Origin of the sequence: Streptomyces sp. NPDC058683 (assembly GCF_042716195.1) — a bacterium.
Classification (GTDB): Bacteria; Actinomycetota; Actinomycetes; order Streptomycetales; family Streptomycetaceae; genus Streptomyces.
In genome coordinates, this window is sequence record NZ_JBHXSK010000038.1 from 68,781 (window position 1) to 123,693 (window position 54,913).

34 protein-coding genes (1 of these 34 running past the window's edge) are annotated in these 54,913 nt (G+C 71.5%); 18 read left to right on the forward strand and 16 right to left on the reverse strand.

Annotation, left to right across the window (positions count from 1 at the left end):
* The 7 genes from ACFWXC_RS35190 to ACFWXC_RS35220 form a co-directional block, all read right to left on the reverse strand.
* Positions 1–4,453, reverse strand: partial view of an amino acid adenylation domain-containing protein gene (locus ACFWXC_RS35190; RefSeq protein ID WP_384485103.1) — the 5' portion only. It extends 47 nt beyond the left edge of the window; 4,453 of the gene's 4,500 nt are visible here — the first part of the coding sequence; it begins with the start codon at positions 4,451–4,453; its stop codon lies off the left edge, out of view.
* Positions 4,454–4,544: 91 nt separating this feature from the next.
* Positions 4,545–9,260 carry an amino acid adenylation domain-containing protein gene (locus ACFWXC_RS35195; protein WP_384485105.1) on the reverse strand — a complete coding sequence of 1,572 codons (4,716 nt, stop codon included), beginning with the start codon at positions 9,258–9,260 and terminating at the stop codon, positions 4,545–4,547.
* Between the two features lie 117 nt (positions 9,261–9,377).
* On the reverse strand, positions 9,378–10,625 hold the full coding sequence (locus tag ACFWXC_RS35200) for a glutamate synthase-related protein (protein WP_384485107.1): 1,248 nt from the start codon (positions 10,623–10,625) through the stop codon (positions 9,378–9,380).
* Positions 10,622–11,614 carry an asparagine synthetase A gene (locus ACFWXC_RS35205; RefSeq protein ID WP_384485109.1) on the reverse strand — a complete coding sequence of 331 codons (993 nt, stop codon included), beginning with the start codon at positions 11,612–11,614 and terminating at the stop codon, positions 10,622–10,624. Before ACFWXC_RS35205 ends, ACFWXC_RS35200 begins: the two co-directional genes overlap by 4 nt.
* Positions 11,611–12,951 carry a methylaspartate mutase gene (locus ACFWXC_RS35210; RefSeq protein ID WP_384485111.1) on the reverse strand — a complete coding sequence of 447 codons (1,341 nt, stop codon included), beginning with the start codon at positions 12,949–12,951 and terminating at the stop codon, positions 11,611–11,613. The genes ACFWXC_RS35205 and ACFWXC_RS35210 overlap by 4 nt, the downstream gene beginning before the upstream one ends.
* Positions 12,948–13,391 carry a cobalamin B12-binding domain-containing protein gene (locus ACFWXC_RS35215; RefSeq protein ID WP_384485113.1) on the reverse strand — a complete coding sequence of 148 codons (444 nt, stop codon included), beginning with the start codon at positions 13,389–13,391 and terminating at the stop codon, positions 12,948–12,950. Before ACFWXC_RS35215 ends, ACFWXC_RS35210 begins: the two co-directional genes overlap by 4 nt.
* An 86-nt stretch (positions 13,392–13,477) precedes the next feature.
* A complete protein-coding gene (locus ACFWXC_RS35220) occupies positions 13,478–14,758 on the reverse strand; it encodes a helix-turn-helix domain-containing protein (RefSeq protein WP_384485115.1) in 1,281 nt (426 codons plus the stop codon).
* A 264-nt stretch (positions 14,759–15,022) separates the two neighbouring features.
* Here ACFWXC_RS35220 and ACFWXC_RS35225 point away from each other — a divergent pair, with 264 nt between their 5' ends.
* Entirely contained in the window at positions 15,023–15,208 is a 186-nt protein-coding gene (locus ACFWXC_RS35225; protein ID WP_384485117.1) for a hypothetical protein, read from the forward strand.
* Positions 15,209–15,304: 96 nt separating this feature from the next.
* Here ACFWXC_RS35225 and ACFWXC_RS35230 read toward each other — a convergent pair whose 3' ends face one another.
* Positions 15,305–18,349 carry a BTAD domain-containing putative transcriptional regulator gene (locus ACFWXC_RS35230; protein WP_384485119.1) on the reverse strand — a complete coding sequence of 1,015 codons (3,045 nt, stop codon included), beginning with the start codon at positions 18,347–18,349 and terminating at the stop codon, positions 15,305–15,307.
* A 415-nt stretch (positions 18,350–18,764) separates the two neighbouring features.
* On the opposite strand from ACFWXC_RS35230, the gene ACFWXC_RS35235 reads away from it, so the two are divergent.
* A complete protein-coding gene (locus ACFWXC_RS35235; RefSeq protein WP_384485121.1) occupies positions 18,765–22,541 on the forward strand; it encodes a family 78 glycoside hydrolase catalytic domain in 3,777 nt (1,258 codons plus the stop codon).
* Between the two features lie 212 nt (positions 22,542–22,753).
* Positions 22,754–23,797: an L-glyceraldehyde 3-phosphate reductase gene (gene mgrA / locus ACFWXC_RS35240; protein WP_384485123.1), complete on the forward strand. Its 1,044-nt coding sequence runs from the start codon at positions 22,754–22,756 to the stop codon at positions 23,795–23,797.
* A gap of 101 nt (positions 23,798–23,898) precedes the next feature.
* Here the strand turns inward: mgrA and ACFWXC_RS35245 are convergent, their stop codons facing one another.
* The gene (locus tag ACFWXC_RS35245; RefSeq protein ID WP_384485125.1) at positions 23,899–24,951 is read right to left on the reverse strand and encodes a serine hydrolase domain-containing protein; all 1,053 of its coding nucleotides are present in this window, start codon (positions 24,949–24,951) and stop codon (positions 23,899–23,901) included.
* Positions 24,952–25,211: 260 nt separating this feature from the next.
* Between ACFWXC_RS35245 and ACFWXC_RS35250 the strand changes: the two genes are divergently transcribed.
* The 3 genes from ACFWXC_RS35250 to ACFWXC_RS35260 all read left to right on the forward strand — a co-directional run bounded on the left by ACFWXC_RS35250 (position 25,212) and on the right by ACFWXC_RS35260 (position 27,822).
* A complete protein-coding gene (locus ACFWXC_RS35250; RefSeq protein ID WP_384485127.1) occupies positions 25,212–25,880 on the forward strand; it encodes a response regulator in 669 nt (222 codons plus the stop codon).
* On the forward strand, positions 25,877–26,989 hold the full coding sequence (locus ACFWXC_RS35255) for a sensor histidine kinase (RefSeq protein ID WP_384485129.1): 1,113 nt from the start codon (positions 25,877–25,879) through the stop codon (positions 26,987–26,989). Before ACFWXC_RS35250 ends, ACFWXC_RS35255 begins: the two co-directional genes overlap by 4 nt.
* Before the next feature lie 212 nt (positions 26,990–27,201).
* Positions 27,202–27,822, forward strand: coding sequence for a histidine phosphatase family protein (locus ACFWXC_RS35260; protein ID WP_384485131.1), 621 nt, complete (start codon positions 27,202–27,204; stop codon positions 27,820–27,822).
* 189 nt (positions 27,823–28,011) lie between these two features.
* Here ACFWXC_RS35260 and ACFWXC_RS35265 read toward each other — a convergent pair whose 3' ends face one another.
* The gene (locus ACFWXC_RS35265) at positions 28,012–30,768 is read right to left on the reverse strand and encodes a lectin (protein WP_384485133.1); all 2,757 of its coding nucleotides are present in this window, start codon (positions 30,766–30,768) and stop codon (positions 28,012–28,014) included.
* 370 nt (positions 30,769–31,138) lie between these two features.
* Here ACFWXC_RS35265 and ACFWXC_RS35270 point away from each other — a divergent pair, with 370 nt between their 5' ends.
* On the forward strand, positions 31,139–32,626 hold the full coding sequence (locus ACFWXC_RS35270; RefSeq protein WP_384485135.1) for an FGGY-family carbohydrate kinase: 1,488 nt from the start codon (positions 31,139–31,141) through the stop codon (positions 32,624–32,626).
* A 113-nt stretch (positions 32,627–32,739) separates the two neighbouring features.
* Here ACFWXC_RS35270 and ACFWXC_RS35275 read toward each other — a convergent pair whose 3' ends face one another.
* Positions 32,740–33,897 (reverse strand): DUF3103 family protein, encoded by a 1,158-nt coding sequence (locus ACFWXC_RS35275; RefSeq protein WP_384485137.1) that lies wholly within the window; start codon positions 33,895–33,897, stop codon positions 32,740–32,742.
* Positions 33,898–34,139: 242 nt separating this feature from the next.
* Positions 34,140–34,868 (reverse strand): FadR/GntR family transcriptional regulator, encoded by a 729-nt coding sequence (locus ACFWXC_RS35280; RefSeq protein ID WP_384485139.1) that lies wholly within the window; start codon positions 34,866–34,868, stop codon positions 34,140–34,142.
* 449 nt (positions 34,869–35,317) lie between these two features.
* Between ACFWXC_RS35280 and ACFWXC_RS35285 the strand changes: the two genes are divergently transcribed.
* The 3 genes from ACFWXC_RS35285 to ACFWXC_RS35295 are packed head-to-tail and all read left to right on the forward strand — an operon-like array spanning position 35,318 to position 39,066.
* Positions 35,318–37,111 carry an FAD-dependent oxidoreductase gene (locus ACFWXC_RS35285; protein ID WP_384485141.1) on the forward strand — a complete coding sequence of 598 codons (1,794 nt, stop codon included), beginning with the start codon at positions 35,318–35,320 and terminating at the stop codon, positions 37,109–37,111.
* Positions 37,112–37,114: 3 nt separating this feature from the next.
* On the forward strand, positions 37,115–38,161 hold the full coding sequence (locus ACFWXC_RS35290; RefSeq protein WP_384485143.1) for a maleylacetate reductase: 1,047 nt from the start codon (positions 37,115–37,117) through the stop codon (positions 38,159–38,161).
* Positions 38,158–39,066: an intradiol ring-cleavage dioxygenase gene (locus ACFWXC_RS35295; protein ID WP_384485145.1), complete on the forward strand. Its 909-nt coding sequence runs from the start codon at positions 38,158–38,160 to the stop codon at positions 39,064–39,066. Before ACFWXC_RS35290 ends, ACFWXC_RS35295 begins: the two co-directional genes overlap by 4 nt.
* Before the next feature lie 12 nt (positions 39,067–39,078).
* Here the strand turns inward: ACFWXC_RS35295 and ACFWXC_RS35300 are convergent, their stop codons facing one another.
* Positions 39,079–40,023, reverse strand: a complete 945-nt coding sequence (locus ACFWXC_RS35300; protein WP_384485147.1) for an AraC family transcriptional regulator — start codon at positions 40,021–40,023, stop codon at positions 39,079–39,081.
* Positions 40,020–40,937 (reverse strand): LysR substrate-binding domain-containing protein, encoded by a 918-nt coding sequence (locus ACFWXC_RS35305; protein WP_384485149.1) that lies wholly within the window; start codon positions 40,935–40,937, stop codon positions 40,020–40,022. Before ACFWXC_RS35305 ends, ACFWXC_RS35300 begins: the two co-directional genes overlap by 4 nt.
* Before the next feature lie 83 nt (positions 40,938–41,020).
* On the opposite strand from ACFWXC_RS35305, the gene ACFWXC_RS35310 reads away from it, so the two are divergent.
* The 4 genes from ACFWXC_RS35310 to ACFWXC_RS35325 all read left to right on the forward strand — a co-directional run bounded on the left by ACFWXC_RS35310 (position 41,021) and on the right by ACFWXC_RS35325 (position 45,919).
* Positions 41,021–42,223 carry a thiolase family protein gene (locus ACFWXC_RS35310; RefSeq protein WP_384485151.1) on the forward strand — a complete coding sequence of 401 codons (1,203 nt, stop codon included), beginning with the start codon at positions 41,021–41,023 and terminating at the stop codon, positions 42,221–42,223.
* The gene (locus ACFWXC_RS35315) at positions 42,220–42,888 is read left to right on the forward strand and encodes a 3-oxoacid CoA-transferase subunit A (protein WP_384485153.1); all 669 of its coding nucleotides are present in this window, start codon (positions 42,220–42,222) and stop codon (positions 42,886–42,888) included. Before ACFWXC_RS35310 ends, ACFWXC_RS35315 begins: the two co-directional genes overlap by 4 nt.
* On the forward strand, positions 42,888–43,571 hold the full coding sequence (locus tag ACFWXC_RS35320; RefSeq protein ID WP_384485155.1) for a 3-oxoacid CoA-transferase subunit B: 684 nt from the start codon (positions 42,888–42,890) through the stop codon (positions 43,569–43,571). Before ACFWXC_RS35315 ends, ACFWXC_RS35320 begins: the two co-directional genes overlap by 1 nt.
* A 200-nt stretch (positions 43,572–43,771) precedes the next feature.
* Positions 43,772–45,919: a SpoIIE family protein phosphatase gene (locus tag ACFWXC_RS35325; protein WP_384485157.1), complete on the forward strand. Its 2,148-nt coding sequence runs from the start codon at positions 43,772–43,774 to the stop codon at positions 45,917–45,919.
* 64 nt (positions 45,920–45,983) lie between these two features.
* On the opposite strand, the gene ACFWXC_RS35330 is transcribed toward ACFWXC_RS35325, so the two are convergent.
* A complete protein-coding gene (locus tag ACFWXC_RS35330; protein WP_384485159.1) occupies positions 45,984–47,168 on the reverse strand; it encodes a type III polyketide synthase in 1,185 nt (394 codons plus the stop codon).
* Between the two features lie 475 nt (positions 47,169–47,643).
* Here ACFWXC_RS35330 and nhaA point away from each other — a divergent pair, with 475 nt between their 5' ends.
* The 4 genes from nhaA to ACFWXC_RS35350 all read left to right on the forward strand — a co-directional run bounded on the left by nhaA (position 47,644) and on the right by ACFWXC_RS35350 (position 53,433).
* Positions 47,644–49,554, forward strand: coding sequence for a Na+/H+ antiporter NhaA (gene nhaA / locus ACFWXC_RS35335; RefSeq protein ID WP_384485161.1), 1,911 nt, complete (start codon positions 47,644–47,646; stop codon positions 49,552–49,554).
* Between the two features lie 163 nt (positions 49,555–49,717).
* Entirely contained in the window at positions 49,718–51,295 is a 1,578-nt protein-coding gene (locus ACFWXC_RS35340) for an adenosine deaminase (RefSeq protein ID WP_384485175.1), read from the forward strand.
* Positions 51,296–51,519: 224 nt separating this feature from the next.
* On the forward strand, positions 51,520–52,833 hold the full coding sequence (gene secY, locus ACFWXC_RS35345) for a preprotein translocase subunit SecY (RefSeq protein ID WP_384485163.1): 1,314 nt from the start codon (positions 51,520–51,522) through the stop codon (positions 52,831–52,833).
* Positions 52,834–52,971: 138 nt separating this feature from the next.
* Positions 52,972–53,433 carry a GreA/GreB family elongation factor gene (locus tag ACFWXC_RS35350; RefSeq protein ID WP_384485165.1) on the forward strand — a complete coding sequence of 154 codons (462 nt, stop codon included), beginning with the start codon at positions 52,972–52,974 and terminating at the stop codon, positions 53,431–53,433.
* An 85-nt stretch (positions 53,434–53,518) separates the two neighbouring features.
* Here ACFWXC_RS35350 and ACFWXC_RS35355 read toward each other — a convergent pair whose 3' ends face one another.
* Positions 53,519–53,974 carry a DUF3566 domain-containing protein gene (locus tag ACFWXC_RS35355; RefSeq protein ID WP_384485167.1) on the reverse strand — a complete coding sequence of 152 codons (456 nt, stop codon included), beginning with the start codon at positions 53,972–53,974 and terminating at the stop codon, positions 53,519–53,521.
* Positions 53,975–54,913: the final 939 nt, after the last annotated feature.

Genomic DNA, 54,913 nt, shown 5'->3' on the forward strand with positions numbered 1-54,913 from the left:
GGAAGGCCTCGGCGAGCGCGTCGGGCACCACGGACCGCTGGTGGTCCACGGCCAGCAGGACGCGGCCGGAGACGGGGTCCTGGATCAGCGAGGCGCCGAAGGCGAAGCTGTTGGGTTCGTGACGCATGGTGGGCTCGCAGCCGATCCGGTCGTCCTCGATCCGCGCGTCGCCGAGGTGTCCGAGGGCGTGGAAGCGCAGGAAGCCGAACTGGCTGTCCAGCCGGGTGCCGGTCATCAGCCGGGCCAGCCGCGCGATCGGGACCCGGCGGTGCGGCATCATGTCCAGCTCCTCGCGGTGCACCTCGCGCACCAGCGCCAGCGGATCGTCGGAGTCTGCGCCGCTGGTCCCGGCCACCAGGGGAACGGTGTTGAGGAACAGCCCGTACACCTCCGTGCCGCCGCGCCGTTCGAGGCGGCCGTTCATCGCCAGGCCGGTGGTGATCCGGCGGCGACCAGTGATGGCACGCAGCGCGTGCACGTGGGCGGCGAGCGCCACGGACTTGACGGGGACGCCAGTGGCGTCGGCGACGCGGCGCAACTGGCCGGGGGCCTCGGGCAGCACCCGTTCGACGGTGCGGGCCAGTTCATGGGTTTCGCCGGCGCCGTCCCACAGCTCGCCGCTGACGCCGTCGAGTTTGCCGCGCCAGTACGCGAGGGATGCGGGGTCGGCCGCGGCCTCCCGTTCGACGGCCACGAAGTCCCGGTACAGGGAGCCGGGCAGGGCGGCGGGGGCGCTGTCCGGTTCGGCGGACAACTCGGTGTGTCGTGCGAGGAGTTCGGCGAGGAGCGAGGTGAAGCTCCAGCCGTCGAGGATGGCGTGGTGCTCGGAGACGATGAGCTGGAAGGAGGTGTCGGTGAGCTGTTGCACGGTGATCCGGAACAACGGCGGTTCCAGCAGGTCGAAGGGGGTACGACGGTGGTGGTCGAAGACCGCCGTGACCGCCTCCTCCCGCTCGTGGGCGGCCAGTCGTCGAAGGTCGTCGAAGGTGATGGGCGGTGCCAGCTCGCCGTGCACGAGTTGGAGGGGTTCGGCGTAGCCGGAGATGTCCAGGCCGGTCCGCAGGACGGGGTGGCGGGTCATCGCCTCGGTCACCGCCCGGCGGAACGCCGTCTCGTCGAGCGGTGCGCTGATCCGGTAGCTGTTGACGTTGTGGTAGCTGTCGGTCGATCCGGCGATCTCCATGTGGAAGACCATGCTGAGCTGCATCGACACCATCGGGTAGGCGTCCACGATGTCCGTCGGGAGCTCGGCGCGGGTCTCGGCGTCGATCAGCGAGAAGGGCCCGTCGGCGGTGTCCGTACCGGCCACCGGGCGGGCCAGCGGCACCAGGGCGGCGATGGTCGGCGCGTTGAAGATGTCCCGCAGGGTGACCGTCCAGCCGGCCTCGTGCAGCTCGCCGGAGAGCTGCACGGCGCGGATCGAGTCGCCGCCGAGGTGGAAGAAGTCGTCGTGGGCCCCGATGCCGGTGACGCCCAGGACCCTTGACCAGACGGCGGCGAAGTCCCGCTCGGTGTCGTTGCGGGGGGCCACGTGCCCGGCCGCGCCGCCGGTGGGCGCGGTGCCGTGCGGGCTCGGGTCGGGCAGGGCGCGGCGGTCGACCTTGCCGTTGACGGTCAGCGGCAGCGCGGACAGGACGGTGACGGTCGCCGGGATCATGTAGTCGGGCAGTGAGCGGGCCAGGAACTCGCGCATCCCGGCCGGCTCGCGGCCGGTGACGTAGGCCGCCAGCCGCTGCTGGTGGACGGTGACCACACAGGTGTCCACGTCGGGGTGGGCGGCCAACGCGTTCTCGATCTCGCCGAGTTCGATGCGGAAGCCGCGCAGTTTCACCTGGAAGTCCGCTCGCCCCAGGTATTCCAGGCCACCCTCGGGCAGCCGCCTGGCCACGTCCCCGGTGCGGTACATCCGGGCCCCGGGAGCGGTGGCGTAGGGGTCGGCGACGAAGCGCCCGGAGGTGAGGCCGGGCCGGTCCCAGTAGCCGTGCGCGAGGCTGCCGCCGCCGATGTACAGCTCGCCGGGCACGCCGACCGGGCAGGGCCGCAGCCAGTCGTCGAGGACCATCGCGCTGAGGTGCGGCATCGGTGTGCCGATCAGGCTGCGGTCGAAGTCGTCGGCGTCGAGGCCGAGGTCGTGGGTGGTGACGTGGACGGTGGTCTCGGTGATCCCGTACAGGTTGCACAGCCGGGCCGGGGGCAGCGGGTCGAGGGCGTTCCAGCGCCGCACCACGGCGGGGTCGAGCGCCTCCCCGCCGAGCATGATCTGTTTCAGGGCGGGCAGGGCGCGCGGCCGCTGCCGCAGGGCGAGTTCGAGCTGGCGCAGCGCGGACGGGGTCAGGCACAGGAACGAGACGTCCTCGGCGGCGAGCAGTTCCGTGAACTCCTCAGGCGAGCGGCTGGTCAGGTACGGCACCACGACCAGCCGTCCGCCGTGCAGGAGGGCGCCCCACAGCTCCCAGACGGTCCAGTCGAAGGCGTAGCTGTGGAAGAGGGTCCACACCTCGTCGGGGCCGAAGGCGAAGTGCCGGGCGCCGGCGTCCATCAGCCGGCTGACGTGTTCGTGGGCGACCGCGACGCCCTTGGGCCGGCCGGTGGAGCCCGAGGTGAAGATGATGTACGCGGTGTCCGAGGGCCGGACCTCGGCGGCGGGCCGGGTGGCCGGGAAGGCCGCCAACTCGGCTTCCCCGAGGGCTGGTTCGAATACCCGCCAGGGGCCGTCCGGGACGCGGTCGGGCCGGTCGGTGACGACGACCCGGACCCCGGTGTCCCCGAAGACCATCGCGGCCCGGTCGGCGGGGGCGGTCAGGTCCACCGGTACGTAGGCCGCGCCGGCCTTCAGCACGCCGAGCACCGAGACGGGGATCTCGTGCGTGCGGTCGAGCAGCAGGCCGACCCGGTCGCCGGGGCGGACGCCGCGGGCGATCAGCGCGTGGGCCAGCCGGTTGGCCCGCTCGTCCAGTTCCGTGTAGCTCAGGGACCGGTTGCCGTAGCTGAGGGCGGTGCGGGTGGGGTGCATGTCGGCCGCGTCCTCGAACAGCCGGTGCAGGCTGCGGCCTTCGGGTATGCGGACCGGGGCGGCGGGCGGCTGCCGGTCGGCCACGCCGGTCAGTTCACGCACGGTACGGCCGGTGTCGTCGAGGGCGGCCGTCAGCAGGGCCCGCCAGTCGTCGGTCATCCGGCGTACCGTCGCCGTGTCGAAGAGGCCGGAGCTGAACTCGACCTCGCCGCGCAGCTCGCCGTCGTCGTAGACGGACCAGGTCAGGTCGAACTTGCTGGTGCCGTTGGAGTGCACCCGCCGGTCGGCCGAGGCGGGCCCGAACGCCAACGGCTCCCGGCTCTCGGTGTGCGAGCCGAAGACGACCTGGACGAGCGGCGGGTGGGCGGCGGAGCGGTCCGGGGCGAGCTGGTCGACGATCGTGTCGAACGGCAGGTCCAGGTAGCCGTAGGCCTCGAAGGCCACGTCGGAGACGTGGGCGAGCAGCTCGCGGAAGGTGGTCCGGGCGCCGAGCCGGATCCGCAGCGGCAGCAGGTTGACGAAGTAGCCGACCAGGTTTTCCAGTTCCGGCCGGTCGCGGGTGGTGACCGGGGTGCCGATCACCATGTCCTCGGCACCGGTGTGACGGTTCACCAGAAGCGCGAAGGCGGCCAGCTGCACGATGAACGGCGTCACCCCCTCGCTCTCGGCCAGCGCGCGCACCCGGGCCGCGGTGCCGGCCGGCAGGTCGAAGGGCTCGGTGCGGCCGAGGTGATTGCGCTCCGCCGGGCGCGGCCGGTCGGCGGGCAGCTCCAGCAGGCCGGGGGCGCCGTCCAGCCGGTCCTTCCAGTAGGACAGGTGGTCCTCGAAGGAGCGGTTCTGTTCCCCGGTCGCGTAGTCGGCGTACTGGATGGTCAGTTCGGGCAGCCGGGGTTCGCGGTGTTCGGCGAGTGCGGTGTAGGTCTCCGCCAGCTCCGTCTCGAAGACGTCGGCCGACCAGCCGTCCCAGACGATGTGGTGGACGACGAGGACGACCGTGGTCTCGGTGTCCGTCCGCAGCAGGGCCGACGTCCTCAGCAGCGGTCCGGCGGTGAGGTCGAAGGGGGCCGACGCCTCGGCGGCGAGCCGCTGCCCGGCCTGCCGTTCCCGCTCGTCCGCCGGCAGGTCCCGCAGGTCGACGACGGTCAGCGGGATCTCCAGGCCCGGGTGGACGAGTTGGCGAGGACCTTCGGGCCCCAGGGTGAAGGTGGTGCGCAGCGCCTCGTGGCGGGCGACGACGGCGTTGAGGGAGCGCTCCAGGAGCGCGGTGTCGAGGGGGCCGGTGAACTCGAAGACCCAGGGGGTGTTGTAGGTGGCGGTCCCGGGGTGCCAACGGTCCAGGAACCACAGTCCTCGTTGGAGGCCCGAGAGCGGTGCGGTCCTGGCGGGTGGCGGGGCGGGAGCCGGCGACCGAGTGGGAGCCGTGTCCGTGGGCGAACTCACTGTCGTCTGCCTTCCTTGTCGGGGAGCGGAGGTGCCGGTCCGTCGTAGGGCCGGCGCGGGGCGCGTGTCGGACACGCGGTGTGCCGTGTGCTCAGACCGGCAGCAGTTCGGCGATCGCGCTCACGGTCCTGGCCCGGAACACCAGGTGCGGCGGGACGCGGGTGCCGGTCTCCCTGGACAGGCGCATCGCGACGCGTACGGCCGACAGGGAGTTGCCGCCGATCCGGAAGAAGCTGTCGTGGCGGCCCACCTCGTCCAGGCCGAGGATCTCCCGCATCACGTCGGCCACCAGGCGCTCCCGGCCGACCAGCGCGGCGTCCCCGCCGCCGTCCCCGTCCCCTCCGGAAGCTGCCGCCGGGGCCGGCAGGGCACGCCGGTCGGCCTTGCCGTTGGCGTTCAGGGGCAGCGCGTCCAGGACGTCGAGGGTGGCCGGGACCATGTACTCCGGGAGCCGCCCGGACAGGTACCGGAGGAGAGCGTCGGGGTCGGCCGTCGCGGACCCGTCGGTGACGGTCGTGACGTAAGCGGCGAGCCGCCGGTCCCCGGGGGCGGGCTCGTACACGGCGACGACGGCCTCCCGTACGCCCGGGTGACGGGTGAGGAGGTCCTCGATCTCGCCCGGTTCGACCCGGAAGCCCCTGATCTTGACCTGGTCGTCGGCCCGGCCGGTGATCTCCAGCGTGCCGTCCGCCGTGCGGCGCCCGAGGTCCCCGGTCCGGTACAGCCGCCCCCCGTAGCCGCCGGGATCGGCGACGAAACGGGTGGCGGTGAGGCCGGGCCGGCCCGTGTAGCCGAGGGCCAGACCGCAGCCGGCCGTGTAGAGCTCGCCGGTGACACCGGGTTCGAGGGGCCGCAGGGCTTCGTCGAGGACGAGGACGTCCTTGCCGTACAGCGGACGGCCGATGGGGATGGAGGCGGTCGTGACGTCCTCGGGCACGACGGTGTGGCAGGTGGTGAGGCCGAGGCTCTCGACGGGGCCGTAGCCGTTGGCGACCCGGAGACCGGGGAACATCTCCAGCGCCTTGGCGACATGGGTCACCGAGGCCCGCTCGCCGGCGGTGAAGGCGGTGCTCAGTCCGGCGAACGTGTCGGGAAGCTCCTCCAGGAGGAAGTTGAACAGGCTCGCGGACAGCTGGAGTTGGGTGACCCCGTGACGGCGGGTGAGCTCGGCGACGGTCTGCGGGTCGGGCCGCTGCCCGGTCTGCAGGACGCAGGTGCCGCCGAACATCAGGGCGCCGTACAGCTCAAGGGCGAAGGCGTCCCAGGACACCGGGGAGCACTGGAGCCAGACCTCGTCCGGGCCGAACCGGGCGTAGTCCTGGCCCGCGTAGGTCCCGGTCAGGGCGCGGTGCGGCACGGCGACACCCTTGGGGCGGCCGGTGGAGCCGGAGGTGAACATGACGCAGGCCAGGTCGTCGCCGGTGACGGGCAGGCCGGGGTCGTACTCCGGGTGGCGGGCCAACTCCCCCGCGACGGCGTCCAGGTCGATGTGCGCGCCCTGCCAGGCGAAGGGGACCTCCTGGCCGCGATGGGTGATCAGGTGTCCGGCGCCGCTGTCGGCAGCCGCCCCGGCGAGCCGCTCGGCCGGGAAGTCGGGGTCCAGCAGGGTGTATCCGGCGCCGGTCTTCAGCGCCGCGAGCAGGGCCACGACGAGGTCGAAGCCGCGCTCGACGAGCACCGCGACGACGGTCCCGCGCCCGGCCCCCTGTTCGGCGAGGTGGTGGGCGAGCCGGTTGGCCCGCGCGTTGAGCTGCCCGTAGGTGAGGTGCTCGTCGCCGGCGATCAGCGCGGTGGCGTCCGGGGTGCGGGCGGCGGCCGCCTCGAACAGGGTGTGCGCGGGGGCGGCGACGGCCGCGGCCAGTGCGCCCAGCCAGCTGTCGCAGAGCGCCTCCATGGTCCCCGCGTCGAACAGTTCGGTGTCGTACTCGAAGCGGCCGGTGAAACCGGTGCCCAGGTCGTCGACGGAGACCGACAGGTCGAACCGGGAGACCCCTTGCCTGTGGAGCTCACGGGTGACGGAGATGCCGTCGACCTCCAGCGGGCGAGTGTCCAGCGGATGCAGTTCGAGCAGGACCTGGCAGAGCGGGTTGCGGTCCCGGGGCGGGTCGGTGACGACCCGGTCGACGATCGCGTCGAAGGACGCGTCCTGGTTGCGGTAGGCGCCCACCGAGACGTCCCGGACGTGGCGTACGAGGTCGCGGAACGGCAGGTCGAGGTCGACCCGCAACCGCAGCGGCAGCAGGTTGACGAAGTAGCCGATCAGCCCGGCGGCTCCGGCCCGGCCGCGCACGTTCACCGGCGAGCCGATGACCATGTCCCGCTCCCCCGAGCGCCGGTGCAGTGTGGTCGCCAGCGCGGCCAGCAGCACCATGAACGGGGTGGCGTCCTCCTCGCGCGCCAGCTCGCGCACCGCCCGCGCGACCGGCTCCGGCATCGTGAAGCTGTGATGGGCGCCGCGGAACGCCTGAAGTTCGGGGCGGGGCCGGTCGGTGGGCAGCGCGGTGGTCCCCGGCACGTCCGCCAACTGCCCGTCCCAGTAGGCGAGCTGGGCGTCGGTGGCGGCGGCCACGGCGTCGTCGTACTGCCAGGCGCTGTAGTCGGCGTACTGCGCGTCGAGTTCGGGCAGCCGGTGCGGGCGGCCGACGCGCAACGCCTCGTAGGCCTCCTTCAGTTCGGTCTCCAGGACCGGCAGCGAGCCCTCGTCCCACACGATGTGGTGCAGGACCAGGACGAGCACGGTCCCCCCGTCCGGCACGCGCAGGACGTGGGCACGCAGCAGCGGTCCGGTCTCCAGGTCGAACGGCTCCACGGCGGCCGCCGCGATCAGCTCACCGGTCCGCTCGTGGGATGTCTCGGTGACGGTGAACGGCACGGTGACGCTCTCCCGGACGACCTGCCGGGGGCCGGTGTCGCCGAGGACGAAGCAGGTGCGCAGGCTCTCGTGCCGGGCCACCACGGTCTCCAGGGCCCGGCGCAGCAGGCCGAGGTCGGGGTCCGCGGCGAAGCGGAACACCCAGGGCACGTTGTAGGTGGCCGAGCCCGGGTTCCACTGGTCGAGGAACCACAGGCCACGCTGGTACGCCGACAGGGGTGCCTCGATGCGCCCCGACCGGGTCAGGGCCGGGAGCCGCTCGCCCTCGGGGGCGGTGGCGACGGCGGCGAACTCCGCGAGCGTCGGGGCCTCGAAGATCGCGTACGGGGAGACCACGCCGAAGACGTCCGCGACACGCCCGACGACGCGCACCGCGGTGAGCGAGTCGCCGCCGAGGTGGAAGAAGTTGTCGTGGACGCCGACGTCGGGCACGCCCAGGACATCGGACCACACCCCGGCGAGCAGCCGCTCGGCCTCGGTGCGCGGAGCGACGTACCCGTCCCGGGCCGACCCCTCCTCGGCGCCCGGGTGCGGCAGCGCGGTCCGGTCGATCTTGCCGCCGGCGGTCAGCGGGAAGGCGTCCAGGACGGTGAGGCTGCCGGGGACCATGTGCTCGGGCAGGCGGTCCGCGAGGAACGCGCGGACCTCGCGGTACTCCGGCGGCACCGGCGCGGTGGTGGTGGCGTAGGCGGCGAGGCGGCCCTCGTGGGCGGTCACCACGCAGGCGGCGACCGACGGGTGGGCGGCCAGCGCCTGTTCGACCTCGCCGGGCTCGACCCGGAAGCCGCGGATCTTCACCTGGTGATCGGTGCGCCCGACGAACTCCAGGGCACCGCGGGCCCGCCGCACCAGGTCGCCCGTGCGGTACATACGGGTACCCGGCACGGCCGAGAACGGGTCGGCCACGAAGCGTTCGGCGGTCGCCGCGGGACGGTGCCAGTAGCCGGAGGCCAACAGCGGGCCGCCGACGTGGAGTTCACCGGCGGTGCCGTCGGGCACCGGGCGCAGGGCGTCGTCCAGCACGTACAGGGCGCGGTCGCCGAGCGCGTCGCCGATCGGGACGCGAAGCTCGCCGTCGGTCGGTTCCGCCGGCTCGTGGACGTCCTGGACGGTGGCGGTGACCGTCGTCTCGGTGGGCCCGTACGCGTTCAGCAGCGGGACGCCGGTGAGTTCGGTCCAGGCGGCCGCCGTCTCCGGGTACAGCCGGTCGCTGCCGGAGATCATCAGTCGCAGCGACCCGGGGACGCGGGCACCGGCCCGCAGGGCGGCGACGACCTCCTGGAAGTAGCCGGCGGACAGGTTGGCGAGCGTGACCTCCTCGGCCGCCAGCAGGGCGAGCAGTTCACCGGCCGCCAGCAGTCCGCGCTCCGGTACGACCAGGCAGGCGCCGGTCGTCAGAGTCGTCAGGACCTGTTCGACGGCCACGTCCACGGAGGGCCGCGCCATGTGCAGGACGACGTCCTGGTGGGTGATGCCGAACCGGGCGGTGGCGGCCTCGATGTGCCGCGCCAGCACGGACTCGGCGACATGGACGCCCTTCGGGCGGCCGGTGGTGCCCGAGGTGTGGACGAGGTAGCCGGAGCCGCCGGCCGGACCGGATGCCAAGGCCCCGACCGTGAGTTCGCCGTGGGTCAGGAATGCAGTCGCCCCGGCGTCGCGGACGATGAACTCGGTGCGCTCCGCCGGGGCGTCGGCGTCGACCGGCAGATAGATCCCGCCGGCCCGCAGCACGGCCAGCAGCCCGACCACGTGATCGAGACGGTCCCGGCCGGACACCGCGACGACCTGGCCCGCCGCGATGCCCGCTGCCAGGGCGCCGGTCAGCCCGTCGAGTTCGGCGTAGCTGAGGGTCCGGCCGGCGCCGCGCACGGCGGGCCGGTCGGAATGGCGGCGTACGGCCGCCGCGAATGCGAAGGGAATACCGCGTGAGGACATGGGTTCACCCCGATGATGGAAAGCCCGCGGAATGCGCGACGCGAGAAACGCTAGGTCGCGCTCATCCGGTGGACGGGCAGATGGAGAGGAAGAAGAACGGCAATATCGACGGCCCGGTCAATTGCCGTCCGGGGACCAGACGTCCTGCTGGTCGAGCGCGTCCGGGGCGTATTTTCCCAATGCGCTGATCAGCAGCCGCATTTCCATGGCGAGGCATTCCGTGAAGCGGATCAGCCCCTGGTCGGGGTCCTCCGCGACGGACAGCAGCGCGGCCCGGCCCAGGCCGACGGCACGTGCGCCCAGCGCCAGGCTCTTGACGGCGCGGACGCCCTCCCACATCCGGCCCGACACCAGCAGGCAGGGCGGCGGGTCGGCCGCCAGACGCCGCAGGCACACGGCGAGCGGCAGCCCGACCCGGCCGGTGAACGCGACGGGCGCCCAACCGGTGCCGCCTTCGGCGCCGTCCACCGTCACCGCGTCCGCGCCCGCGTCCACGGCCACCCGCGCCGCCTCCGCGACATCGCGGCCGGGGTGGAGTTTGACCCAGACCCGGGCCCGGGGGAAGTTGTTGCGCATCAGCCGGATCTGCTGGCGCAGGATCTCCGCCGTGAACGTGCCGGGGCTGCTGGAGCGCAGTACGTGCCGCTCGCCGAGGGCCTCGGTGTCCAGGCCGTACCGGTCGCCCAGTCGTGCTGCCGCAGCCATGTCGAGGACGGTCATCCCGCCGAGCCCGGGCTTGGCGCCCTGTCCCGTCTTCAGCTCGAAGGCGAGCCGTCCTGAGTCCAGCAAGGGCCGGGCGGTCGGGTCGCTGTAGACGAGGTTCCAGACCTCGGCGTCGGCGTCCTCGGTGCTCTGCTGCACGGCCACTCCGCCGAGCCCGTCGGGCAGTTCGTCGGTGTACGCGCGCAGCCGGCCGAGCAGCGTGGCCGTGGCGTCGCCGGCCGGGCCGTCCAGCCGACCGTAGCCGTGCACCGGGACCACGTTCTCGCCGATGACCATGGGCAGTCCGAGGCGGCCGGCCTGGCGGCTCAGCGCGTGGCCGGGATCGCCGCCGGCGGCCCGGGTGGAGCCCAGCGCCGACACGTACACGGGCAGTGCGGCGGTGAAGCCGCCGATGCCGGTGGTGAGTTCGACGTCGTCGTACATCGGCTCGCGGCCCAGTTCGATCAGCTTCTTCAGCCGCTCCTCCATGAAGACGGGCGGGACGAGACGCATCCGGTCCAGGTCGTCCTCCGGGCCGGTGGGTGCGCAGGCGCCGAAGAGCACGCGTCCGTAGTCCTCGGCGGCCGGGAACGCGGCCGCCGCTCCCGACCGGGCCCGGCGGCGGACCTCGTCCTCGGGGAAGGCGGGGGCGACGGGGCTCACGGCGAGACCACCCCGGGCAGTTTGGGGAAGGCGTTGGCCTGCCACACCGCGTCCCGTCCGGCCACGTACCGGGTCAGTCGCTCGACGCCGATGCCGAAGCCCGCGCTGGCGGGGACGCCCTCGCGCACCAGGTCGAGGTACCAGCGGTACTTCTGCGGGTTCTCGCCGGTCTCCCGCATCCGGGTGACGATCTGCGCGTAGTCGTTCGTCCGCTCGCTGCCGCTGCACAACTCGCCGAAGCCCTCGGGGGCGATGAGGTCGAAGTTGCGCAGCACACCGGGTTCGGTGCGCGACTCGCGGTCGTAGAAGCCGCGGGATCCCTTCGGGTAGTCGGTGACGAAGAACGGGCGCGTGGCCTTCGACGAGAGCAGTGCCTCGCCCGCCCAGTCGATCTCTGCGCCGGGGTTCTGGTCGTGTCCCACGACCCGCAGTTCGGCGACTGCCTCGGTGTGCGTGAGCCGGCCGAACGACCCGTGCAGCAGCTCGGTGAAGGCGTCGACGTCCCGGCCGAGCCGTTCGAAGTCGGCGGGCAGCGCGTCGCGGGTGGACCGGACCATGTGGACGACGAGGTCCTCGAGGAGTCCGGTGATCCGCTCCCGGTCCGCGCCGGCCACCTCCACGTCCAGCTGGTGGAACTCCGCGAGGTGCCGGTCCGTGTCGGTGGTCTCCAGCGGTTCCAGACGGACGTTGGGGGCGATGCAGAAGATCTTGTCGAAGGCCAGCAGGGAGGCCTGCTTGTAGAGGATGGCGCTGGTCATGAGCTTGTAGCGGTGGCCGTAGAAGTCGATGTCCACCTGCTTGGAGCCGCGGCTGCCCGGGTCGGTGACCGGCCCGATGACCGGCGGCAGCATCTCGGTGAACCCGGCCGACGTCAGGTACTCGCGGGCGGCCGCGATCAGCCGGTTCTGGATGCGCAGGGTGCTGCGGGTGGCCGGAGACGTGAGGTGTGCCCGGGGGTCGGGCGGGGAGTTGGGCACGTCGTGGTTCATGGTTGCTGATCCCATCTGTCGGTTGATTGGGCGTGGACGGGGTGGGACGGGCACCGGGCGGTCTCGGCCCGGGCGCGCCGGTCGAAGGTCCGCTGGACGTAGGACAGGGCGGCCATCAGGCCGTCCGAGCCGAGGATCGGAGACCGGCCCCGCTCGGGCCTGCCGGGCAGCGGCATCGCTCCGGCGGCGGACCAGTACAGGCGGCCGTCGGCGTCCAGGCCGCCGCGGGCGCGCCCCGCGTTGTCGGGGTGGAGGCAGAACGGCACGTCCAGGTAGCCGCGGGCGAAGGCGGTCACCAGGGCGCGGCCGATGTCCCGGTCGAGGCCGAGGACGGCGTCGATCAGGGCGCTCGCCTCCGCGTGGATCCCGGTGTCCGGGGCATCGGGCGGCCTCGGCGCGGATGCTTCCGCGGCGGCCGCCTCCGCGGCCGTCTCCAACGCCCGTACGTTCTCCGCGACGGTGGGGATGCGGTGCGCCTCGGCGGTCGTCTTCACGATGAGCCGGGCCGCGCCGGTGCGGACCGCCAGCCGGGCCGCCTCCCGCAGGAGCAGCCGCGCTCCTTCGGGGGTCAGCGGGTACATCCCCATGTGCGCGTAGACGACGATGTGCCATTCGATGTCCGGCAGCAGTGCGGCGGCGAGCCGGGACAGCGCGGTGACCGCCTCCTCGTCCTGGCGGGCGTTGGCCTGCTGCGCGTAGCTGAGGGAGACGCTGCGCAGCCCGTGCTGCCGGAAGAAGAGGGCTTCGAGCACGCTGAGCGCGATCAGCAGGCCGGGCGGGCAGAGCTGGCCCATCATGCAGCCGCCGAACGTCTCCAGATGGGGGCGTGCGCCGGTCTGCTGGGCCTCTGCCAGCAGCGCGCAGGTTCGTTCCCAGGAGGCCACGGCCACGTTGAGCGGGACCCGGCTGTAGGGCAGGCAGTACGAGACGGGGCCGCCCTCGGTGGCGTCCAGTCCGGCGGCCAGCAGCGCGGTCACGATCTTCTCCGGGCGGGCCGAGCCGTGCCGGACCTGCACCGGGAACGCGTCGTCCGCGACCCCACTCAGCACCTGCCGGGTCACGGCCGGGTCGTAGGTGGTGATCGGGTAGCCGTTGAGCGCCACGCCCTGGGCGACGGCCCGCCGGGCCGCCACGGCGTCGCCGGTCCGCGTGTAGCTGTCCACGGTGAGGGTGCCGACCGTGGTGGCCGTCGCGCCGCGGGTGGCCCGCAGACCGTCCCGCATCCGGTCGGGGCGGCTCATTCCCATCCGCGGCTGCACCACCAGGTGGCCCCGGGCCTGTGCCCGGGTCACGAAGCGCCCGAACGGCACCGGTGGTGAGGCCGGCCCGGCGGTCATACCGGCACCGCCCGGGACAGCGCGCGGACGAACGAGCGCAGCTCGTCGGCGGAGGCGCTCTCCTCGAAGACCTTGTCGAAGCCGGCCGCCCGCAGCGTCCGCGCGACCGACCCGTCGTCGGCGCCCGTGATGCCGAGCTTGCCGCCGATCACCACCTGGGTGCGAAGGAGTTCGGGACAGGCACGGAGTCCGGGGATGACCCGCTGGGCGTCGATGAACCCGTGTCCGTTGACGCTGCTGAGGACGATCAGGTCGGGGGCCAGTCGCCGGCACTCGGCGATCAGGTCGGCGTCCGGGACGCAGGCGCCCAGATTGGTGACACGGTGGCCGAGTTCTTCCAGCAGCAGTTGCAGGAAGACCAGATTCCAGGTGTGTGCGTCCGACGCCATGGTCGAGACGACGACGTCCAGGCCGACGCGCTCGGCCTTTCCCAGTTCCACAGGGATTCCTCGTTGGTTCAGTAGGGATGGGGAGGTGGGGGGAACGGTGGGGAGGCGAGCGGCGAGGTGAGGGGGCTCGTGGCGGGTCAGGAGACCAGCGCCGCCGGGAACGGTGTGCGGGTCAGGGGCTCACCGGGCACCGGCGCCAGGCCCGGGGTGCCGTACTGCTCCCGGCAGACCGTGCGGACGAGGTTGAGTACGGCGAACCTGGCGCTGCCGCGATCCGGGGTCAGGCGGAGCAGACCGCGTGAGAGGAGTTCGTGCAGGGACTGGTGACAGTGCCGTGCGCTCCGGCCGGCGGCCGCCGCTGCCTCTTCCAGGGACCAGTCGGATGCCGAGTCCGACAGCAGTCGTACGAAGGCCAGCTGATCGGCGGTCAGTGAGCGCAGGGCCTCGTCCAGGGCCTCGCGCACATCCCCGCGTTCGCAGTGCGTGACCGGTGGGGCGGCCAGCCCGAACGGGGAGGCGGACAGCCGTTCGGTCAGCCGGCCCGGGGATTCGAGCAGCGTCCAGCCGGCCGCGTACTCCAGTGCCCGGGGCAGCCCGTCCAGATAGGCGCAGAGTCCGGCGATGGCCAGGGTGTCGGACGGCTCCAGGGTGAGGCCGGGGCGGAGCCGCCGCATGTGGGCCAGCATGAGCCGCACGGCCGGCACCTCCGCCAGGTCCCGTGGTGCCGTGTCCGGACCGGGCGTGTCCAACGGCGCCAGCGGGACCACCTGTTCACCGTCGAGCGACAGCGGCGACCGGGTGGTGATCAGTACCCGCAGACCCGGGCGACGGTGGAAGACCCGGTCCAGCAGGGTGTGGTCCAGCCCGTCGTCGGCCCCGTCGAGCACCAGGAGCGCGGGCCGGTCGCCCGCCACCTCCACGAGGCCGGCGCCGCCGGCGAGCGCGGCCAGGGACCCCCGGTCCCCGCAGGACACCCAGTGCACCGGCCAGCGCTCCGAGCGGTGCGTGCGCCAGGCAGCCTCCAAGGCCAGCCGGGTCTTGCCCACCCCGCCCAGGCCGACGACCGACACCAGCCGGTCGCCGTCCCCGGTGAGGCAGTGCGTGAGCGTCGCGGTCTCCTGTTCGCGCCCGACGATCGCGGTGCGCGGCGCGGGCGGGGTGGCGGGCTCCTCGGCGGGCGCCTGCCGGCGTGCCGCCGCCTCGAAGGCGGAGCGCGCGCGGCCGGTCAGCCGCAGCGCGTCGGCCATCAGCCGTACGGTCTCGTGCCGGGGCCGCCTGACCCGGCCGGCCTCCATGTCCCGCACCGCACGCACGCTCAGCGTCGCGTGATCGGCCAGGCACTGCTGGGTCATTCCGGCGCGTTCGCGCCGGGATCTGAGCAGTTCGCCGAAGCCGGACACCGGCTGACCACCATCCATGCCGCTTTCCCTTCACATCACCACACCGACGATCGGGCCGAGGCCAGGTCCGGTCTCCGCCTGGAATGGATGGTGGTGGGGACGGATATACGGGGGATCATCAGCCGTCCCCGGCCGTGAAGGCGCGGCGGTGATCGGGCCTCCATCCTGTGTAGATCGGACATCGGCAGTCTCGAACCAGAACGAGGCACACGGCCTCACCGGGCTCCCCCCGGTACCCGAGACCCAGTTCCTGGGCCCGATCCCGAAGGCGGATGGCACCTGATGAAGGCAATCCCGAAGTCCCTGGTCCGGCGTAAGGCCACGCTCCTGTTCGCCACCGTGGGCTGTGCCGCCGCGCTGACCGCGACGGTGTCGGTGGGCACGCACTCGCACGCCCCGAAGCCGGCCCACTCCACGACCGTGCTGGCCGACGGCGGGGACCCGGACGAGTGGAACAGCACGGGCTGATCGGGACGGCCGCCCGTACGGGTGAGCGGCTCAGCCGACCTTCGGCTGGGCCGCTCATTCGTTCAACGGGCCACCCGGGTAAGGGCGTTCACGCTCTCACGGGCCTGCTGTCACATCCGGCAGCCGTGCCGCCAGCTGCTCCGCCTCATCGGCGTCGGGCAGTCCCAGGCGGGTGAAGACGGCGACCGCCTGGCGTGCCCGGGTCAGCGCCGCCGGGTGGTCGCCGAGGTCGGCGAGCGCCCGGCCCAGGACCAGCAGGGCGTTGCCCTTCTCGCGCTCGGCGCCGAGCTCCTCGCACAGGGCCAGGGCCGTCTCCGCCTCGGACAGCGCGAGGTCCGGTTTCCCCATCACCCGCCAGGTGGCCGCGAGCCGGGACCTGACCTGCGCCTCTCGGCCGCGGATACGGAACGCCGTGCAGGTCTCCAGGCACCTGGTGTAGCTGGTGACGGCGTCCGGGTGGCGCTCGAGTTCGTGCAGTGCCATGCCGTGGACGTACCACGCGTAGGAGGTGCCGTGCGGGTCCGCCACGTCCCGCAGTTCGGCCAGGACCTCCTCGCACATGCTGACGGCCTCCCGCGCGCGGCCGCTGCGCAGCCGTGCCTGGGCGGCGTTCAGCCGGGTCACCAACTCGCCCGAGCGGTGGCCCAGTTCCCTGGCCAGTTCGATCGCCCGGTCGTAGGAGTCCACGGCGTCGGCGTAGCGGTGCTGGAACTGGGCTATCAGACCGCGGTCGTTGAGGATCTGCCGCAGGATGACGGTGTCGCCGGCCCGTCGGCAGGCTTCGGTGGCCAGCCGGGTCTGCGACTCGGCCTCGGCGAGCTGGGTGTTCTGCAGCGCGGCGTTGCCGCACACGAACCGGGCCCGGCCCTCGGCCTGGTCGTCGCCCCGCAGTGCGGCGGCCTCGGCCACCACCCGGGCCGCCGTGGCCAGCTGCGCGTACGGGATGTCCCGTCCGAAGGGGGTGAGCGCGACCAGCAGGTCGGTGGCCGTGCGCAGCATGGGGGTGTCGCCGCCGAGCGCGAGCCGGGCGGCGGCGGTCACCGCGTTCGTGGTGCAGTCGAACTCCGAGGTCACCCAGGCCCGTGCGTCGGCCAGCGTGGCGAACCGGTGTCCGGACGTGGCGCCGCCGCCGAGGATGGCGCCGACCGGATCGCCGGGCACCATGCTCTGGAACGCCGCACAGGCCACGTCGAGAAGATGGTCAAGGAGCCGGCCCAGGGCGGCGGTTCCCTCGGCGCCCGCAGGGCCGGACGGCTCGCCGGTGCGGTGCGCCGCGGCGGGGGCCGTCAGCTGGAGCGCGAAGGACCGGAGCAGGTCGTGGTAGCGGTACCGGCCGGGCAGCGGCGCCTCCAGCATGGCCGCGTCGACGACCGACTCCAGCAGGTCCTCGGCCTCGTACTCGTCCAGTTCGAGCACCACCGCGGCGGCCTCGAGGCCGATGCCGGGCCGGGCGAGCGGCGCGAGCAGCCTGAAGGCCCGGGCCTGGTCGTCCGTGAGCTGGCGGTAGCCGAGTTCGAAGGCCGCGGCCACGCCCAGGTCTCCGGCGCGCAGTTCTCCGATGCGCAGCCGTTCGTCGGCGAGCCGGGCGGTCATGGTCTCGATCCGCCACCGGGGGCGGGCGGCGAGCCGTGACGCCACGATCCGCACGGCGAGCGGCAGATGTCCGCACAGGGCCACCAGCTCGGCGGCGGCCCCGGGTTCCTCCGCGACACGCCCCGCACCCGCGATCGAGCGGAGCAAGGAGAGGGCCTCGGCGGTGTCGAAGACGTCGAGATCGGTCTGGAGGATGGTGAGCAGGCCGCTCAGCCGGCCCCGGCTGGTGATGATCACCCCGCAGTCGGCCGAGCCGGGCAGCAGCGGTCTCACCTGGGCGGGGTCGCGGGCGTTGTCCAGCATGAGCAGGATGCGGCGGCCGTCGAGCGTCGTACGGAAGAGGCGGGCGCGGTCCTCGGTGGCGGCGGGCAGGCTGTGTCCGGGGGTTCCGAGCGCGGTGAGGAAGCTGCCCAGGACGGCTGCCGGGTCGGCGGGTTCCAGGCCGTTGCCGTGCAGGTCGGCGTAGAGCTGCCCGCCGGGGAAGTCGGGTTTGGCCCGGTGCGCGGCGCGGAGGGCGAGTGTGCTCTTGCCGATGCCGCCCATCCCGCTGATGGAGACGACGGGCAGGGCCACCCGGGCGGGGTCGGTGAGGGCGCCGCACAGTGCCTCGACCTCACTCGTCCGTCCGGTGAAGTCCGCCGCGTCGGCGGGTAACTGGGCCGGCCGCAGGGGCAGGGCGGGCACGGGCGCCTCGGCCGGTTCGGCGCGTTCGTCCGCCTCGGCCGCGGCCTGCGTGGCCGTCGCCGAAGGCCTGGCCGGGTCCGTGCCACGGCCCGCCGCGGACCCCATGAGCTGCGGGTCGCCGGCGAGAACCTGGGCATGCAGACCGGTCAGCTCCGGGCCGGGATCGATGCCCAGTTCGTCGGCGAGCACCTGGCGCGCCCTGCCGAACACCGCCAGTGCCTCGGCCTGGCGTCCGGTGGCGTAGAGCGCCCGCATCAGAAAGCCGTAGGGTCTCTCCTGCATCGGATGCTCGTGCGTGAAGGCGATGAGGTCCGGGATGACCAGGCCGTGCTGCCCCTCCCGGAGACGATGCTCGAACCTCTGCTCCCTCAAGGTGAGCCGCAGCGCGCTGAGCCGGGAACGCTGTTGTTCGGCGAACGGTCCCGGCACACCGGCCAGGGGTTCGCCCTGCCAGAGGGCGAGCGCCTCGTTCAGCAGGCTGCCGCACTCCGTCTCCCGGCCGGCGTCCCGTGCCCGCAGGGCTTCGGCCGCGAGCACCTCGGCACGCACCGCGTCCACCGACGCCGGTGGGACCGTCAGTTGATAGCCGTCGCGCAGTGACACCAGGAGCTTGGGCGCGGCCCGGTCCTCCTCCATGATCTGCCGCAGTCTCCACGCGTAGGTGCGCAGGGTGGAGAGAGCGGAGTCCGGGGGCTCCTCGCCCCAGACCGCGCTGATCAGCTCGTGGGCGGAGGCCGCCCGGCCGGACCTGAGCAGCAGGGCGGTGAGCAGCGCCTGCTGCTGTGGAGACCTGGTGGGGAGGGCTACCCCGTTCCGCAGTACCTGCACGGCCCCGAGCACGACGAACCGAATGCCCTCGGCCATTCCCCTCCCCTGACCCCCAGCCTCCCCGCCGGGCGCATCCCGATGCTCTGCCAGCCGCAACTCACCTGCAAGCCGACAGACCGACTATCGAGATCTTTTGACCGAAAATCGCACTCGGTTCCGGCCAGCCGGGATCCCCGACCGGGCTCGGGCGCCTCACCCAGCGGTGCGCGAGGGTCGATGAAACGATGCGCCACCCTATTGACGCCCCTCATCAACTTTCATACATTTCCACCGCATTAACAGTTTGAAACGATTCAATTGCTTGCCCCGCACCGCGCTCTGCCCGGCGCCGGCCACGAACACCGACGATCGTCCGACCCGCCGCAGACCGCGACCGGACGGGAGCTCCCGTCCGCGTCCGCCGCCCACCGAGCCGTTCTGCTTCGCCCGACGCGCGTGAAGGAGTACTCCGTTGGCCAGTCAGACCACACCCCGCACCCCTGGCTCACCCGGTTCCCCCGACTCCGGCCTGCGCACGCCTCAGGAGGAATCCCCGGTCAGCCGACGCGGCTTCCTCGGCACGGCGTCGGCGCTGGCGGCGGGTGCTCTCGCCGCGGGAGCCGTCGGCACGTTCGCCGGCCGCGCGCAGGCGGCCACCGGAACACCCCCGGTCGGACCCGTCGGGCTGTCCCCGGCTCACTGGATCTGGTACCCGGAAGGCGATGCGGGCTCCGACGCCCCCGCCGGACACCGCTACTTCCGTACGAGTTTCACCGTCGCCGAGGGCGAGGTGACCGACGCGCAGCTCGTGGTCACCGGCGACGACTCGGTCGACGTATGGCTCAACGGGAGACCTCTCGCCGGCTCCCCCAGAGTCGCCCGGTCCTGGCGCGACGCCCTGTACGTGGACCTGCGGTCCGCCGTGACCGCGGGGACCAACACCATCGCGCTGGCGAGCCGGAGCGAGGGCGGCGCGGCCGGCGTCATAGGACGGATCCGTGTGCTGACCAGCGGCGGCACGACCGATGTCGTCACCGACGGCCACTGGTCGGCGGGCAAGGACGTGCCCGCGGGATGGGAACAGCCCGGCTTCGCCGACGGCGGCTGGCCGGCCGCCCGGGATCTCGGCGCCTACGGAACGGCCCCCTGGTACACCCGGGTCGCCGCTCCCGACCTCTCGTCCCCGTCCCCGCTGAGTGTGGCCGCCTGCACCGTGGAGCATCGCGCCCTCCCCCTGGGCGTGGACGCGGCACATCCGCGCTTCGGCTGGGTCCTCGACTCGGCGGAGCGGCAGCAGCGTCAGGGCGGCTACCGGATCCAGGTCTCGGCCACGGCCGACGGCTCCGGTGAGCTGTGGGACAGCGGGCGTGTCGCGTCCGACCGGCAGATCGACATCGCCTACGCCGGCGGGCCCCTGAAGAGCCTGACCCGCTACTTCTGGCGGGTGCGCGTCTGGGACACGCAGGGCCGGGCGGCCGCCTGGAGCAAGCCGAAGTGGTTCGAGACCGGACTGCTGGCGCCCGCGCAGGAGTGGTCCGCCGCGTTCATCGGGCGGCCGCCGGGCCCGGATCTCTCGGGGGCCGACTGGATCTGGTACCCGGAAGGCGATCCCGCGTCCCAGGCACCCGTCGCGACCCGCTGTTTCCGGCGCACCTTCACCCTTGCGGGCGCACCCGCCGCCGCGAGCCTGATCGTCACCGGGGACGACACCGCGGACGTCTGGGTCAACGGAACCCAGGTGAGCACCTCACGACGCGTGACCGACTCGTGGAAGAGCGCCGCCACGGTCGACGTCACCGCGTATCTCAGGAGCGGCGACAACACCCTCGCGGTCGCGAGCCGGAACACGAGCCTGTCCCCGGCCGGACTCATCGCCAAGCTCACGGTGCCGGGCGGCCCGACCGTGGTCACCGACGATGCGTGGAAGTCGCACCAGGACCCGCCCGCGGACTGGCAGAGCCCCGGATACGACGACAGCGCCTGGCCCGCCGCACGGGCGCTCGCCCCGTACGGCAGCGGTCCGTGGGGATCGAACGTCCAGGTGGTGGGGCCGGCGCCGATGCTGCGCAAGAGCTTCAGCGTGCGGGGGCGGGTCGCCTCGGCACGGCTGCTGACCACCGCGCTCGGTCTTCACGAGACGCGGCTCAACGGCACGAAGGTCGGCGACGACGTGCTGGCCCCCGGGTGGACCGACTACGCGAAGCGCCTTCAGTACAAGGTGTTCGACGTCGCCGCGCACCTCCGGCGGGGCGCCAACGTGCTCGGCGCGTGGCTCGGCAACGGCTGGTACTCCGGCAACCTGGGCTTCGCCGGCAGCAGGCACTACGGCACCCAGCCGTTCTACGGCGCACAACTGCTCATCACCTACACCGACGGATCCACCCAGCTGGTGACGACGGACCGCAGCTGGAAGACGGCCACCGGCGCGATCACCGCGGACGATCTGTACCAGGGCGAGACCTACGACGCGCGCCTGCACGTCGAGGGCTGGGACGCGGCGGACTTCGACGACAGCGGCTGGACCGCCGTCGCCGTCCACGACGGGCCCGTCCCGCGGCTGGTGGCACAGGTCGACAACGGTGTCACCGTGCAGCAGGAATTCCGCCCGGTGTCGGTGGCCGAGCCGCAGCCGGGGGTGTGGATCTTCGACCTGGGGCAGAACTTCGCCGGCTGGAACCGCATCGCGGTCCGCGGCGACGCCGGCACCACGGTCACCGTCCGGCACGGCGAGGTCCTCAACCCCGACGGCACGCTCTACACCACCAACCTGCGCGCCGCCCAGGCCACCGACTCCTTCACCCTCGCCGGCACCGGGAGCGTGGAGACGTACGAGCCCCGGTTCACCGTCCACGGCTACCGTTACGTCGAACTCAGCGGCCTGCCGTCCGGTTTCCGGCCCGACGCCACCACCGTCACCGGTCGCGCGGTGTGGACCGACGCCCGGCGGCCGGGCACGTTCAGCGCGTCGGACACGCTGCTCAACAAGCTCCAGCACAACATCGTGTGGGGCGAGCGCAGCAACATGCTCTCGATCCCGACCGACTGCCCCCAACGGGACGAGCGGCTGGGCTGGACGGGCGACATCGCCGCCTTCTGCTCGACCTCCACCTTCAACCTGGACACGCACGCCCTCCTCACCAAGTTCGTCGACGACCTGACGGACGCCCAGCAGGCGAACGGCGCCTTCACGGATGTCGCACCCGCGGTGATCGGCGGCTCCGGCACGGCCGGCTGGGGAGACGCGGGAGTGGTCATTCCCTACACGGTGTGGCAGCGCTTCGGCGACCTCACCGTCGCGGACCGGCACTTCACGGCGATGGCCCAGTGGGTCGACTATCTGCGCGCCACGTCCGGCAGCGACCTGATACGCGATCAGCAGACCTACGGCGACTGGCTCAACGTCGACGACAACACGGCCCAGGACCTCGTCTGCACGGCCTACTTCGCCTGGTCGGCCCGCCTGGTGGCGCGCATGGCCGCCGCCACCGGCCGCAGCGCCGAGGCCACCGCCTACGGGCAGCTCGCCGACCAGGTCGCGACCGCCTTCCGCGCCCGCTTCGTGTCGGACGACGGCACGGTCCGCGGCAACACCCAGACCGGCTACGTGCTGGCCCTGGCCTTCGAGCTGCTGCCGGCGTCCCTGGTCCGGGCCACCGCGGACCAGCTCGCCGCAAAGGTCGCGGCCACGGACGGACACCTCAGCGTCGGCTTCCTCGGCGTGGAGAACCTCCTGCCCGTGCTGGCGGACCACGGTCATGTCGAGACGGCGTACCGGATCCTGCTGCAGCGCGGCTTCCCCGGCTGGGGTTACATGATCGACCACGGCGCCACCACGATCTGGGAGCGCTGGGACGGCATCCGCACCGACGGCTCGTTCAACGACCCGGGCATGAACTCCTTCAACCACTACGGCCTCGGCTCGGTCGGCGACTTCCTCTACCGCCAGGTCGGCGGCCTCGGCCCCGCGAGCCCTGGATACGCCTCCCTGCGCATCGCGCCGCGGCCCGGCGGCGGCGTGACGTCCGCCGTCAGCACCTACGACACCCCGTACGGCAGCGCGGCGAGCAGCTGGGCCGTCTCCGGCGGCCGGCTCAGGCTGCACGTCACCGTGCCCGTCAACACGTTCGCCGCCGTCACCGTGCCCACCTCACGGCCGGAGTCGGTCGTCGCCCCGGCACAGGCCGTCCCGACGGGCCCGGCGAACTACCATCTGCCGGCCGGGCACTACACCTTCACGGCGGTCGTCTGAACCACGCGGAACGTGTGCGGGGACAGGCGTACGCGCCGTCCCCGCACCACCGCCACGGCCGCCACGGATGGCTGAGCGAGGCTCTCTTTGAGAAGTGACACCGATGAATGCGATGTGCGTGAGCTGTTGGACTCGGGAATCGAGCCAGGGCACAGTAGGCACGTTCGTCCCCTCGAACGCCATGAAACCCACTGTCACCTGCGGAGACCCCCATGAACCACGTCGCGGACCCCGAGCGGTACAACGGCACGATGCGCTACCGGCGCACCGGGCGCTCGGGCCTCGACCTGCCCGTGCTGTCCCTGGGCTACTGGCACAACTTCGGTGACGACCGGTCGTTCGAGAGCCAGCGGGACATCGCGCTGCGCGCCTTCGACCTCGGAATCACCCACCACGACCTGGCCAACAACTACGGCCCGCCCTACGGCTCCGCGGAACGCAACTTCGGGCGACTGCTCAAGCAGGACCTCGCGCCGTACCGGGACGAGCTGGTCGTCTCCACGAAGGCCGGCTGGGACATGTGGCCCGGCCCCTACGGCCAGGGCGGTGGCTCCCGCAAGTACCTGCTGGCCTCCCTCGACCAGTCCCTGCAGCGCACCGGCCTCGACTACGTGGACATCTTCTACTCCCACCGCCTCGACGCGAGCACGCCCCTGGAGGAGACGATGGGCGCGCTGGACACCGCCGTCCGCCAGGGCAAGGCCCTGTATGTCGGAATTTCCTCCTACGACGCCGAGCGCACCCGGCAGGCCGCCGCGATCCTGCGGGAACTGGGGACCTCCCTGCTCATCCACCAGCCCTCGTACAGCATGGTGAACCGCTGGATCGAGACGGACGGGCTGCTCGACGCGGCGCAGGAAGAGGGCTTCGGCGTCATCGGGTTCACGGCGCTCGCGCAGGGCCTGCTCACCGGGCGCTACCTCGACGGCATCCCGGAGGGCTCGCGGGCCGCGGCCGGCACGTCGTTCGACACGGACTGGCTGTCGGACGACATGGTGAGCAGGCTCCGCGCACTCAACGCCATCGCCCAGCGCCGTGGGCAGACCCTCGCGCAGATGGCGCTCGCCTGGGCACTGCGTGACAGGCGGGTCACCTCGCTGGTCATCGGCGCGTCGCGTACCGAACAGCTCGAGCAGAACGTCGCCGCGCTGGAGAACCTGGAGTTCACCGCGGAGGAGCTGGCGGAGATCGATACGTACGCTGTCGACGGCGGCGTCGACCTGTGGCACGACGCCCGGACCGGAAAGATGAGCTGAGGCCGTACCTGCGTCGGCCGACGCGACCTTGGCTCCGCGTCGTACCGGCCGACACGGCTCACGCAGGTGTCGGGCCGTGCGCCCGCGGTGACGGCGCACGGTCAGGCGAAGGCGAGCGAGCGGAACGCGTTGCGGATGTGGACGAGGGATCCGTAGTCCCTGGTGCAGTAACGCGTGTTGGTCAGCAGGACGGCCCAGCGGTCCTGTGCGGGGGACAGCCATGCGCCTGCCGCGCCGGAGCCGTAGTGCTCCCAGATGTCGTCGGTCCCGGGGACCGTTCCCGGGGCCGGGCGCCAGAACAGTCCGCCGGCGGGCGTGAGTTCGCCCGTCCGGATGCGCAGCGACTCCTGGATCCAGGCGGTGCCGAAGCCCGGCTGCCCGCCGTCCTGTCTCGGCCGGAGCAGGTGGCGAAGGAAAGCCGCGAGGTCGGGGAGGACGGAGAACACTCCTGAGGTGCCGCAGACCCCGCCGAGCAGACGCGCCGGCAGTCCGTGGGCGGTGCCCCGAAGGCGAGCCCCGGTGATGTCGTCGAATTCGGTCGGCGCGCACCGGGCGGTCGCTTCGTCGGGCAGAGGGCCGTAGCAGGTGCGTGTCATGCCGAGGGGCTGCCACACCTCGGTGGCGGCGAGGACGTCGAGGCTCTGGCCGGAGAGTTCTTCGGCGAGGTAGCCGAGGACGAGGGCGGCGCGGTCGCTGTACTCCACGGCCTCCCCGGGCGGGCGGCGCACGGCGTCGTGGAGGACGCCGTCGCGAATGTCCCGGGGGTCGGTGCCGTACGGGTCCGACAGGTCCGTCCGGACCGGGATGCCTGCCGTATGGGTGAGCAGGTGGCGTGTGCTCACCCGGCCCAGCGGATGTCCGCGCACCGCGGACCAGAAGTCACCCAGTTGCTCGTCGAGGTGCAGCTGGCCGACTTCGACGAGGGATCCGATGGTCGACCACACCGCGAGGACCTCCGTGAGGCCTTCGACGTCGAAGACGGTGTCGTGCCGCATCGGTTCGTCGGGCTGGTCGGGATCCAGGACGCCCTGGGTGCCGAAGGTCATGTTTCCGGAGCGGTCGCCGACGGCCCAGACGGCCCCCGGGTAGGCCTTGTCGCGGGTCCCTTCGCCGACGGCATGGCGGATACGGTCGATGTCGAGGTCGAGGGCCATGGTCTCCCGATCTGTCCTGGGCCGTGTGGTCTCCCGTCGCTCAGCGTAGTGAGGCGAGCGGGGAGGTCCTGGCTGCGCCACGGCGCGCCGGGCGCGCTGTTCGCCGAGGTCGCGCGCCTGCCGCCGGGTCGGCGAGCGGGCGCCGCCCGCCGACCGGCTGAGGTCGCGCCGCCAACCGGCGGGTTCTGCGTGCCGGCCGCCCGGAGGCATGCCCCCGCGGGGGTAGGCATCGACCCGGGCATGCGACGAGCGGAGCGCACATGATCCGGGTACTGGTGGTCGACGACGAAGCGCTGATCCGTACGGGTTTCACGCACATCCTCGAAGCGGCGGACGACATCGAAGTCGTCGCGGCGGTACCCGGTGGCCAGGCCGTGCAGACGGTGCGGGAGCTGTGCCCCGACGTCGTCCTGCTCGACATCCGGATGCCGGACGTGGACGGACTGACGATCCTGGCCGAACTCCGCCGTATGCCGAAGGCTCCGGTGGTCGCCATGCTCACCACGTTCGACACCGACGAGTACGTGACGACCGCCCTGCGTTCGGGCGCCGCCGGATTCCTGCTCAAGGACACCGATCCCGAGCAGCTTCCCTACCTGGTGCGTACCCTGGCGGAGGAAGGGACCGTGCTGTCGTCCAAGGTCACCCGACTGGTGGTGGGCGGCTACCTCGACAACAACGTTCGTGAGCCCACCGCCGTCCGTCTGACCGCTCGCCTCACCGAGCGTGAGCGGGCCGTGCTGGTTCTCATGGCCGAAGGACTCGCCAACAACGAGATCGGCGAGCGGCTGCACCTGAGCACCGGCACCATCAAGGGCCATGTCACCAACGTGCTCGGCAAACTGCGGGTGGGCAGCCGTGTCCAGGCGGCTCTGATCGCCGAGCGCGCGGGCCTGCTCACGCGTGCACAGGACGAGGGCGCCCGATGAGCCTGCGACAGCCGCGGACCGTGCTCATGGACATCTGTCTCGTCGCGATGGCGCTGGCGGACGCATGGGTTCACGTCGACCTCGAGGACCGGCCGACCACGGCCTGCGCGTTGCTCGGCGCCCTCGCCCTGGTGCTGCGCCACCGGCTGCCCCTGACGACCTTCGTCCTCACGCTCCCCACCGGTCTGGTCACCGACGCGGTGGTCGCCCCCACGGTCGCGCTGTACACCCTGTCCTCTCTCAACCGCCACCGTTTCCTGCTGGGCGGCTGCGCACTGCTCTACGCGATCATCGACTTCCTGCCCTGGCCGTGGTCGTCCCTCGACGCCACCGAGCTGTCCCAGACGAACAGCCTGTTCCACCTCAGCTACACGCTGGCCACCGCTGCCGCTCCGGTGTTCCTGGGCCAGCTGGTCCAGGCCCGACGCGAGCTCTCGCTGCGGCTTGCCGACATCTCCGAGGCCCGCAGGCAGGAGCGGCTGCTGACCGCCCAGAGCGTGCTGGCGAAAGAGCGCGCCCAGCTTGCCCGGGAGATGCACGACGTGGTCTCCCACCAGGTCAGTCTCATCGCCGTCCAGGCCGGAGCGCTCCAGGTGGGCGGCCGGGACGCCGAGACGAGACAGGCCGCGGCCACGATCCGCCGCCTGAGCGTGCAGACCCTGGAAGAGCTGCGGCACATGGTCGGCGTGCTGCGGGCCTCCGGCAGCAGGCCCACAGAGCTCACCCCGCAGCCTTCGCTCGCCGACCTGGAGCACCTGCTGGAGGCCGGCGGCATCGAGGCGAAGCTGGAGACCGATGTGCCCGAGGAGCTTCCGCCCACGGTGCAGCGGGCCGTCTACCGGACCGTCCAGGAAGCGCTGACCAACGTCCGCAAACACGCCCCCGGCGCCGCCGTGACGATCCGCATCGGGCTCAGGGAGGGTGTTCTCTGCGCCACGGTCACCAACACCGCCCCCACCCGTAGCCCGCTCGCCCTGCCCAGCGCCCATCACGGCCTGGCGGGTCTGGCCCAGCGGGCGGAGCTGCTCGGCGGCACCGTCACATCCGGCCCCACGGATCAGGGCGGCTACGAGCTCCGGCTGGAACTGCCCCATGGGCCCAACCGGTGAACGACGCCGCCAGGCGAAGCGCAACCGGTGGCCGGTGCCCGGTTCCGGCCGGGCCGCAGGGGTGAGCCGGCCGGTCGGCGGGGTGGTTTCGGACACCTGGCAGATGGTGCCGCAGGGGGGCCCGCACCGACTGTGGAGCACGTGAGGCACGACGTGCCGGCAGCAGTCCGCACCGTCCGAGGCCACGCCCGGCCAGGAAAGAGGTAGGTCCCATGTCGATCCACCTGACACTTCTGTGCGCGCCCGGCGGTGACCCCACTCTGGACCCGCTCCTCGGTGACGCCCATCTGAGCGAGGACAGCATGCACATGGCAGGGGCCGCGAGAGCAGTGCTCTCTCCCTGCGAGCCGGCCATCCGGGCGCCTTCGATCCGCTGCTCGGAGACCGCTGACGCCATCGGTCTCGCGGCGTCGTCCGAGCCCATGCTGCGCGATCTCAACGTGGGCAGCTGGTGCGGTCGCACTGTCGGCGAAGTCGCCGCGACCGACCCTGACGGGTTCACCGCCTGGCTCACGGATCCGGACGCCACGCCGCACGACGGAGAGTCCGTACGACAGCTCTGCCGCCGGTCGGCGGACTGGCTGAGCAGCGTCGCGCCGCACACGGGTCACGCGACGGCCATCACTGAAGCGGCGATCATCCGGGCCGTGCTCATCGATGCTCTGGCCGTACCGGCAAGAGCTTTCTGGCATCTCGCCGTGCCACCCCTGCGCGCGGTCTTCCTCACCTGGAGAGGCGGCTGCTGGGACGTCCAGTTCGGCGGCGTCTCGCCCCAGGAGCCCCGGCGTCGACTTCTCTCTCAACGTCCGATGCTGGCGACGGGTAGAGCCTGACCGGCGCATTCGAGGCAGGGGCACGCCCAGCGCCGAGGGGCGTGCCGACTGGGGGCGGGCGCGGTACGTGGCGGCTGGGGGCCGTGCATCCGCACGCGTTCCCATGTGTCCCGGCCCATCGCTCCGGACCCACGGGAACGCGCCACATTGGAGCGTACGAGCGGGGCTGTCGGCTCCGCCGCCGACGGGTCAGCTCGGGAGTTTCCAGTTCTGGGCCGCCGTGCCGTTGCAGGTGTACAGCTGGAGCTGGGTGCCGTTCGCCGTCGAGGAGTTGGGGTCGTCCAGGCACAGCTTGGACTCGGGGTTGACCAGCGACCCGTTGGTTCCGGCGGTCCACTGCTGAGCGCCGCTGCCGTTGCAGGTCCACAGCTGGATCAGCGTGCCGTTGGTGGTCCCGCTGTGGTCGGCGTCCAGACACTTGCCGAGGGCCCGGACCGTTCCGTCACCGGCGATGATCCAGTCCTGGGCGTACGTGTTGTCGCAGCCCCAGATCTGGACGTGGGTGCCGTCGGAGGTGCCGGAGGACGCGTCGTCCACACACAGGTCCGAGGCCACCGCCGAGGTGAGTGGACCGATGCGCGGCGAAGCCGGGGCCACGGTGTCCCCCGCGTACGAGGGCGGAGCCGCAGTGGCCGCCGTCGCCCATGACGTGTTGGCGGTGGTGCCCAGCGTGAAGTCCAGCGTGCCACCGGCGGTGATCGCCGTGGTCGGAGCGTAGGCGTTGTTCCACGCCGTGCCGTTCCACGCCGCGGACTGGACGTAGGGGGCGTTGTCGGCGGCGCCGTTGCCGTTGACCGTCAGCGTCCGGCCCGAGGGGAGGGTGACCACGGCCTGCGTGAACAGCGGTGAGCCGAGGGCGAGATCGGAGGTTCCGGGCGTCTCGGGGAACATGCCGAGCGCCGACCACACGTACCAGGCACTCATCGCGCCGAGATCGTCGTTGCCGTCGGCCAGGCCGCCCGGGGTGTTCGACCAGATCTGGTCCTGGATCGCCCGGACCGTGCCCTGCGTCTTGTAGGGCTGCCCCGTGTAGTCGTACTCCCACGGGAGCTCGATGCTCGGCTCGTTGCCGACCCAGGCGTAGCCGTTGGCACCGGTGTAGCTGCGCAGCACGGTGTCCAGGTAGTGGTTCATCGCCGTGTTGCCGCCCTTGGCGCGCGTCAGGCCGCCGATGTTGAAGGGAACCATTCCGGTGTAGATCCACGAGTCGGCCTCGACCATGTCGGTGCCGCTGGTGGGGTCGAAGCCGCCGGTCCACGAGCCGCCCGCGTTCCGGGGTTCCACGAAACCGGAGGCGGGGTTGAGCACGTTGCGCCAGTCCTGCGCGCGGTTGGCGTAGGTCTTCTGGTCGGCGGTGTCGCCGAGCGCCCCGGCCATCGCGGAGATCGCGAAGTCCGCGGTGTTGTACTCGAGGGTGGTGGCCACCGGGCCGTAGAAGTTGCAGCAGCCGTAGCTGCCGTCGTGCGGCATGTATCCGGGCGAGTTCAAGTAGGCGAGACCGGGCCGGTCGTTGTTGGTCGTGCTGGCCTGCCTGACCATGTCGGCCAGGGCGGTCGTGGTATCGAAGTTCCGGGCGCCGAAGGCGTAGTAGTCGGCGAGGATGGCGTCCGCCGGGTCACCGACCATGACGTACGACTCGCCGTTGTTCTCCGACCACTTGGGGAAGATCCCGGTCTGCGTGTAGTCGTCGACCATCGACTGCGCGGTGTCCGAGGCGACCTGGGGAGCGACCAGGGCTTCGAGCTGGGCCTGCGAGCGGTAGATGTCCCAGCCGGAGTAGTTCGCGTACACCGCGCTGTGGCCGGCGTCCACGGTGTGCGTCTTCCCGTCGAAGCCGTAGTACTGGCCGTTGGCGTCACTGATCACGTTCGGGTGCAGCAGCGAGTGGTAGAGCGCGGTGTAGAAGCTCTGCTGCTGCGCGGCCGTTCCGCCGGCGATCTGCACCTTGCCGAGCGCGCTGTTCCACGCGTTCTGCGCGGCGGTGCGGGTCGCGTCGAAGTCCCAGCCGGTGTTCTCGGCGGTCCGGTTGGCGACCGCGTTCGCGACCGACACGTAGGAGATGCCGACCTTGGCCTGCACCACCGGGTTGGACGTGGTGTTGAAGGTGACGTAGCCGTTCGAGGCGGCGGCAGCTGGGGCAGCGCTGTCCTGTTGGGGGTTCTTGCCGTGCAGGACCGGCCTGTTGGGGGTCTCGGCAGCGTTCTTCGACGCCTTGGCCGACGCCGAGGACGTGGCGGTCGGCGCCTTGGATGCCGAGCTTCCCTGCGAGGCGAACGGCTGGTCGAAGACCATGTCGAAGTACACGTTGTACGTGTTTCCCGCGCCGCAGAAGTGGCCGCTGGTGACCTGCCCGCTCACCTCTGTGTTCGACACCTTGGTGAACTGTGTCGAGCCGGCGCCGTTCTGACTGCCCGTCAATTTGAAGATCAGGTTGGCCTGGCTGGTCGAGGGGAAGGTGAAACGGGCCATGCCACTGCGCGTCGTGGTGGTCAGCTCGGTGGTCACCTGGTTGCCGAGCGCGACCTTGTACGATCCGGCGGACGCCGACTCGTTCGTGTGGGAGAACGCGTCCGTCGCACCGGTGTTCACGGCCCCTGTCGTCGGCAGCACCGGTATGTCACCCGCCGCGCCGCAACCGGGCCCGGCGATGTGGGTCAGACTGAAACCCGTGATCGAGGTGTCGTTGTACTCGTAGCCCCCACCGTCGGGACGCGACGGAGTGTCCGGGCTCCACTGCACCATGCCGAACGGGACGTCGGCCCCCGGGAAGTCGTCGGCCTGGTTCGACGTTCCGATGAACGGATTGACCAGAGTCGCCGGCGAGGTGACGAGCGCGGCCTTCCCGGCCGCCCACGCGGGCGTGCACAGCCCGGCCGCGGCAAGCGCCGCGGCGGCGAGGAGACCGATCGCCATGGTGCCGGGAGGTCTCGACAGTCGTGTGATCACGGGGTTTGCTCCTCTACTCGGGAGTGGAGGCCGGACAACGTTGTCCTCGCGTCGGGAACGCGACCCCGGATGAAAGGAACGACGCGCCGGGATGTCTTGATCGCCGCAGTCTGACAACGTTGTCCAACCGTGGAGACGAGGTGCCTGGGATACAAGCGCTTTGATGGGACCCTGGACCGCGGGCGCCCAGTAAGCACGGCGGGAACTCTTCGCGAAGCTAGCCACAAGGCAGGGGCATGTCAACAACTGCCGCAAGGCCACCGGTTACAGATGTGACGACATCTCCGGCAGCCGCCCGGCCGAGCCGCGGCCGCCCGCCGGACCGAGCGACAACCTACGGTGGCGCACTCGGCGCCGAGGGAGGCAGTACATGATCGACGTCGTCTTCGGAGTGGACGTTGGCACCTCCAGCACCAAGGGCGTGGTGGTCGACACCGCCGGCCGCGTCCTGGCCGAGGCCGTACGCAGTCACGTGGTCGACCGTCCCCGGCCGGGGCACGTCGAGATGGACGCGCAGGTGTGGTGGGACGAGTTCGTCTCGCTCGCGGCCGAGTTGCTCGATCGCGACGACGTCGCCGTCCGCGCCGTCGGAGTCAGCGGCATGGGCCCGTGCACTCTCCTGGTCGACGACGCGGGAGAGCCGGTGCGTCCGGCGGTGCTGTACGGGGTGGACACCCGCGCCGAGGAACAGATCGCCCGGCTGAACCGGGAGTTGGGGTCGGACACCGTCTTCCGCAGGTGCGGTTCGGCGCTGTCGTCCCAGGCCGTCGGGCCGAAACTCGCCTGGATCCGCGAGCGGGAGCCCGAGGCGTGGGCACGCGCCCGCCGCCTCCTCATGCCCGCCTCGTGGCTCGCCCACCGGCTGACCGGCGCCTACGTGCTGGACCTGCATTCCGCCAGCCAGTGCACCCCGCTGTTCGACATCCACGAGCAGCGCTGGATCCCCGAGTGGGCCGAGCGCATCGCACCCGGCATTGAACTCCCCCCGCTGCGCTGGCCGGGCGAGGAGGCCGGCCGGGTGAGCACGCCCGTCGCGGGCGTCCCGGCCGGGACGCCGGTCATCGTGGGGACGATCGACGCCTGGAGCGAAGCCATCAGCGTCGGCGGCCACGGCGTCGGCGATCTGATGCTGATGTACGGCACCACGATGTTCCTGGTGAACACCGTCGACCGGCTCGTGACCAGCCCGTCGATGTGGTCCACGGTCGGCGCCCTGCCCGGCACCCGTTGCCTGGCCGGCGGTATGGCCACCTCCGGAGCCGTCACCGACTGGCTCGGGCACCTCTTCGGCGACGTCGACCTCGGCGTGCTGTTCGACGAGGCGGCCGCCTCGCCCCCGGGTGCGAACGGCTTGGTGATGCTGCCGTACTTCGCCGGGGAACGGACACCCGTCATGGACCCCGACGCCCGGGGCGTGATCGCGGGCCTGACGCTGGGTCATACCCGGGGCGACCTGATGCGGGCGGCGCTGGAGGCCACCGCCTACGGTGTCCGGCACAACGTCGAGACGATGCTCGCGGCCGGCGCCGACATCCGACGGATCGTGGCGGTCGGCGGCGGCACCCGGGGCGGACTGTGGCCTCGGATCGTCAGCGACGTCACCGGTCTCGAACAGATCCTCACCCGCACGACCATCGGTGCCAGCTACGGTGCGGCCTTCCTCGCCGCCGGGCTGATCGGGCGACCGGACATCACGGCCTGGAATCCGGCGGTGTCCGTGGTCCGGCCCGATCCCGTCACCGCGGGTGTCTACGACCGCCGGTTCTCCCAGTACCGGGTCCTGTACGAGAACACCACCGCGGTCACCCACGCCCTGGCCCACGACCAGAACACCGGCGGTGAAGAAGACACCCCGTGACGTCGCCTACGCCTGCCCGCGCCGTCCGAGCGTGCGCTCGGACGGCCGTGTCCTCGGCGCGGACCGGCGCGTTCGTCGAGGTACGGCGGCCGGTCCGCGCAGGCGTGCGAGGTCTAGAACTCCTCGACGAAGTAGGGCTCGACGGTCATCCAGCCGTTGCCCGAGGCGCCGTTCAGCCGGCCCGAGGAGTTCTGGGCGAGGGTGTACCAGGACTCCACGTAGTCGGGGTCGTCGGTGAACCAGCTGTCGGGGATCGCGCTCAGGACCGCGTTCACCAACGGGATGTAGGTGCCCTGGTCGGTCACGGTGAGCAGCGCCGTGGTGATCGCCTGCGCCAGCGCACGGTAGTTGGTGCCGTCGTCGTCCTCCATCATGACGACGTCGGCCAGGTTGTACTTGTAGTTCGACCAGTTGACCAGGATCTGGTTCGGGTAGTAGACGGTGCCGTCGTCGTCCAGGTAGGGCATGTCCACCGAGTCGACGCGCGCCGTGCCGTCCTGGCCGAAGCCGGTCACCAGCGAGAACATCTCGGCGGATCCCTTGAACCAGGGCTCCTGGTCGTCGTTCACCTCGACGGCCGTGACCTTGGTCGCCCACCAGCCCCCGGTGCTCGCGGCGTCGGCGCGGTTCGCCGCCTTCGACGGGAGGGAGATCAGCCCCTTGTCGGCGAAGGCCTTCCGCAGCACCTTCAGGCCGGCCCGGTGAGCCTTGGTGACGTCGATGTCCAGGACGTACAGCGGGCGGTCGGGGACGCGCGCGGTGTCGACGGCGTGGGCGCGGCCCTGACTGTCGTACGCCGTGATGGTCCTGGCGTCGTCGTCGGCCGCGGCGACGGCGATCCAGGGAGTGGTCTCGGCGTTCAGGTGCGACCGCATGGACGGCGCGCCCAGCCGAACGCGCAGCAGCGACCCGGTCGACGCGGGCAGGCCCTTCAGGCCCGCGATGCGACGGTCCGCGGCAGAGACGGAAGCGAGCAGCTTCCTGCCCTCCGGAGCGGCGGTCCTGCCTGCCAGCGCCTGGAGGTCCACGTCCTCGGTGCCGAGCGCGGCCGCACGGACCTGCTCACGCCACTGCGGGTCGCGCAGCGAGGCGGACAGCGCCCGCGCGATCTCCTGCTCGGTCGACCGCACCGGAGACTTCCGGAACGGCGTGGCCTGGTCCCCCGTGTCCCGCACCGGCGCGGCGATCGCCGGCTGGACGGTGCCGCCGATGACCGCGGACAGCATCACGCCGATGAGGACGCCGCGTCTCTTGCTTGATCTGCTCACCATGCTCCTTGTGTTGTTGGTCGCCGCCGCGCCCACGGTGAACGGGCGGCTGTCCTGGGGGTGATGGGCCCGGATTGCCTCGGGCACCTGAGGGGTCGCCGCGTGCGTGGTCCCGCCCCGCCGGGCGTTCACCAGGGCACACCGATATTGACCCGTACATGACAGACAAGGAAACGTGCGATGAACCGGCATCCGCGCGTGACCGGAGCCATGCCGAGGCCCGGAGTCGTCGCCGGGAAGCGCGGCTAGCGGGGGCTGTCGGCGGTCGGCCGCCCGCGAGGGCTGCGCAGCGAACCGAGCATGATCTTCTCGGTGCCGGCCAGATACGTCTCCGCCGCGCGCCGCGCCTCCTCGCCGTCCCGGTCGACCACGGCCCGTACCACCGGCGCGAGCCGGTCCGTCGCCCGCGCCGCGTCCTCGAACGGCGCCCGCAGCGAGGCCCGTACCGGAAGGTAGGCGTTGAACAGGGTGTTCGTGAGGAGCAGATAGACCCGGTTCCCCGTGGCCCGCGCCAGTTCGCGATGCACTTCCGCGTCGGCGAGCTGGACGGCGTCGGCGTCCGGGCCCTCCGCGACCTGACGCAGCAGGTGTTCCAGCCGCCGGGCCTGTCGTTCCGTGCGCCGGTCGGCCGCGCGGCCGGCGATCAGGGTGCCGATCTGCCGCCGTACCTCGAAGACCTCCCGCAGCCACGTGGGGTCCTGTGCGGCCAGCATCGGAAGCAGGTCGGCGCCGCCGACCCGCAGGTAGTCCAGGATGCGCGTGCCGATGCCGTGCCGGGTGCTCAGCAGTCCCGCCTGCTCCAACCGGGTCAGCGCGTGCTTCAAGGTCGTACGGGTGACCCCGTACCCGGCGGCCAGCTCCCTCTCGGGGGGCAGCAGGGATCCGGGTTCGTGCGTGCCGCTCAGGATGTCGTCACGCAGCCGTGCTTCAAGCAGGTCGACCACGGTTCGGCGCGGAATGCTTTCGACGGCCACGGAGGATCTCCCAGGCTTCGGTCAGTGGTTCAGCGGCTCACTGGTCTAGCGACCCGCTGGTTCAGCGACTTCTTGGTCTAGTGGCTCAGCCACTGCCTCAGTGAAGCAGCCACCCGACCGCCACGTCAATTACCTGATGGCACAGAGGAGTTGTGCAGGGGTACGCGCGTAGAGGACCGGCGCGCGGACCAGCGGTGTGAGGCCTGCGGCCTGCCGCGGCCGGCCGGGCTCGTGCCGGCCGGGCTCGTGCCGGCCGGGAGACACCCGGCCTCGTGCGGCATGCTCCGCGACAGCCGTGCGTTCGGACCCCGCGGTGTGACCGGTCTTTCGTGGATCCGCCATCTCTTGGTGTATCCGCCGACCTCGCCGCCGCGCTGTTCCGTCCCGTCCGAGTCGGTCTCAGACTGGCGCAGCCGGCAACGCCGCCGGATCGATGAAAGGTCAGCACGATGCCCATGTTCAACGACGGGATGTCCGAGACCGAGCTGCCGGCCGACTCGGCCGTCACGACCGACGTCGTGGTCGTCGGTTCCGGTCCCGCGGGCGCCTCCGCGGCGCTGCTGCTGGCGACGCTGGGCGTCGACACCATCATGATCACGAAGTACCGGTGGACGGCGAACACCCCCCGCGCGCACATCACCAACCAGCGCGCGATGGAGGTCTTCCGCGATCTGGGCATCGAAGGGCAGGTGCTGGCCGACGCCACGGACCACTCCCTCGTCGGCGACACGGTGTTCTGCACCAGCATCACCGGTGAGGAGATCGGCCGTATCCACACGTGGGGAACCCGGCCGGACCGCGAGGCGGACTACCGGCTGGCGTCCCCCTGCCTGACCGTCGACATCCCACAGACGTATCTCGAGCCGATCCTGGTCCGCAACGCGACGCAGCGCGGCGCGCAGACCCGGTTCTCCAGCGAGTACCTGTCCCACACCCAGGACGCCGACGGCGTCACCGTGCGGGTGCTGGACCGGCTGACCGGGCACGAGTACAGCATCCGCGCGAAATACCTGATCGGCGCGGACGGTGCCCGCTCCAAGGTTGCCGCGGACATCGGTCTGCCGTTCGAGGGCGCGATGGACATCGCCGGCTCGATGAACATCACGTTCAAGGCCGACATCAGCCGCTACGTCGCCCACCGGCCGTCCGTCCTGTACTGGGTCGTCCAGCCCGGCTCGAACGTCGGCGGCATCGGCGCCGGGCTCGTGCGCATGGTGCGCCCGTGGAACGAGTGGCTGATCGTGTGGGGCTACGACATCGCCGGGGAACCCCCGGTCGTGGACGAGGCCGCTGCCGTGCAGATCGTCCGCAACCTCCTCGGAGCACCCGACCTGGAAGTGGAGATCACCGGCACCAGCCTGTGGGGCAACAACGAGATGTACGCGACGCGGCTCCAGCAAGGCCGCGTGTTCTGTGCGGGCGACGCCGTGCACCGGCACCCGCCGAGCAACGGTCTGGGCTCCAACACCTCCGTCCAGGACGCCTACAACCTCGCGTGGAAGATCGCAGCCGTGCTCAAGGGGCATGCGGGGCCAGGGCTGTTGGAGACCTACACGGCCGAGCGGGCTCCCGTCGCCGAGCGCATCGTGAAGCGCGCCAACAAGTCCAGCCGCGAGTTCATCGACATCTTCGAGGCACTGGGCGTTCTCGGGGCGCCGGACGAGGCCGCGATGACGGCCGCCATCGAGGAGCGCAAGGCCAACACCCCTGCCGGAGCCGCCAAGAGGGCCGCGCTGGTGCGCGCGATGGAGCTGAAGAACTACGAGTTCAACGCGCACGGCGTGGAGCTCGGCCAGCACTACACCTCGACGGCCGTCGTCTCCGACGGCAGCGAACTGCCCGCGCCCGCACGCGATGCCGATCTGTACTACGAGATGTCGACCGTCCCCGGCGCGCATCTGCCGCACGCCTGGGTCGGAGACAGTGCACACCGTCACGCGCTGATGGACCTGGCGCCCTACGACCGTTGGACGCTGCTGACCGGCATCGCGGGCGAGGCGTGGGAGCGGGCGGCCGAAAAGGTCGGCGAGGAGTTGGGCGTCCCGCTCACGACCGTCGTCATCGGCCCGGGCCGGGAAGTGACCGACCTCTACTACGACTGGGCCAAGCTGCGCGAGGTCGACGAGAGCGGTGTACTGCTGGTACGGCCCGACAAGCACATCGCGTGGCGGGCCATGGAGCTGCCCGACAACCCCGAAGATCAGCTGCGCGATGCCCTGCTCGCCGTCCTGGGAAGGGACTAGACCGTGCGGTTCGTCCACGACACGCTGCCGCAGCGGGTGCGGTTCGCCTCCGGCGCCGCCGAGGAGGGCCTGGCCGCGGAGGTCGCCGCGCTCGGCGCCCGGCGGGTGATGGTCATCGCGGGGGCGTCCGAGCGGGAGCTCGCCGATCGCGTCACCGCCGGCCTGCCCGTGGTCCACCGGCACGACGACGTCGTCATGCACGTGCCCGTCGAGGTCGCCCTGCGGGCTCGTGCGGCGGCCGCCGAACGGGACGCCGACGCCCTGATCAGTATCGGCGGCGGCTCCACCACGGGCCTGGCCAAGGCGGTCGCGCTGACCACCGGGCTGCCGATCGTCGCCGTCCCGACCACGTACGCCGGCTCGGAGGCCACCGCCGTGTGGGGGCTGACCGAGGACTCCGTGAAGACCACCGGTACGGACGCGAAGGTCCTGCCGCGTGCCGTCGTCTACGACGCCTCGCTGACGCTCTCCCTTCCGGTCGAGCTGAGTGTCGCTTCGGGGCTCAACGCGCTCGCCCACTGCGTGGACTCCATGTGGGCACCGCGGACCGACCCGATCGACCAGGCCCTCGCCGCCGAGGGCGTGCGGGCTCTGCGGGCGGGGCTGCCGCTGGTCGTCAAGGACCCGCAGGCACTGGAGGGCCGGGAACAGACCTTGTACGGCGCCTACTTGGCCGCCGTGGCGTTCGCCTCCGCCGGGTCCGGACTGCACCACAAGATCTGCCATGTGCTGGGCGGCATGTTCAACCTTCCGCACGCCCAGACCCACGCGGTGGTCCTCCCCCATGTCCTCGCCTTCAACGCGCCCTTCGTCCCTGACGCCGAACGGCGCCTGGCCGCGGCCTTCGGTTCCCCGACCGCTGTCGAGGGGCTCGCCGATCTCCGTGACCGGCTCGGTGCGCCGCGCTCGCTGCGCGAGCTCGGTATGCCCCGGGACGGTGTGGCGGCCGTGGCCGAGGCCGTCGTGGCCGCCGCACCCGCGGGCAACCCGCGGCCCGTCACACTCGACGCGATCACCGATCTGGTCCGGAACGCCTGGGAAGCCCGATGAACGACACCCCCACCCCCCGAGTCCCCGTCCCGGCCGAGCAGCAGGAGCGTGAGGAGCAGATCACCCACCAGGTGCTGGCGTCCTTCGCCGACTGCACCGACCCTCGGCTGCGCGAGATCATGCGGTCGCTCGTCCACCACCTGCACGCGTTCGTCCGCGAGGTCCGGCTCACCGAGGGCGAGTGGAGCAAGGGGATCGAATTCCTCACCCGCACCGGTCACATCACCGACGAGCGCCGCCAGGAGTTCATCCTGCTGTCGGACGTGCTCGGAGCCTCCATGCAGACGGTCGCCGTCAACAACGAGGCGTACGGCGACGCCACCGAGGCCACCGTCTTCGGCCCGTTCTTCGTCGACAACAGCCCCGAGATCGCCCAGGGCGGCGATCTCGCCTTCGGGGCCGCCGGAGAACCCTGCTGGGTGGAGGGCACCGTCACCGACTCCGCCGGGAAACCCGTGGCCGGGGCGCGGATCGAGGTGTGGGAGGCCGACGAGGACGGCTTCTACGACACGCAGTACGGGGACGACCGGATGGCGGCGCGCGCGCACCTGTTCAGCGACGCCGACGGCGGCTACCGGTTCTGGGGGCTCACGCCGACGCCGTATCCGATTCCGCACGACGGACCGGTGGGAGCGCTGCTGGCGGCGACCGGCCGTTCGCCCATGCGCGCCTCCCATCTGCACTTCATGGTGAGCGCTCCCGCGCTGCGCACGCTGGTCACGCACATCTTCGTCCGCGGTGACGAACTGCTGGACCGGGACTCCGTGTTCGGGGTGAAGGAGTCGCTCGTCAAGGACTTCGTGACGCAGCCGGCGGGCACGCCCACACCGGACGGGCGCGACCTAGGCGGGCGGTCCTGGTCCCGGGTCCGCTTCGACATCGTGCTGGCACCCGACGGCGCGTGATCCCGCGCCCCGCTACGACCGTGCGCGCGCCTCGCGCAGGACGTCGGTGGCGCGCAGGCCGTAGCGTTCCTTGAACCGGTGGGAGAAGTGGGCGGCCGAGGCGAACCCGCAGTGTGCGGCCACCTCGGCGACGGTCGCCTCTCCCCCGGTGCCCAGCAGCGTGCGGGCTCGTTCGAGGCGGCGGTGCAGCAGGTACCGCGGCACGCTCGTGCCGCCCGAGGCGAACACCCGGGACAGATGGCGCTCGCTGATCCCGATGCCGCGGGCGATGCGGGCCGCCGAGAGCCCCAGGTCGGCCAGGTGGTCGTCGATGTAGGTCTTCGCGACGGTCAGGTGGACGGTGGAGAGGGAGGGGGCGCGGCCGCTCGCGGCGGATACGAGCAGGTCCAGCACGGCGTCCTCGTCCACGTGCGCGGCGACGGAGGATTCCGCTGGCAGTGCCCGGGCCACGAGGGCGGCGAGAGTCCGGGTGTGGACCGCGCCGGCGTCGATGACCAGCGGCTGCGCCAGGGAGGGCGGCCCGCCGAGGTCACGCCACACCGTGTGGGGGATCTTGACCGCGAGTTCCTCCAGGCCGTGCGAGAAGCCCCGGATGAAGGGCTGGTCGGCGTCGCAGACCAGCAGCTGTCCCGGATGCAGCAGCCGTACGCCGTCGTCGTAGTAGAAGAAGGCGTCACCGGCCAGGGTCAGATAGCAGGCCACGGCGTCCGAGGGCACCCGGCGGATCTCGGCGTCGGGTCGTTCGACGACGTGGGGGCTGCCGAGGACCCGGGCGAGATGTGCTCTGGGAAGCTGGAGGTTGATCTCCGTCGCGTCCAGGGCGGTGTCGTGCAGGGAACGGCAGCGCAGCCCGATCAGGGCCTCGGCATTGTGCTCTTCCCACAGGGCGATGCGTTCCGCCTCGGGAAGACCGGTCGTACTGAAGCGCACCGGAGCACCGGTCGTGCCGCTCGTCATCCCTCCAGCGTAGAGGGCGGGACGTGCCGGTGTTCGGGACCGTCCACACATTCTTTGATCACTGACGCGACCTGTACGGTGGCGGGCGTGGTGCGCCTGGCATGGCTCGCGAGGACCAGATCGACGGATTCCGTCTGGGTGAGGGGTACGTAGGCGACGCTGGCGAGGCGGAGGCTCTGTACCGGTGAGGGCACGAGGGCGACGCCGTGTCCGGCGGCCACGAAGACGACCAGTGTGGCGGTCTCCCCGACCTCCATCAGTGAGGTGGGCTGGAATCCGGCGCGCCGGCATGCGGCCAGGACCCGGCCGTGCATGGAGGATCGCGAGGGGTGGACGACGAACGGCTCGTCGGCCAGGGCCTTCAGCGAGATGCGCCGCCGGGCCGCCAGGGGATGGTGCGAGGGGAGCACGGCCACCAGGGATTCGGAGCGCAGGGGTGTGGTGCGGATGTCCTCGTGGTCGGCGGGGCCGCGCAGGACCGCCAGGTCGTAGGTGCCGGCGAGCAGTCCGTCGACCAGGTCGGGGGTGAGGAGTTCGCCGCGCAGGTCCATGGTGATCCCGGGCAGTCGGGCGCGTACGGTGCGGGCGACCTGCGGCAGAAGGTCGTAGGTGGCGGTGCCGATGAAGCCGGTCGAGACCCGTCCGGCGTGGCCGTCGGCCAGCTCTGTCATGTGCCGGCGGGCGCGCTCCTCCTCCGCGACCAGGGTGCGGGCGTGCTCCAGCAGGTGAAGTCCGGCCTCGGTCAGGGCGACGTGCCGGGTGGAGCGGGTGAACAGGGTGGTCCTGAGCTCCTTCTCCAGCTGTTTGATCTGCTGGGAGAGGGCCGGTTGAGCCACGTGCAGACGGGTGGCCGCCCGTCCGAAGTGGCATTCCTCGGCCAGCGCCAGGAAGTACCGGATCTGCCGCAGCTCCATACCCCCATTCTATAAGATCAACTTATCAATCGATGCAGATTAGGTCTTGGACGCATCGAAGTCCGCGCTCCTACCGTGAGCGTATGACCGACAGTTATCTCTACTCGGCGGTGCGAACGCCTTTCGGCCGCTTCAGGGGCGCTCTCTCCGAGATCCGGCCCGACGACCTCGCGGCGCAGGTCATCGGGGGGGTCCTCGCCAAGACCCCGGCACTGGATCCCGGACGCATCGACGACGTCGTCTGGGGCAACGCCAACGGGGCCGGCGAGGACAACCGCAACGTGGGCAGGATGGCCGTCCTGCTGGCGGGGCTGCCCACCTCGGTGCCCGCGACCACCGTCAACCGTCTGTGCGGATCGTCCCTCGACGCCGCCCTCATCGCCTCACGCGACATCGAGAGCGGCGACGCGGACATCGTCCTCACCGGCGGAGTCGAGTCGATGACCCGCGCCCCGTGGGTCCTGCCCAAGCCCGGGCGTGGCTTTCCCGCGGGGGACGTCACCGCCGTGTCCACCACTCTCGGCTGGCGCCTGGTCAACGAGCGCATGCCCAAGGAGTGGACGGTCTCCCTGGGCGAGGCGAACGAGCAGCTCGTCGACCGCTTCGCCATCTCCCGCGAGCGCCAGGACGCCTTCGCCCTCCGCTCCCACCGTCTTGCCGACGACGCCTGGAACGCGGGCTTCTACGACGACCTGGTCGTCCCCGTCTCGGACGGCGAGCGCACCGTTCTGGAACGCGACGAGGGCATCCGCCCCGGGTCCACCATGGAGAAGCTCGCCACGCTCAAGCCCGCCTACCGGACCGACGGCCTCATCACGGCCGGAAACGCCTCGCCGCTGAACGACGGCGCCTCCGCGGTGCTGCTCGGTTCGGCCGCGGCCGCCGACCGCATCGGTGTGGATCCCCTCGCCCGTGTCGCTGGCCGCGGCCGCGCCGCGGTGGATCCGCAGATGTTCGGATTCGCGCCCGTCGAGGCCGTGAACAGGGCACTGAAGCGCGCGGGCATCTCCTGGGCCGACGTCGACGCCGTCGAACTGAACGAGGCGTTCGCCGTCCAGGCGCTGGCGTGCGTGGACGCGTGGGACGTCGACCCGGCGATCGTCAACACCAAGGGCGGGGCCATCGCGCTCGGCCACCCCCTCGGCGCGTCCGGCGGCCGTCTGCTGGGCACCCTCTGCCGCCGTCTGCAGGAGTCCGGCCAGCGGTGGGGCGTCGCGGCGATCTGTATAGGTGTCGGCCAGGCCCTCGCCGTGGTCCTGGAGAACGTCGCCGGGGGCAGCAGGTGACCACACAGCTGTGTGCTGATGCGGACGAGGCGGTCGCCGGCGTCCAGGACGGCGCCACGGTGCTCGTCGGAGGCTTCGGCATGGCGGGCATGCCGGTGGCGCTGATCGACGCGCTGATCCGGCAGGGGGCAACCGACCTCACGGTCGTCTCCAACAACGCCGGGAACGGCGACACCGGCCTGGCCGCGCTGCTGGCCGAGGGACGGGTCCGCAAGGTGATCTGTTCCTTCCCCCGCCAGGCGGACTCCTGGGTGTTCGACGGCCTCTACCGGGCGGGGCGTATCGAACTCGAAGTGGTCCCCCAGGGCACTCTGGCGGAGCGGCTGAGGGCGGCCGGAGCCGGTATCGGTGCCTTCTTCTGTCCCACCGGTGTCGGCACGCTGCTCGCGGAAGGCAAGGAGGTGCGCGAGATCGACGGCCGGCTCCATGTGCTGGAGTACCCCATCGGCGGAGACGTCGCGCTGATCGGCGCTCATCGTGCCGATCGGATGGGCAACCTCGTCTACCGCAAGACCGCGCGGAACTTCGGTCCCGTCATGGCCACCGCGGCCACCACCGTGGTCGCCCAGGTCCGTGAGGTCGTCGAGACCGGCGAGATCGATCCCGAGACCGTCGTGACGCCCAGTATCTTCGTCGACCGTGTGGTGCAGGTGGCTGAACAGTGATGACACAGACTTCCCCGACGACCGGCGGTCAGGGCCCGCTGGGCAAGCACGACATCGCCGCCCTGATCGCCCGCGACATCCCGCACGGGTCCTTCGTCAACCTGGGCATCGGCCAGCCGACCCTCGTGGCCGACCACCTCTCCCCCGGTTCCGGCGTCGTTCTGCACACCGAGAACGGCATGCTCAACATGGGTCCCGCCGCTTCGGAGGACCAGATCGATCCGGACCTGACCAACGCGGGCAAGGTTCCCGTCACCGAACTGCCGGGCGCCGCCTACTTCCACCACGCGGACTCCTTCGCGATGATGCGCGGCGGCCATCTGGACATCTGCGTCCTCGGCGCCTTCCAGGTCTCCGCGCGCGGCGACCTGGCCAACTGGCACACCGGCGCGCCCGACGCCATTCCCGCGGTCGGCGGAGCCATGGACCTGGCCATCGGGGCGAAGAAGGTCTTCGTGATGATGAACCTGTTCACCCGGGACGGAGCACCCAAGCTGGTCCCCGAGTGCGGCTATCCGCTCACCGGCCTGGCCTGCGTGGACCGCGTCTACACGGATCTGGCCGTCTTCGACCTCACCCCGAGCGGGGTCCGGGTGCGACAGACCTTCGGCATCGGCGTACCCGAACTCGCCGATCGCCTGGACCTGCCACTGCTGACCGGCTCCCCTGAACAGTCCGCTTGAACACGGTCGACCGCCGGCGCCGGTGAGTGCCCGGCAGGGCCGGTGTTCGTTCACTGTCCGCGTTCGTCGCGTGATCCGCCGGTGTGGGCGAAGCGAGCCCCGGTGATATTCAATGAGGTGTGCGGTCAGGGATCTCGGGGCCCCGTCGCCGGGTCCGAGCACGGCTCCGGCGCTGCGTCGGCGATTGCTGAGAGAGCCACATGGACTCCACACCATCCTCCTCGTCGTCGCCGTTCGACATGGTCAGCAGTGCCCTGGGGCGTTACGTCCCCCGTGGAGGAGCGGAACCGGCCGCCGGGCGCGGCGAGCGCGGCACGCGTCTACGCGTACCCGACGGCCCGGCAGCCGGACGTCAGGATCAGATACTCGGCGTGATCAACCTGGACGGGGATCTGAGAGTGATCCGGTCCAATCTGGACGCCCCGGTGTTCGCCGGTCTGGACGCCGTGCCCGGGAGTCCTTTCGTCGATCTCCTGCCCCCCGGGGACGTACCGACGGTCACACGTCGGCTGCGGCAGGTTCTGGAGACCGGTGAGGCGCATGTCGCGCGGATCCAGCGCCTGCGGCGCCGCGACGGGTCGGAGCTGGTGGTCTCGCTGAGCATCCTGCCCGCCGCGGTACCTCAGGAAGGCCTGACCGTGTCCGTGATCGCCATGGCCAAAAGGCTGCACCTGTACGCCGCCGAGACCGCGATCGGCACCTCGCTGGACATCGGCGAGACCGCGCAGTCACTGGCGGAGTCCCTGCTGGCCTGGGGAGACGTGGCCGCCGTCGACCTCGATTTCGCCGTGTGGACGGGCGAGGGAGTCACCGCGCAGGCGCAGGGGCGCATCCGGCTGCGGCGGGCGGCCCTGGTGCCGAACCGGGCGTGGCCCGAGGGCTATGCCACTCCGGGCGACGATCTTCCCGGCGACGCGAGTCGCCTGCTGGCGCAGGCGGTGCGGCGGGACGACGCCCCGCAGGCCATCGTCATACCCGACCGGAAGGCGGTCGAGCGGGTCCTCGGCAGTCCGCGACTGATACGTGCCCTGGTGCCCGGCGACCGGTCGGCGGGTGTGGCGTGCATACCGCTGGTCCTGGACGGCGCGCCGCCCGTCGTGCTGGGCCTGGCGGAGATCTGGCGGCGGGCCGACAGCCCCTTCCGCGACAGCGAGCTGTTCGACCTGCAGGAACTGGTCGCCAGGACCGTCCACCACGTCGACCTGGCTCGTCAGCACCAGCGCGAGCACAAACAGGTACTGGCGTTGCAGCGCCGGCTGCTGCCCCTCACGGGCGGCAACACCATCGAGATCGCCAGCATCTACCAACCCGCAACGCCCGACAGCGCGGGGGTGGGCGGTGACTGGGTGAACAGCTTTCCGCTGCCGGACGGTCGTACCGCGCTGGTGGTGGGCGACGTCGTCGGACATGGCCTGGGAGCCGCGGCGACCATGGGCCAGCTGAGCATGGAGGCCCGCGCGCTGCTGTCCGCGGGGCTGGCGCCCGACGAGGTGCTGGAGCACCTGGACGAGACCGTGACGCTGCTGGACGACACGGAGTCCGGGCTGGCGGCCGGCTACAGCGCCCTCGGTTCGACCTGCTGCATCGCCCTGTACGACCCGGTCAGCCACAGCATGGCGCTGTCCAGCGCAGGCCACCTCCCCCCGGTCCTCGTGTCCCCGGACGGGCGCGCGGGCCCGCTCGCGATCCGCCCGCATCCCGGTCTGGGCGCCGAGTTCGCACTGCGAGAACCGTTCGACGTACACACGTTCGACGTTCCCCCTGGTTCGCTGCTCGCCCTCTACACGGACGGCCTGGTGGAGGATCCGACCGTGTCGATCGACGACGGCATCGGCAGGCTGGCGGACGTCGTGTCCACGGTGCACCCCTGGGACGCCCTCCAGCAGGCCGCACGGCACGTGGTCTCCGCGCTGGCACCCCCGCACCAGCGCGACGACGTGGCCCTGTTGCTGGCACGGATGATCGGCTACCGCAAGGGCGACACCGCGACCTGGCGGCTGCCCGCCCGCGACGACGCGCCCGCCCGTGCCCGCGCGCTGCTCTCCGCGCTGCTGCGGCAGTGGCACGCCCGGGACGACACCCGGGACAACGTGCTGCTCCTGGCAAGCGAACTGGTCACCAACGCGGTGCGCTTCGCCACCGGCCCCATCACCGTACGGCTGATCAGGGCCGGCCCCAGCCTGCTGTGCGAGGTGGGCGACACCGGCAACGGCAGGCCGCGTCTGCGGCGGGGCGGCCTCTACGACGACAGGGGTCGCGGCCTGTACGTCGTGCACCGGCTCACCACCCGGTGGGGCGTGCGGTGGACGGACACCGGCAAGGTGGTCTGGGCGGAAGTCACGAGGTGACGCGGGGACGGCCGTGCGCCGCACGGGTGGCGCGGGGCTCGATCCACCGCCGCCCCCGTTCCCGCTACAGCCACTCCCCTTCCAGGGCGGTGGCGGAGAGGCCCGGTGCCGCCGCGTACAGGACGGCACGGCTGCCCGACTTCTGCCCGGCGTCGTAGGCCCGGCGCATGATGTCGAAGACGGCGGCGCCCCCGCGGTTGCCGCTGGTGTAGCTGTCCCGGCTGTAGTCCAGCAGCCCCGACGGCCACGCGTCGGGCATCGTCTGCTCCATGTACTCCAGCACCCGGGTCCCCCCGGGGTGCGCCAGCAGCACGTCCGGGTGCCAGGAGCCGGGAGCGTCCTCGTAACGGAGGCGCAGCCACTCCCACATCGCGGTGACGGTCTCCTGCACGGCGCGCGGCCCACGCCGGTCCATCACGAAGTGGGTGCCGTCCGCCCGCGTGTCCAGGCGGTGCAGGTCCTGGGTGCCCGGCAGGGTGTGGTGCCAGGCGGCGTCCAGCCGTAGCACCGATTCGCTCCTCGGGCGGCCCGTGACCACCGCGGCGACCGCGGTGTCCGCGAACAGCAGCCGGACGATCAGGGACTCGAGAGTGTCGTCGGCGGGCTGGTAGGTGGTGCTCAGCGCCTCCGAGATCACGACCAGGACCACCCGGTCGGGGTCCGCGGCCACGAGATCCGCCGCCAGCGCCAGGGAGCGGGTTCCCGCGACGCAGGCCCACTGCGTGGCCGGCAGCAGCATCACGTCGTTGCGCAGCGAAAGCCTGTTGGCCAGGGTCACGTCCAGCCCCGGCAGCGCGGGGGTGGTGGAGTGACTGGTGATCAGGCAGTCGATGTCCGCGGCGTCCAGCCCGGCGATCTGCAGGGCTCCGCGCGCCGCATGCTCCCCGTAGGACTGCACCGCCTCCCAGGCCGGCGCGGTGCGCTCCTGGACGGTCTGCGGCGCGGGTATCGCCTCAAGTGCGGCGATCACGCGATCCACGTCCTGCTGGGTGAACCCTTCGCGCGCCAAAGCCTCTTGGGCCGGCGCACTTCCGACAGCCCCCAGGCCACCGCCCTTGCCGGGCGCGACGGCGGCCTCCAGCGGCAGCATCCAGCCGCGGGTCTCTATGCCCGTGCTGGCCGCGATGCCTTCGATCCGCGGCGTCCAGGCAGCGTGCGGATGCCGGTCGCGCACCTCCGCCACGATCTGGCTGGTTTCCACAGCGTGCTCGCCGTGTATCACGGCAGGAGGGCAGAGGTATGCGGCCATGGTGAAGCACCTTTCGTACGAAAAGGGGTAAATGCCACGAAAGCCGTGGCATGGGTCACCTTGGAACGTCGCGCCCAAGAGGCTGGCGATGGGCTCCACTTCGGGAGCCGGTTGCCGCTTCGAGCATGGACCCCAAATGGACATTTCCACTGTGATGCAGACAACTCAGACCGCATTGCGTAGGCGTGACAAGTCACACACCCCCAGGACGGGAGCGCTCGGACCGGTTCCGGAGGCCTTACCTGACTTACCGTCAGCAAGAGCGTCTGGAGGGCCGACATCACGCGGACGGACGCCGGGTACGAAGTCTCCGTTCCGGCACGCGGTACCCGCGGTAGTCGCAGGCGGTGGCGCTGCCGAAGCAGCCGCCCGTGGCGTCCGGTGCCCGGAGACCGCCTGCCCCGGCGAGGGCACGGGCCGGGAGCAAAGCCGCACGATCCATGAGCGGCCGTTCGGCTGCGGTGATAATCGGCACGTGAGCGGCTACGAGTCCACTGAGGCGTCCCAAGGACTGGCCACGCAGAGCAAGACGCGCTGGCGTTCCTTCGTGCAGACCGAGACAGGCAGTGCCGTCCTGCTCCTCGGCGCGGTGGCCGTCGCGCTGGTGTGGGCCAACATCGACATGCGCTCGTACGAGGCCGTATGGCAGGCGCACTTCACGATCGGCCTCGACACGAAGCACCTGTCGCTGACCCTGCACGAGTGGATCAATGCCGGGCTGATGAGCCTGTTCTTCTTCGTCGTCGGCCTTGAGGCTCGGCACGAGTTCGACATGGGGGAACTGCGCGACCGGCGCTGGGTGCTGTTGAGCGCGGTGGCCGGCCTGGGCAGCATGATCGTTCCGGCGCTGATCTACGTCGCGTTCAACGCGGGCCTGGACTCGGTGCACGGCTGGGGTACGGCGATGTCGACGGACACCGCTTTCGCGCTGGGCATCCTGGCCGTACTCGGGTCGCGGCTGCCGGCTTCCCTGCGGGCATTCATCCTGTCCATCTCGGTCGTCGACGACCTGGTCGCGCTCCTGGTGATCGCCGTCTTCTACAGCGACGACATCCACCTGCCCGCGCTGCTGGTGGCGGTGGGCACGCTGCTCGTCATCACGCTGCTGCGGCTGGCACGGGTCCGCAAGGGGCGGTACTGCGCCGTCCTGTCGGTGGTCGTCTGGGTGGCACTGCACGAGGCCGGGGTGGACCCGGTCGTGACCGGACTCGCCGTCGGCGCGCTGGTCGTCGCCTACCCGGCGCCGCGTGAGGATCTGGAGCAGGCCAGTCGTCTCTTCCGCCTGTTCCGGGAACAGCCCACACCCGAGTTGCAGCGCTCGGCCGTACTGGGCCTGACCGCGGCGATCTCCCCCAACGAGCGGCTGGAACAGAAGTTCCTGCCGTGGGTGAGCTTCGGCATCGTGCCGCTGTTCGCACTGGCCAACGCCGGCATCGAACTGAGCGGCGCGAAACTCGCCGAGGCGTTCACCTCGCCGATCACGCTGGGCATCGTGTGCGGCTGTGTGGTGGGCAAGACGATCGGGCTCGTCGGGTCCATGGCAGCCGCACGCCTGCTGTCGGGCGGGAGGCTGCGGCCCGGCGTCGGCTGGGGCTCGGTCACCGCCGGCGGAGCGATCGCCGGAGCGGCCTTCACGGTGTCCCTGCTGATCGCCTCGCTGGCCTTCGAGGGCGAGGAACTGGACCAGGCGCGCATCGGCATCCTCGCCACCCTGGTCGGCGCCTTCGCGGTGAGCTGGGCGGTCACCGGGGTGATGAACCTGCTGCCGGCCGCCCGCCGGGCCCGGGCGCTGCTGGGCAACGCCGATCCGCTGACCGACCTCGCGGTCGCCGTCGACGCGCGTCATGACCGTATCCGCGGACCCGAACGGGCAGCGGTCACACTGGTGGAGTACGGCGACTTCGAATGCCCGTACTGCGGCCAGGCCGAGGCGGTGGTGCGGGAGTTGCTCGGCAGCGACGCGGACGTCCGCTACGTGTGGAGGCACCTTCCCCTGACCGACGTCCACCCGCACGCGCAACTGGCGGCGGAAGCGTCGGAGGCCGCCGCTCGCCAGGGGCGGTTCTGGGAGATGCACGACCTCCTGCTGGAACGGCAGGACGCTCTCCAGGCACGCGACCTGCTGCGCTACGCACAGGAACTCGGGCTGGACATGGAGCGGTTCCGGCAGGACCTGGAGCGGCACCGTGGCGCCCCCCGGGTGGCGGAGGACGTGGACTCCGCGGACCTCAGCAGCGTCTCCGGTACGCCCAGCTTCTTCATCAACGGCCGACGTCACCACGGTGCCTACGACATCCAGACACTGGCGGCAGCCGTCGACTACGCCCGGCAGCGGGCGCTGGCGGAGCACGCGAGCGTCAGCCGGCCGAAGCCGGCGACGGACTGAGCGGCCTGTGCGCACCCGTACGGCGCGGTCGGCCTGTGCGGGCGGTCCGGTCGCGGCTGCGCCCGCGCGGGTGACTCGGTCGTGCTCACCGCGCGGCAGCCAGGACCGGCCAGGATGATGTGATGATCATCCTGGTGTGACGACCCCTGACGGCCCCCGCGCCGTGCACTCCTCACGCCGCACGGCGCTCTCCGCCGGACTCGGCGCCCTGTCCCTGCTCTGCCTCGCGTCCCTGTCGGCGGCGCCGCCCGCGGTCGCGCACACCGGGACGGTCCCAGGCGTGCCCCGGCCGATGACGGCCGCGGAGGCGCGTACGGCCGCGTACCTGGAGTCGATCCGCAACGACCCCAGGCTGCTGCACGGCTTCTTCCGGCACCTGCCCAAGGGCGGCGACCTGCACAACCACCTCCCCGGGGCGGTCAGGACCGAGTACCTGATCGAGCTCGCCGCCGAGGACGGGCTGTGTATCGGCACGGCCACGCTGACCGCCGTGGTACCGCCGTGCGGTCCCGGCACCCGCCCGGCCGCCGACGCCCGCACCGACCACGACTTCCACGACGCGATCGTGCGCGCCTGGTCGATGCAGGACTTCCCGCCGGACCAGAACGGTCACGACCATTTCTTCGACACGTTCGACAAGTTCGGCGAGGTGTCCTGGCGCCATCGCGGAAAGCTGCTCGCCCAGGTCGCCGACACGGACGCGGCGCAGACCCAGTTCTACCTGGAAACCATGATCATCCCGGCCTCCGACGGCGCCAGGCAGCTGGCCGACGAGGTCGGCTGGGACCCCGACCTGGCCGCGCTGCACGCCAGGCTCGTGGCCGGCGGCAGGCTCGACAAGGTCGTGGCCTACGCGCGCAAGGAGGCCGACGACGGTGACGCCGAGTTCCGTACGGCAGCCCGCTGCGGCACCAGCCGTCCCCGCCCCGGCTGTGCGCTGACCGTGCGCTGGATCTCCCAGGTCAGCCGCGGCAGTTCGCCCGAGCGCGTCTTCACGCAGTTGGCCCTCGGCATGCGGCTCGCCGAGCGCGACTCCCGGTTCGTCGCCGTCAACCTCGCCCAGCCCGAGGACTGGGAGAGCTCGCTGGCGAACTACAGCCTGCAGATGCGCATGCTCAACTACCTGCGCACCGTCTACCCCAAGGCCCATGTCACCCTGCACGCGGGCGAGTTGTGGCCCGGACTGGTCAAGCCCGAGGCCCTGAAGTTCCACATCGAGGAGGCCGTGAACATCGCCGGCACGGAGCGGGTCGGCCATGGTGTCGACCTGGTCCACGAGGACGACTGGCAGCAGACGGCCCGTACGATGGCCGCCCGCCAGATCGCCGTCGAGGTGCCGTTCACCAGCAACGCCCAGATCCTCGGCGTGCGCGGCGCCGAACACCCCTTCAACACCTACCGTTCCTACGGCGTACCGGTCGTCCTGGCGACCGACGACCCCGGTGTCTCCCGCATCGACATCACCCACGAGTACCAGTACGCCGCCCAGACCTACGGCCTGACCTACCCCGAGCTGAAGGACCTGGCCCGCGCCTCCCTCGAGTACGCGTTCCTCCCCGGCCGGAGCCTGTGGCAGGGCAACCCCACCCGCGACGGCTACCGCCCCGCGGCCGCCTGCACCGGCCAGTTGCCCGGCAGCGGCCGCACCCCGAGCACGGAGTGCCACCGGCTCGTCGCCGGCAGCCCGAAGGCAACCGTCCAGTGGCGGCAGGAGGCCGCCTACGCCTCCTTCGAGAGGTGAGTTCCCGGCTCCGGACCGCGGTCTCAAGGCGAAGAAGAGGGCTGGGGAGGCTGGGGCGTGAGCCCATAAGTTGCAAATTCGGTTGAACAGGTGTCGAGCGGCGCGTGTGGAGTCATTCATGTGTGGCCCGAACCGTTCAGGACGGCATGCCTCGCTCTCGGGTCGATGCGCTGTCGTCATCACCGACCCCGACGGCCCACGCGCGAAGGGTTGCAGGAGACACCGTGCTCACCGCGTTCGTCAATGCCTTCAAGACGCCTGACCTGCGTAAAAAGCTTCTCTTCACGCTGGGCATGATCCTGCTCTACCGGGTCGGTACCCACGTCCCGATCCCCGGCGTCAACTACAAGGCCGTCCAGACGTGTGTGAACGAGGCCTCCGGCAACCAGGGCCTGTTCGGACTGGTCAATCTCTTCAGCGGGGGCGCGCTGCTCCAGATCACGATCTTCGCGCTCGGCATCCTGCCGTACATCACGGCCAGCATCATCCTTCAACTGCTGACCGTGGTCATCCCGCGTCTGGAAGCCCTGAAGAAGGAGGGTCAGGCGGGCAACACGAGGATCACGCAGTACACCCGCTACCTGACGGTGGCGCTCGCCGTCCTGCAGGGCACCGGCCTCGTCGCCACCGCCCGCAGCGGCGCCCTCTTCTCCGGCTGCTCGGTCGCCTCCGGCATCATTCCGAACCAGTCGATCTTCACGACCGTCACGATGGTGATCTGCATGACCGCCGGCACGGCCACGGTCATGTGGCTCGGTGAGCTGATCACCGACCGCGGCATCGGCAACGGCATGTCGATCCTGATGTTCATCTCGATCGCCGCTTCCTTCCCGTCCGCACTGTGGGCCATCAAGGAGCAGGGCACCCTGGCGGACGGCTGGATCGAGTTCGGCGCCGTCATCCTCGTCGGCCTCGCCATGGTCGGCCTGGTCGTCTTCGTCGAGCAGGCCCAGCGCCGGATCCCGGTCCAGTACGCCAAGCGCATGATCGGCCGCCGGTCCTACGGCGGCACCGCGACCTACATCCCCGTGAAGGTGAACCAGGCGGGCGTGATCCCCGTCATCTTCGCCTCCTCGCTGCTGTCCATCCCGGCCCTGGTCGCACAGTTCTCGGGCGGGGACTCCGTCTGGAAACGGTGGATCGCCCAGAACCTGACCAAGGGCGACCACCCGATCTACATCGTCCTGTACTTCCTGCTCATCGTGTTCTTCGCCTTCTTCTACGTCTCCATCTCCTTCAACCCGGAGGACGTCGCGGACAACATGAAGCAGTACGGCGGCTTCATCCCGGGCATCCGGGCCGGGCGGCCGACCGCGACGTATCTGTCGTACGTGCTCAACCGGATCACCTGGCCGGGTTCGCTGTATCTGGGGGTGATCGCCCTCGTCCCCACCATCGCGCTGGTCGGGTTCGGGGCGAGCCAGAACTTCCCGTTCGGCGGCACCAGCATCCTGATCATCGTGGGTGTCGGCCTGGAGACCGTGAAGCAGATCGAGAGCCAGCTCCAGCAGCGCAGCTATGAGGGCTTCCTCCGCTGACCCGGGGGCCAGGGGCTTGCTGCCGGCGACTGGCGACATCACGGTGGCGAACATATCGGTAATATCAGTACAGAACGTTATCCGCACTCCACCTTCGGTCGTTCCGTCACCGAAGGATCCGCCACCGAAGGAGCGGACATGGGTGGGCCCGAACCGATCAGCGCCGAGGGTCGTCGCGCGCTGGAGCAGCAGCTTGCCGATCTCCACAGCGACCGGCAGGACGTCGCCGCGACGCTGCGCGGCGACGATTCCCCGGGCGACCACGCGGACGAGGCCGACGAGTTGCAGCGGGCCGACGACCTCCGGCGCCTGGACGCCCGCATCGAGGACATCACGCTGCGGCTGCACCAGGCGGCGGTCGCCGGACCGGCCCCCGTCGGCGTGGTCGGTGTCGGCAGCACCGTCACCGTGCGGTTCACGGACGGCGCGGTGCAGAGCGTCGAGATCGGCGAGATCGCCTCGGCGGCGGACGAGAACCTGGTGACGCAGGACAGTCCGCTCGGGCGCGCGCTGCTGGGGCACCGTGTCGGCGACACCGTCAGCTTCGAGACACCCCAGGGAGCCGCGGACGCCACCGTGGTGTCGCTGGGCGGCACCTAGGCCAAGGCAACGCCCGCCTTCGGAGCGGACGGTCCTGAGCCCTGACGCTCACTGACCCGCCGCGCACCTCATCACACCGTGTGCGTCACTCCTCTTGGCCGGCTTCCGGCCGGACGGGGACCGCATGCTCGCTCGGTGCCGTCCGCTTCCTGCCCCGCAGGGAGCCGTACCTGGCCGACAGGTGCCGCACCGTGCCGGTGACCCAGGCCGGAGTGTGGGCGCGCAGGTAGCGGCGGACGCGGAGGCCGGCGCGGTCCATGGCCAACTGGGCGTTGGCGCCCGCCTCGGTGGGGCCGAGGTCGTCGGTGAGAGAGATTTCGAGGCCGCCGCTGTACGGGGCGGTCAGGTTGTACAGGAAGGTGGTCAGGGCTGCCAGACACGAGCCCAGGACGACTTCGAGGATGATGACGGTGAACGCGATGGTCAGGAACGTGCTCAGCCGGGGCAGGGCGTCCGGCGCGAGGATCGCGGCCAGGCCCCAGGCGGCGGCCGAGGCGACGACGGTGAGGACACCGAGACCACCGAGGAGCAGGAAGCTCATCACCGTCACGGACCAGGGTTCTGCCTCCGATATGCGTATCGTCCGCGGCCGAGGCGAAGAGCCCCGTGCGGGACGGCGGCGCGCGAGCGTATCGCGGGCGGCCGGCGGGGTCGGGCGGCCGGCCGCGGCGGGGAAGGACGTGTCGGGCCGGGACGTGTCGGGCCGGGAGCGGAGTGCCGGGACGGGCTGCGGCGCGGGCCTGTTCGCTGCGGGGCGGCCCGGCGCCGGCTCATCCTGAGCGGCGGTCGTCGCCGCGGTCTCGCCACGCCCCAGGGCGCCTGCGTGCTCCGCCGACAACACCCGCCCGTCTAGGTGTGCCGCGACTGCGGGGACCGCCCCTTCGTCGGTGTCCTCGCCGTGTGCCGCGGGCCCCGGCTCGTCGACGGACCGGGAATTCCTCGCGGTGGGGGCGGTGCCGTTGAGCCCGGGTGTGGCCCGCTTGCGGGAGGTGTTGCGGGTCCTGCGCTTGGCGCGACTCATGCGTGTCTCCCTGAGTGGCCTGGCAGTCTCGCGGGGGCTCTTCCCGCATCGAACGGGCCTCCGCCGACCGCCCGGCGGCCGGTGGGGGCCTGCTGGTCGTTGCCTTCGACGGTATGGGCTCCTGCGTGATCTTGCATTCCTGGCGACGCACCCGGGTGGGCCGACGGCCGGGCCGGTCCCCGCGGGCGTCCACGGCTCCGTTCACCATGGTCAGGGCGGTGGTGCGGTCGTGGTGCGACCAGTGGCGTGTCACCCCGTCGTAGACGACCGTCACCCGGCCGTCCTGCCTCGCAGCCGCCTCGCAGGCAACCTCTGCATGCGCTGCCGGATGCCCGGACCGGGCGCTGTCATGGCCGTGGTGGGCAGGAGGGCCGGCCGGGGGGGTGGTGGCGGCGCGCCCCCCCCCCCCCCCCCGGCGGGCGCCCAACGCCCACCCCGCGCCCTCAAGCGGGGACTCAT

Bases quoted from the DNA above. Each gene is read 5' to 3' on its own strand.
- ACFWXC_RS35300 (WP_384485147.1), bottom strand. From the start codon at position 40,023: ATGACGAGCGGCACGACCGGTGCTCCGGTGCGCTTCAGTACGACCGGT.
- ACFWXC_RS35320 (WP_384485155.1), top strand. From the start codon at position 42,888: ATGACACAGACTTCCCCGACGACCGGCGGTCAGGGCCCGCTGGGCAAG.
- ACFWXC_RS35255 (WP_384485129.1), top strand. From the start codon at position 25,877: ATGAGCCTGCGACAGCCGCGGACCGTGCTCATGGACATCTGTCTCGTC.
- ACFWXC_RS35305 (WP_384485149.1), bottom strand. From the start codon at position 40,937: ATGGAGCTGCGGCAGATCCGGTACTTCCTGGCGCTGGCCGAGGAATGC.
- ACFWXC_RS35220 (WP_384485115.1), bottom strand. From the start codon at position 14,758: ATGGATGGTGGTCAGCCGGTGTCCGGCTTCGGCGAACTGCTCAGATCC.
- ACFWXC_RS35250 (WP_384485127.1), top strand. From the start codon at position 25,212: ATGATCCGGGTACTGGTGGTCGACGACGAAGCGCTGATCCGTACGGGT.
- ACFWXC_RS35355 (WP_384485167.1), bottom strand. From the start codon at position 53,974: ATGAGCTTCCTGCTCCTCGGTGGTCTCGGTGTCCTCACCGTCGTCGCC.
- ACFWXC_RS35275 (WP_384485137.1), bottom strand. From the start codon at position 33,897: ATGGTGAGCAGATCAAGCAAGAGACGCGGCGTCCTCATCGGCGTGATG.
- ACFWXC_RS35260 (WP_384485131.1), top strand. From the start codon at position 27,202: ATGTCGATCCACCTGACACTTCTGTGCGCGCCCGGCGGTGACCCCACT.
- ACFWXC_RS35245 (WP_384485125.1), bottom strand. From the start codon at position 24,951: ATGGCCCTCGACCTCGACATCGACCGTATCCGCCATGCCGTCGGCGAA.
- ACFWXC_RS35270 (WP_384485135.1), top strand. From the start codon at position 31,139: ATGATCGACGTCGTCTTCGGAGTGGACGTTGGCACCTCCAGCACCAAG.
- ACFWXC_RS35350 (WP_384485165.1), top strand. From the start codon at position 52,972: ATGGGTGGGCCCGAACCGATCAGCGCCGAGGGTCGTCGCGCGCTGGAG.
- ACFWXC_RS35330 (WP_384485159.1), bottom strand. From the start codon at position 47,168: ATGGCCGCATACCTCTGCCCTCCTGCCGTGATACACGGCGAGCACGCT.
- ACFWXC_RS35325 (WP_384485157.1), top strand. From the start codon at position 43,772: ATGGACTCCACACCATCCTCCTCGTCGTCGCCGTTCGACATGGTCAGC.
- ACFWXC_RS35285 (WP_384485141.1), top strand. From the start codon at position 35,318: ATGCCCATGTTCAACGACGGGATGTCCGAGACCGAGCTGCCGGCCGAC.
- ACFWXC_RS35225 (WP_384485117.1), top strand. From the start codon at position 15,023: ATGAAGGCAATCCCGAAGTCCCTGGTCCGGCGTAAGGCCACGCTCCTG.
- ACFWXC_RS35295 (WP_384485145.1), top strand. From the start codon at position 38,158: ATGAACGACACCCCCACCCCCCGAGTCCCCGTCCCGGCCGAGCAGCAG.
- mgrA (WP_384485123.1), top strand. From the start codon at position 22,754: ATGAACCACGTCGCGGACCCCGAGCGGTACAACGGCACGATGCGCTAC.
- ACFWXC_RS35310 (WP_384485151.1), top strand. From the start codon at position 41,021: ATGACCGACAGTTATCTCTACTCGGCGGTGCGAACGCCTTTCGGCCGC.
- ACFWXC_RS35230 (WP_384485119.1), bottom strand. From the start codon at position 18,349: ATGGCCGAGGGCATTCGGTTCGTCGTGCTCGGGGCCGTGCAGGTACTG.
- ACFWXC_RS35210 (WP_384485111.1), bottom strand. From the start codon at position 12,951: ATGACCGCCGGGCCGGCCTCACCACCGGTGCCGTTCGGGCGCTTCGTG.
- ACFWXC_RS35195 (WP_384485105.1), bottom strand. From the start codon at position 9,260: ATGTCCTCACGCGGTATTCCCTTCGCATTCGCGGCGGCCGTACGCCGC.
- ACFWXC_RS35205 (WP_384485109.1), bottom strand. From the start codon at position 11,614: ATGAACCACGACGTGCCCAACTCCCCGCCCGACCCCCGGGCACACCTC.